Origin of the sequence: Marinobacter sp. SS13-12 (assembly GCF_030227115.1) — a bacterium.
GTDB lineage: Bacteria > Pseudomonadota > Gammaproteobacteria > Pseudomonadales > Oleiphilaceae > Marinobacter.
The window spans coordinates 115,344-170,561 of sequence record NZ_JASSUA010000006.1 but is presented as its reverse complement, the minus strand read 5'-3'; the positions used below and the strand labels follow the sequence as shown (position 1 = coordinate 170,561).

The 55,218-nt window shown below is 56.8% G+C and carries 63 protein-coding genes (2 of these 63 running past the window's edge); 56 read left to right on the top strand and 7 right to left on the bottom strand.

The features are described from left to right. The 26 genes from rplD to rplQ all read left to right on the top strand — a co-directional run. Positions 1–93, top strand: the 3' portion of a protein-coding gene (gene rplD / locus QPL94_RS21160) for a 50S ribosomal protein L4 (RefSeq protein ID WP_285359854.1). The gene continues 513 nt to the left of window position 1, outside the view; 93 of the gene's 606 nt are visible here — the last part of the coding sequence; its start codon lies off the left edge, out of view; it ends in the stop codon at positions 91–93. Then, positions 90–383, top strand: a complete 294-nt coding sequence (rplW, locus tag QPL94_RS21155; protein ID WP_137438068.1) for a 50S ribosomal protein L23 — start codon at positions 90–92, stop codon at positions 381–383. Before rplD ends, rplW begins: the two co-directional genes overlap by 4 nt. A 17-nt stretch (positions 384–400) precedes the next feature. Next, positions 401–1,228, top strand: coding sequence for a 50S ribosomal protein L2 (gene rplB / locus QPL94_RS21150; RefSeq protein ID WP_027830881.1), 828 nt, complete (start codon positions 401–403; stop codon positions 1,226–1,228). Positions 1,229–1,251: 23 nt separating this feature from the next. Next, a complete protein-coding gene (gene rpsS, locus QPL94_RS21145; RefSeq protein ID WP_114614099.1) occupies positions 1,252–1,527 on the top strand; it encodes a 30S ribosomal protein S19 in 276 nt (91 codons plus the stop codon). A gap of 16 nt (positions 1,528–1,543) precedes the next feature. Continuing rightward, a complete protein-coding gene (gene rplV, locus QPL94_RS21140; RefSeq protein WP_007154010.1) occupies positions 1,544–1,876 on the top strand; it encodes a 50S ribosomal protein L22 in 333 nt (110 codons plus the stop codon). A gap of 11 nt (positions 1,877–1,887) precedes the next feature. Beyond that, complete coding sequence (gene rpsC, locus QPL94_RS21135; RefSeq protein WP_137438067.1) at positions 1,888–2,571, top strand: 30S ribosomal protein S3; 684 nt, start codon at positions 1,888–1,890, stop codon at positions 2,569–2,571. A gap of 12 nt (positions 2,572–2,583) precedes the next feature. Then, positions 2,584–2,997, top strand: a complete 414-nt coding sequence (rplP, locus tag QPL94_RS21130; protein WP_027830882.1) for a 50S ribosomal protein L16 — start codon at positions 2,584–2,586, stop codon at positions 2,995–2,997. Continuing rightward, positions 2,997–3,188 (top strand): 50S ribosomal protein L29, encoded by a 192-nt coding sequence (rpmC, locus tag QPL94_RS21125; RefSeq protein WP_007154007.1) that lies wholly within the window; start codon positions 2,997–2,999, stop codon positions 3,186–3,188. Before rplP ends, rpmC begins: the two co-directional genes overlap by 1 nt. A 1-nt stretch (position 3,189) precedes the next feature. Beyond that, entirely contained in the window at positions 3,190–3,456 is a 267-nt protein-coding gene (rpsQ, locus tag QPL94_RS21120) for a 30S ribosomal protein S17 (RefSeq protein ID WP_007154006.1), read from the top strand. A gap of 58 nt (positions 3,457–3,514) precedes the next feature. After that, a complete protein-coding gene (rplN, locus tag QPL94_RS21115) occupies positions 3,515–3,883 on the top strand; it encodes a 50S ribosomal protein L14 (protein WP_007154005.1) in 369 nt (122 codons plus the stop codon). 16 nt (positions 3,884–3,899) lie between these two features. Further along, a complete protein-coding gene (gene rplX / locus QPL94_RS21110) occupies positions 3,900–4,220 on the top strand; it encodes a 50S ribosomal protein L24 (RefSeq protein ID WP_135956417.1) in 321 nt (106 codons plus the stop codon). Between the two features lie 15 nt (positions 4,221–4,235). After that, a complete protein-coding gene (gene rplE / locus QPL94_RS21105; RefSeq protein ID WP_036203346.1) occupies positions 4,236–4,775 on the top strand; it encodes a 50S ribosomal protein L5 in 540 nt (179 codons plus the stop codon). A 12-nt stretch (positions 4,776–4,787) separates the two neighbouring features. Continuing rightward, the gene (rpsN, locus tag QPL94_RS21100; RefSeq protein ID WP_137438066.1) at positions 4,788–5,093 is read left to right on the top strand and encodes a 30S ribosomal protein S14; all 306 of its coding nucleotides are present in this window, start codon (positions 4,788–4,790) and stop codon (positions 5,091–5,093) included. Positions 5,094–5,182: 89 nt separating this feature from the next. Then, positions 5,183–5,575 carry a 30S ribosomal protein S8 gene (gene rpsH / locus QPL94_RS21095; RefSeq protein WP_285359851.1) on the top strand — a complete coding sequence of 131 codons (393 nt, stop codon included), beginning with the start codon at positions 5,183–5,185 and terminating at the stop codon, positions 5,573–5,575. Between the two features lie 9 nt (positions 5,576–5,584). Further along, positions 5,585–6,118, top strand: a complete 534-nt coding sequence (gene rplF / locus QPL94_RS21090; RefSeq protein WP_137438064.1) for a 50S ribosomal protein L6 — start codon at positions 5,585–5,587, stop codon at positions 6,116–6,118. A gap of 9 nt (positions 6,119–6,127) precedes the next feature. After that, positions 6,128–6,475 (top strand): 50S ribosomal protein L18, encoded by a 348-nt coding sequence (gene rplR / locus QPL94_RS21085; RefSeq protein WP_007153999.1) that lies wholly within the window; start codon positions 6,128–6,130, stop codon positions 6,473–6,475. Between the two features lie 12 nt (positions 6,476–6,487). Then, on the top strand, positions 6,488–6,988 hold the full coding sequence (gene rpsE, locus QPL94_RS21080) for a 30S ribosomal protein S5 (protein WP_007153998.1): 501 nt from the start codon (positions 6,488–6,490) through the stop codon (positions 6,986–6,988). Between the two features lie 4 nt (positions 6,989–6,992). Continuing rightward, positions 6,993–7,181, top strand: coding sequence for a 50S ribosomal protein L30 (gene rpmD, locus QPL94_RS21075; RefSeq protein WP_007153997.1), 189 nt, complete (start codon positions 6,993–6,995; stop codon positions 7,179–7,181). Between the two features lies 1 nt (position 7,182). Next, positions 7,183–7,617, top strand: a complete 435-nt coding sequence (rplO, locus tag QPL94_RS21070) for a 50S ribosomal protein L15 (RefSeq protein ID WP_137438061.1) — start codon at positions 7,183–7,185, stop codon at positions 7,615–7,617. A 17-nt stretch (positions 7,618–7,634) separates the two neighbouring features. Further along, positions 7,635–8,957: a preprotein translocase subunit SecY gene (gene secY / locus QPL94_RS21065; protein WP_137438060.1), complete on the top strand. Its 1,323-nt coding sequence runs from the start codon at positions 7,635–7,637 to the stop codon at positions 8,955–8,957. A gap of 30 nt (positions 8,958–8,987) precedes the next feature. Continuing rightward, on the top strand, positions 8,988–9,101 hold the full coding sequence (rpmJ, locus tag QPL94_RS21060; RefSeq protein ID WP_008174902.1) for a 50S ribosomal protein L36: 114 nt from the start codon (positions 8,988–8,990) through the stop codon (positions 9,099–9,101). Positions 9,102–9,242: 141 nt separating this feature from the next. Then, the gene (gene rpsM, locus QPL94_RS21055; protein WP_027830890.1) at positions 9,243–9,599 is read left to right on the top strand and encodes a 30S ribosomal protein S13; all 357 of its coding nucleotides are present in this window, start codon (positions 9,243–9,245) and stop codon (positions 9,597–9,599) included. Positions 9,600–9,612: 13 nt separating this feature from the next. Beyond that, the gene (gene rpsK / locus QPL94_RS21050) at positions 9,613–10,002 is read left to right on the top strand and encodes a 30S ribosomal protein S11 (RefSeq protein ID WP_004580767.1); all 390 of its coding nucleotides are present in this window, start codon (positions 9,613–9,615) and stop codon (positions 10,000–10,002) included. Between the two features lie 18 nt (positions 10,003–10,020). Further along, positions 10,021–10,641, top strand: a complete 621-nt coding sequence (gene rpsD, locus QPL94_RS21045) for a 30S ribosomal protein S4 (RefSeq protein WP_285359850.1) — start codon at positions 10,021–10,023, stop codon at positions 10,639–10,641. 35 nt (positions 10,642–10,676) lie between these two features. After that, complete coding sequence (locus QPL94_RS21040; RefSeq protein ID WP_137438058.1) at positions 10,677–11,681, top strand: DNA-directed RNA polymerase subunit alpha; 1,005 nt, start codon at positions 10,677–10,679, stop codon at positions 11,679–11,681. Between the two features lie 33 nt (positions 11,682–11,714). Then, the gene (gene rplQ / locus QPL94_RS21035; protein WP_285359849.1) at positions 11,715–12,113 is read left to right on the top strand and encodes a 50S ribosomal protein L17; all 399 of its coding nucleotides are present in this window, start codon (positions 11,715–11,717) and stop codon (positions 12,111–12,113) included. A gap of 124 nt (positions 12,114–12,237) precedes the next feature. Here rplQ and uvrA read toward each other — a convergent pair whose 3' ends face one another. Continuing rightward, positions 12,238–15,069: an excinuclease ABC subunit UvrA gene (uvrA, locus tag QPL94_RS21030; protein ID WP_285359848.1), complete on the bottom strand. Its 2,832-nt coding sequence runs from the start codon at positions 15,067–15,069 to the stop codon at positions 12,238–12,240. 194 nt (positions 15,070–15,263) lie between these two features. Here uvrA and QPL94_RS21025 point away from each other — a divergent pair, with 194 nt between their 5' ends. From QPL94_RS21025 to QPL94_RS20940, 18 genes are all read left to right on the top strand, one after another. After that, the gene (locus QPL94_RS21025; protein WP_285359847.1) at positions 15,264–16,634 is read left to right on the top strand and encodes an MFS transporter; all 1,371 of its coding nucleotides are present in this window, start codon (positions 15,264–15,266) and stop codon (positions 16,632–16,634) included. Positions 16,635–16,692: 58 nt separating this feature from the next. Then, positions 16,693–17,220 (top strand): single-stranded DNA-binding protein, encoded by a 528-nt coding sequence (ssb, locus tag QPL94_RS21020; RefSeq protein WP_285359846.1) that lies wholly within the window; start codon positions 16,693–16,695, stop codon positions 17,218–17,220. A 193-nt stretch (positions 17,221–17,413) separates the two neighbouring features. Next, positions 17,414–18,928, top strand: coding sequence for a PilN domain-containing protein (locus QPL94_RS21015; protein ID WP_285359845.1), 1,515 nt, complete (start codon positions 17,414–17,416; stop codon positions 18,926–18,928). Continuing rightward, positions 18,925–19,620: a type II secretion system protein M gene (locus tag QPL94_RS21010; protein WP_285359844.1), complete on the top strand. Its 696-nt coding sequence runs from the start codon at positions 18,925–18,927 to the stop codon at positions 19,618–19,620. Before QPL94_RS21015 ends, QPL94_RS21010 begins: the two co-directional genes overlap by 4 nt. A gap of 1 nt (position 19,621) precedes the next feature. Next, complete coding sequence (locus tag QPL94_RS21005) at positions 19,622–19,936, top strand: hypothetical protein (RefSeq protein WP_285359843.1); 315 nt, start codon at positions 19,622–19,624, stop codon at positions 19,934–19,936. Next, entirely contained in the window at positions 19,933–21,663 is a 1,731-nt protein-coding gene (gene mshL, locus QPL94_RS21000) for a pilus (MSHA type) biogenesis protein MshL (RefSeq protein ID WP_285359842.1), read from the top strand. The genes QPL94_RS21005 and mshL overlap by 4 nt, the downstream gene beginning before the upstream one ends. A 1-nt stretch (position 21,664) precedes the next feature. Beyond that, positions 21,665–22,504 carry an ExeA family protein gene (locus tag QPL94_RS20995; protein WP_285359841.1) on the top strand — a complete coding sequence of 280 codons (840 nt, stop codon included), beginning with the start codon at positions 21,665–21,667 and terminating at the stop codon, positions 22,502–22,504. After that, positions 22,501–23,559 (top strand): tetratricopeptide repeat protein, encoded by a 1,059-nt coding sequence (locus QPL94_RS20990; RefSeq protein ID WP_285359840.1) that lies wholly within the window; start codon positions 22,501–22,503, stop codon positions 23,557–23,559. The genes QPL94_RS20995 and QPL94_RS20990 overlap by 4 nt, the downstream gene beginning before the upstream one ends. A 3-nt stretch (positions 23,560–23,562) precedes the next feature. After that, positions 23,563–25,356 (top strand): GspE/PulE family protein, encoded by a 1,794-nt coding sequence (locus tag QPL94_RS20985; RefSeq protein WP_285359839.1) that lies wholly within the window; start codon positions 23,563–23,565, stop codon positions 25,354–25,356. After that, positions 25,356–26,585, top strand: a complete 1,230-nt coding sequence (locus QPL94_RS20980; protein WP_285359838.1) for a type II secretion system F family protein — start codon at positions 25,356–25,358, stop codon at positions 26,583–26,585. The genes QPL94_RS20985 and QPL94_RS20980 overlap by 1 nt, the downstream gene beginning before the upstream one ends. Continuing rightward, the gene (locus tag QPL94_RS20975) at positions 26,585–27,175 is read left to right on the top strand and encodes a hypothetical protein (protein WP_285359837.1); all 591 of its coding nucleotides are present in this window, start codon (positions 26,585–26,587) and stop codon (positions 27,173–27,175) included. The genes QPL94_RS20980 and QPL94_RS20975 overlap by 1 nt, the downstream gene beginning before the upstream one ends. Positions 27,176–27,197: 22 nt before the next feature. Continuing rightward, positions 27,198–27,716 carry a type II secretion system protein gene (locus QPL94_RS20970; protein ID WP_285359836.1) on the top strand — a complete coding sequence of 173 codons (519 nt, stop codon included), beginning with the start codon at positions 27,198–27,200 and terminating at the stop codon, positions 27,714–27,716. 33 nt (positions 27,717–27,749) lie between these two features. Beyond that, positions 27,750–28,253, top strand: coding sequence for a type II secretion system protein (locus QPL94_RS20965; RefSeq protein ID WP_285359835.1), 504 nt, complete (start codon positions 27,750–27,752; stop codon positions 28,251–28,253). A 146-nt stretch (positions 28,254–28,399) separates the two neighbouring features. Next, entirely contained in the window at positions 28,400–28,861 is a 462-nt protein-coding gene (locus QPL94_RS20960; protein WP_285359834.1) for a type II secretion system protein, read from the top strand. Then, on the top strand, positions 28,858–29,349 hold the full coding sequence (locus QPL94_RS20955; RefSeq protein ID WP_350310660.1) for a type IV pilus modification PilV family protein: 492 nt from the start codon (positions 28,858–28,860) through the stop codon (positions 29,347–29,349). The genes QPL94_RS20960 and QPL94_RS20955 overlap by 4 nt, the downstream gene beginning before the upstream one ends. After that, positions 29,349–30,134, top strand: coding sequence for a PulJ/GspJ family protein (locus QPL94_RS20950; protein WP_285359833.1), 786 nt, complete (start codon positions 29,349–29,351; stop codon positions 30,132–30,134). The genes QPL94_RS20955 and QPL94_RS20950 overlap by 1 nt, the downstream gene beginning before the upstream one ends. Continuing rightward, positions 30,124–30,537 (top strand): hypothetical protein, encoded by a 414-nt coding sequence (locus QPL94_RS20945; RefSeq protein ID WP_285359832.1) that lies wholly within the window; start codon positions 30,124–30,126, stop codon positions 30,535–30,537. Before QPL94_RS20950 ends, QPL94_RS20945 begins: the two co-directional genes overlap by 11 nt. Beyond that, on the top strand, positions 30,534–33,719 hold the full coding sequence (locus QPL94_RS20940; protein ID WP_285359831.1) for a DUF6701 domain-containing protein: 3,186 nt from the start codon (positions 30,534–30,536) through the stop codon (positions 33,717–33,719). The genes QPL94_RS20945 and QPL94_RS20940 overlap by 4 nt, the downstream gene beginning before the upstream one ends. A gap of 13 nt (positions 33,720–33,732) precedes the next feature. Here the strand turns inward: QPL94_RS20940 and ntrC are convergent, their stop codons facing one another. The 4 genes from ntrC to glnA form a co-directional block, all read right to left on the bottom strand. Beyond that, positions 33,733–35,160, bottom strand: coding sequence for a nitrogen regulation protein NR(I) (ntrC, locus tag QPL94_RS20935; protein WP_285359830.1), 1,428 nt, complete (start codon positions 35,158–35,160; stop codon positions 33,733–33,735). Further along, positions 35,157–36,239 (bottom strand): nitrogen regulation protein NR(II), encoded by a 1,083-nt coding sequence (gene glnL / locus QPL94_RS20930; protein WP_285359829.1) that lies wholly within the window; start codon positions 36,237–36,239, stop codon positions 35,157–35,159. The genes ntrC and glnL overlap by 4 nt, the downstream gene beginning before the upstream one ends. A 327-nt stretch (positions 36,240–36,566) precedes the next feature. Continuing rightward, positions 36,567–37,097, bottom strand: coding sequence for a DUF4124 domain-containing protein (locus tag QPL94_RS20925; protein ID WP_285359828.1), 531 nt, complete (start codon positions 37,095–37,097; stop codon positions 36,567–36,569). 174 nt (positions 37,098–37,271) lie between these two features. Further along, complete coding sequence (glnA, locus tag QPL94_RS20920) at positions 37,272–38,675, bottom strand: glutamate--ammonia ligase (RefSeq protein WP_285359827.1); 1,404 nt, start codon at positions 38,673–38,675, stop codon at positions 37,272–37,274. Between the two features lie 449 nt (positions 38,676–39,124). Between glnA and typA the strand changes: the two genes are divergently transcribed. From typA to QPL94_RS20895, 5 genes are all read left to right on the top strand, one after another. Continuing rightward, entirely contained in the window at positions 39,125–40,936 is a 1,812-nt protein-coding gene (gene typA, locus QPL94_RS20915) for a translational GTPase TypA (RefSeq protein ID WP_285359825.1), read from the top strand. Between the two features lie 96 nt (positions 40,937–41,032). After that, positions 41,033–41,995 carry a prolyl aminopeptidase gene (gene pip / locus QPL94_RS20910; RefSeq protein WP_285359824.1) on the top strand — a complete coding sequence of 321 codons (963 nt, stop codon included), beginning with the start codon at positions 41,033–41,035 and terminating at the stop codon, positions 41,993–41,995. 105 nt (positions 41,996–42,100) lie between these two features. Then, entirely contained in the window at positions 42,101–42,559 is a 459-nt protein-coding gene (gene dtd, locus QPL94_RS20905; protein ID WP_285359823.1) for a D-aminoacyl-tRNA deacylase, read from the top strand. 509 nt (positions 42,560–43,068) lie between these two features. Beyond that, positions 43,069–44,097, top strand: coding sequence for a porin (locus QPL94_RS20900; protein WP_285359822.1), 1,029 nt, complete (start codon positions 43,069–43,071; stop codon positions 44,095–44,097). Positions 44,098–44,200: 103 nt separating this feature from the next. Next, on the top strand, positions 44,201–45,058 hold the full coding sequence (locus tag QPL94_RS20895; RefSeq protein WP_285359821.1) for a CYTH domain-containing protein: 858 nt from the start codon (positions 44,201–44,203) through the stop codon (positions 45,056–45,058). 16 nt (positions 45,059–45,074) lie between these two features. Here QPL94_RS20895 and QPL94_RS20890 read toward each other — a convergent pair whose 3' ends face one another. Beyond that, positions 45,075–46,250 carry a potassium channel family protein gene (locus QPL94_RS20890; RefSeq protein ID WP_285359820.1) on the bottom strand — a complete coding sequence of 392 codons (1,176 nt, stop codon included), beginning with the start codon at positions 46,248–46,250 and terminating at the stop codon, positions 45,075–45,077. A gap of 81 nt (positions 46,251–46,331) precedes the next feature. On the opposite strand from QPL94_RS20890, the gene glnE reads away from it, so the two are divergent. The 3 genes from glnE (at position 46,332) to QPL94_RS20875 (ending at position 50,694) form a co-directional block, all read left to right on the top strand. After that, a complete protein-coding gene (glnE, locus tag QPL94_RS20885) occupies positions 46,332–49,238 on the top strand; it encodes a bifunctional [glutamate--ammonia ligase]-adenylyl-L-tyrosine phosphorylase/[glutamate--ammonia-ligase] adenylyltransferase (RefSeq protein ID WP_285359819.1) in 2,907 nt (968 codons plus the stop codon). Between the two features lie 88 nt (positions 49,239–49,326). Continuing rightward, positions 49,327–50,253: a branched-chain amino acid transaminase gene (locus QPL94_RS20880; protein ID WP_285359818.1), complete on the top strand. Its 927-nt coding sequence runs from the start codon at positions 49,327–49,329 to the stop codon at positions 50,251–50,253. A 36-nt stretch (positions 50,254–50,289) separates the two neighbouring features. Beyond that, positions 50,290–50,694, top strand: coding sequence for a DUF6165 family protein (locus QPL94_RS20875; RefSeq protein WP_285359817.1), 405 nt, complete (start codon positions 50,290–50,292; stop codon positions 50,692–50,694). Between the two features lie 98 nt (positions 50,695–50,792). On the opposite strand, the gene QPL94_RS20870 is transcribed toward QPL94_RS20875, so the two are convergent. Next, a complete protein-coding gene (locus QPL94_RS20870) occupies positions 50,793–51,857 on the bottom strand; it encodes a glycosyltransferase family 9 protein (protein ID WP_285359860.1) in 1,065 nt (354 codons plus the stop codon). Between the two features lie 155 nt (positions 51,858–52,012). On the opposite strand from QPL94_RS20870, the gene QPL94_RS20865 reads away from it, so the two are divergent. From QPL94_RS20865 to QPL94_RS20850, 4 genes are all read left to right on the top strand, one after another. After that, positions 52,013–52,729 carry a 3-deoxy-D-manno-octulosonic acid kinase gene (locus tag QPL94_RS20865; protein ID WP_285359816.1) on the top strand — a complete coding sequence of 239 codons (717 nt, stop codon included), beginning with the start codon at positions 52,013–52,015 and terminating at the stop codon, positions 52,727–52,729. Between the two features lie 29 nt (positions 52,730–52,758). After that, the gene (locus QPL94_RS20860) at positions 52,759–53,871 is read left to right on the top strand and encodes a glycosyltransferase family 4 protein (protein WP_350310659.1); all 1,113 of its coding nucleotides are present in this window, start codon (positions 52,759–52,761) and stop codon (positions 53,869–53,871) included. Beyond that, a complete protein-coding gene (locus QPL94_RS20855; protein WP_285359813.1) occupies positions 53,868–54,944 on the top strand; it encodes a CDP-glycerol glycerophosphotransferase family protein in 1,077 nt (358 codons plus the stop codon). The genes QPL94_RS20860 and QPL94_RS20855 overlap by 4 nt, the downstream gene beginning before the upstream one ends. A 94-nt stretch (positions 54,945–55,038) precedes the next feature. Beyond that, positions 55,039–55,218, top strand: partial view of a glycosyltransferase family 25 protein gene (locus tag QPL94_RS20850; RefSeq protein ID WP_285359812.1) — the start only. It continues 612 nt past the right edge of the window; 180 of the gene's 792 nt are visible here — the first part of the coding sequence; its start codon is at positions 55,039–55,041; its stop codon lies off the right edge, out of view.

Below are 55,218 nucleotides of genomic sequence, written 5' to 3'. Positions count from 1 at the left end.
ATTGCTGGTCTGGATCCGGTCAGCCTGGTTGCCTTCGAGAAGGTCGTTGTGACTGTTCCCGCTCTGAAGAAAATCGAGGAGATGCTGGGATGAATCAGGAACGTATTTACAAGATTCTTCTTGGGCCCCACGTATCAGAGAAAGCTTCTCTGGTAGCGGAAAGCGGTCAGGTGGTATTTCGTGTCGCCCCTGACGCAACCAAGCCCGAGATCAAGAAAGCCGTTGAGCAGCTGTTCAACGTCACCGTCGAAGGTGTTCAGGTTCTGAACCGTAAGGGTAAGCTCAAGCGTACCGTTCGCGGCTTCGGCAAGCGTACTGACATTCGTAAGGCTTATGTAAAGCTTGCGGACGGTCAGGACATTGATTTTCTGGATGTGGAATAAGGTAAAGGGGTCGTAAAATGCCGATCGTCAAAACCAAGCCAACATCTGCCGGCCGCCGTCACGTTGTTAAGCTCTTTAACCCTGATCTTCACAAGGGGCGCCCTTACGAGCCGTTGGTAGAAACATTGAGCAAATCGGGTGGTCGCAACCATTTTGGTCGCATCACTACCCGTCATATTGGTGGTGGCCACAAGAAGCACTACCGTGTCATCGACTTTAAGCGGACCAAAGATGGTATTCCGGCGGTCATTGAACGCCTGGAATATGATCCTAACCGCTCTGCGCACATTGCGCTGGTCAAGTACGCCGATGGCGAGCGTCGTTACATCATCGCTCCCAAAGGCATGCAGATCGGTGATCCTGTGCGCTCCGGCATCGACGCGCCGATTAAAGTAGGAAGCACACTTCCGCTCCGGAATATTCCGGTCGGCTCTGTGATTCACTGCGTCGAAATCAAGCCTGGCAAAGGTGCCCAGCTGGCTCGCTCCGCGGGCGCATCCGTACAGCTGGTTGCTCGGGAAGGGGCTTATGCCACCATCCGCCTGCGTTCAGGTGAAATGCGTAAGGTGCTTGTTGACTGTCGTGCAACGTTGGGCGAAGTGTCCAACAGCGAACACAGCCTCAAGCAGCTTGGTAAAGCGGGTGCATCACGTTGGCGCGGTAAACGTCCAACAGTACGTGGTGTTGCTATGAACCCAGTTGACCACCCACATGGTGGTGGTGAAGGGCGTACCTCTGGCGGGCGTCACCCGGTTACTCCGTGGGGTGTTCCGACCAAAGGGCATAAGACTCGTAAGAACAAACGTACTGACAAGATGATAGTACGTCGTCGTTCAGCCAAGTAAACGACTACATAGAGGTAAATGCTGTGCCACGTTCTTTAAAGAAAGGTCCTTTTATAGACCTGCATCTGTTGAAGAAGGTCGAGGCAGCTCTGGAAGCAAATGACAAGCGACCGATCAAAACCTGGTCTCGCCGGTCAACAGTGTTTCCGGAGATGGTAGGCCTGACCATTGCAGTTCACAACGGCAAGCAACACGTGCCGGTTTATGTTACCGAAGATATGGTCGGACATAAGCTGGGTGAGTTCGCGGCAACGCGTACTTATCGTGGTCATGCGGCCGACAGGAAAGCTAAACGCTGATTGTGAGGTATTAGAAATGGAAGTAGCAGCCAAGTATAAGGGCGCTCGCCTCTCAGCTCAGAAAGCGCGTCTTGTCGCTGACCAAGTACGCGGCAAGGCTGTTGAGGACGCCCTGAACATTCTGACTTTCAGCCCTAAGAAGGCAGCGGTCATTCTCAAGAAAGCTCTTGAGTCTGCCATTGCCAACGCTGAGCACAACGAAGGTCTGGACGTAGATGATCTGCGGGTTTCCACCGTTATGGTGGATGAAGGTCCGACGCTCAAGCGAATCAAAGCTCGAGCCAAGGGGCGCGCTGACCGGATTTTCAAGCGCACCTGTCATATCACCGTCAAGGTCGCCGACAAGTAGGAGATGCTCAGATGGGTCATAAAGTAAATCCAACCGGCATGCGCCTGGGTGTGATCAAAGAGCACAACTCAGTGTGGTACGCCGAAAAAGCGGAATACGCTAACAACCTGTTGAACGATCTTCAGGTTCGCGAATTCCTCGACAAGCGTCTGGTAAAGGCGTCTGTCAGCAAGATTGTGATCGAGCGCCCTGCTCAGAACGCCCGTATCACGATCCATACAGCCCGTCCCGGTATTGTTATCGGTAAGAAGGGTGAAGATGTTGACCGTCTGCGTCGCGAAGTCAGCGACATGATGGGTGTGCCTGTGCACATCAACATCGAAGAAGTCCGCAAGCCGGACCTGGATGCCCGCCTGGTCGCGCAGAACGTTGCCGGTCAGCTGGAGCGTCGTGTGATGTTCCGTCGCGCTATGAAGCGTGCGGTTCAGAACGCCATGCGCCAGGGTGCGAAAGGCATCAAGATCCAGGTTGGCGGTCGTCTCGGGGGTGCTGAAATTGCCCGTTCCGAGTGGTATCGCGAAGGTCGTGTACCGCTGCACACACTGCGTGCAGATATCGATTACTCGACCTACGAAGCGAAGACCACTTACGGCATTATCGGCGTCAAGGTATGGATCTTCAAAGGTGAGATTCTTGGTGGTATGGAGCAGGTCCGTGCTGACAAGAAAGCCTCTGGGAAGAAAGGTTCTAAGTAAAGGGGCACTCAAATGCTGCAACCAAAACGCACCAAATTTCGCAAGGTAATGAAAGGCCGTAACACCGGTCTTGCTCACCGTGCTAACAAGGTGAGCTTCGGTGAATACGGATTGAAGGCGACAACCCGTGGGCGTATAACTGCGCGCCAGATCGAGGCAGCGCGTCGTACCATGACTCGTCGCATCAAGCGGGGCGGTAAGATCTGGATCCGGATTTTCCCGGACAAGCCGATCTCCAGCAAGCCGCTGGAAGTACGAATGGGTAAAGGTAAGGGTTCTGTCGAGTATTGGGTGGCTGAGATTCAGCCAGGCCGGATGCTTTATGAGATGGAAGGCGTCTCCGAGGAAATCGCTCGCGATGCATTCACTCTTGCTGCTGCCAAGCTGCCCGTACAGACCACCTTTGTTACGAGGACGGTGATGTGATGAAAGCAACAGAGCTGCGTGACAAGTCAGTCGAGGAGCTGAACAAAGAGCTGATCGACCTCCTGAAGGAGCAGTTCAACCTGCGCATGCGTAAGGCGACAGGTCAGCTGAATCAGTCTCATCTTCTTCCGAAGGTGAAGCGTGACATTGCTCGCGTGAAAACGGTTATGAATGAAAAGGCAGGACAGTAACATGACTGAAGCTACCCAAACTGCCAGAACCCTGAGCGGCAAGGTCGTGAGCAACAAAATGGAGAAATCCATTGTGGTTCTGGTTGAGCGCCAGGTTAAGCATCCTCTGTACGGTAAGTACATGAAGCGCTCATCCAAAATTCACGCTCACGACGAGAGCAATCAGTGCAACATCGGTGACACCGTTACAATCCAGGAAACCCGCCCGGTCTCTAAGACCAAAAGCTGGGCTCTGGTGGAAGTCACCGAACGCGCATCGAAGGTGTAACTCGCCCGGACGGTGAGTCTTGTCGTAACGGCAAAGTGGTTTCTGCTGGAGAACAACCATGATTCAGACTCAAACAATGCTTGAAGTCGCGGACAACAGCGGTGCACGTCAGGTTATGTGCATCAAGGTCCTGGGCGGTTCACATAGGCGTTACGCCAGCGTTGGGGATATCATCAAGGTAACCGTCAAGGAAGCCATCCCCCGCGGTAAAGTGAAAAAAGGCCAGGTCCTGAAAGCTGTCGTTGTACGTACCCGTAAGGGTGTGCGTCGTCCCGACGGGTCGCTTATTCGTTTCGACGGAAACGCGGCAGTACTTCTGAACAATCAGGACGCACCAATTGGTACCCGTATCTTCGGACCGGTTACCCGTGAACTGCGCAATGAGAAGTTCATGAAAATTATTTCACTGGCACCCGAAGTACTTTAAGGACCAGAGGCCGGTTATGAAAAAGATCAAACGAGATGACGAAGTAATCGTCACTACGGGGAAAGACCAAGGCAAACGTGGTAAAGTCCTGAAGGTTCAGGACGATGGCCGGGTTGTTGTTTCAGGGATCAATATGATCAAGAAGCACACCAAGCCAAACCCGATGTCGGGCACCCCAGGTGGCATCGTCGAAAAAGAAGCACCTATCCAGGCTTCCAACGTGGCTATTTTTAATCCGCAGACCGGCAAAGCCGATCGCGTAGGCTTCCAGATCAAGGAAGACGGCGCCAAGGTGCGGATTTTCAAGTCCACGAAAGAAGTCGTCGATAACCAGTAAGCGGTGGTGGTTACGATGCTTAACATGAAAGAGCAGTACAGTAAGGAAGTGGTACCCGCCCTGCAGAAAGAGTTCAGCTACAAGAACATTATGCAGGTGCCGCGTATCGAAAAGATCACCCTGAATATGGGTGTCGGCGAAGCGGTCGGTGACAAGAAGCTGATTGAAAATGCTGTGGCGGATCTTGAGCGCCTGGCGGGTCAGAAAGCGGTTGTCACCTTGGCACGTAAATCCGTCGCGGGTTTCAAAATCCGTGAAGGTTGGCCGATCGGTTGTAAGGTTACCCTGCGCGGTGAGCGTATGTGGGATTTCTTTGATCGTCTGGTTCACATTGCGGTACCCCGCATTCGTGACTTCCGCGGTCTGAATCCCAAGTCCTTTGATGGACGTGGTAACTACAGCATGGGCGTGCGTGAGCAGATCATTTTCCCCGAGATCGAGTACGACAGAGTCGACAAGATCCGTGGTCTTGACATCACCATTACCACCACAGCCGGTACCGACGATGAAGGTCGCGAACTGCTGAAAGCCTTTGGCTTTCCGTTCAAGAAATAAGGAACGAGTGTAATGGCTAAGGTTTCCATGAAGAACCGTGAGTTCAAGCGGGAAGCAACCGTCGCGAAATACGCGGCCAAGCGCGCTGAACTCAAGGGAATTATCAAAAACCCGAATTCCAGCGACGATGACCGTTGGAACGCACAGATGAAGCTGCAACAGCTTCCTCGCGATGCGTCTCCCTCGCGTCTTCGTAATCGTTGCCAGATTACAGGTCGTCCCCATGGCGTTCTGCGCAAGTTCAAGCTGTCACGTATCAAGTTGCGTGAAGCTGGCATGCGCGGAGATGTTCCGGGTCTGACCAAAGCAAGCTGGTAAGGCAGGTACTCTGACCGCAGGTCAGGTGCCCGTTGGTAAGCGGTGCGGCGCGCCGCTGCACAACTAAAAAGATCAGGAGTCTCATACCAATGAGTATGCAAGATACGCTTGCGGATATGTTTACCCGTATCCGTAATGCACAGATGGCACAGAAGGCCGATGTGGCCATGCCGTCTTCAAAGATGAAGATCTCCGTAGCCCAGGTCCTCAAGGACGAAGGTTACGTAGCCGATTTTTCCGTCTCAGCTGACGCGAAGCCCGAGTTGACCATTAGCCTCAAGTACTTCGGCGGCAAGCCGGTTATTGAGGAAATCAAAAGGGTCAGCCGTCCGAGTCTGCGCCAGTACAAGGGCGCTGGGGAACTGCCGAAGGTATCCGGCGGTCTGGGAGTCGCGATTGTCTCTACGTCCAGGGGCGTAATGACAGACCGCGCTGCACGTGCTGCCGGCGTGGGTGGCGAAGTCATCTGCACCGTATTTTAGGAGATACACATGTCCAGGGTTGCCAATAATCCTGTCGTGCTGCCTTCCGGTGTTGAGGTTAAGCTGAACGGACAGGAAATTAATGTGAAGGGGTCCAAGGGATCGCTTCAATTCACCATCCATAACGTGGTTGACGTAACGCAGGAAGAAAATGTTCTGCGCTTCGCCGCCCGTGATGGAGCCAAACAGTCCCGCGCTCTTGCTGGTACTACCCGCGCATTGGTCAACAACATGGTGACCGGTGTGACGACAGGCTTCGAGCGCAAGCTCGCGCTGACGGGCGTAGGCTACCGTGCCCAGGCGCAAGGTAAGAAGCTCAATCTGACACTGGGGTTCTCACACCCGGTCGAGTACGAGCTGCCCGAGGGGATTACCGCTGAAACTCCGTCCAATACGGAAGTTGTGATTCGCGGAATCGACAAGCAACAGGTTGGCCAGGTCGCTGCTGAGATCCGTTCATTCCGTCCGCCAGAGCCTTACAAAGGCAAGGGTGTGCGTTATGCGGATGAGCAGGTCAGACGCAAAGAAGCCAAGAAGAAATAAGGCGGGACTATGAGCGCGAATAACGAAAGATTGCGTCGCGCACGCAAAGTGCGCATGAAGATCCGTAAGTTGGGTACCAACCGCCTGTGTGTACATCGTACACCGCGGCACATGTATGCCCAGGTTACGACTGCAGACGGCAGCAAGGTGCTGGCGGCTGCCTCCACGTTGGATAAGGACCTGCGCCAGGGTGCAACCGGTAACGTGGACGCTGCCAAAAAGGTCGGTCAGCTGATTGCTGAGCGTGCCAAGGCAGCAGGTGTAGAGCAGGTCGCTTTTGACCGCTCCGGTTACCGTTATCATGGTCGCGTCCAGGCTCTGGCCGACGCAGCCCGTGAAGCTGGCTTGCAATTCTAAGAGGTGGAGAAGATGAGCGTTAACGAACAGAAGGCGCCTGAGCTCCAGGAGAAGCTGGTTCAGGTCAATCGCGTCGCCAAGGTTGTTAAAGGCGGTCGTATTTTTGCCTTCACTGCACTGACTGTAGTGGGTGATGGTAAAGGACGCGTTGGTTTCGGTCGTGGCAAGGCACGTGAAGTGCCGGTTGCGATCCAGAAAGCGATGGAAGCTGCACGCAAGAACATGGTCGACATCCCGCTTGACGGAAACACCCTGCAGTACGCGGTTAAAGCGCAGCATGGTGGCTCCAAGGTCTACATGCAGCCGGCATCAGAAGGTACCGGTATCATCGCCGGTGGTGCGATGCGTGCGGTACTGGAAGTTGCGGGTGTGCAGAACGTACTGTCCAAGTGTTACGGGTCTACCAACCCGGTGAACGTGGTACGTTCCACCATCAAGGGTCTCCAGGCAACTCAAGCGCCTGAAGATATTGCAGCCAAGCGCGGTAAATCCGTGGAAGAGATTCTGGGTTGAAGTCATGGCGAACGCAAAAACGATCAAAGTAACACTGACCCGCAGCCCGATCGGCTGTCAGCCCAAGCACAAACTGTGTGTGAAGGGCCTGGGTCTCCGTAAAATCGGTCACACCGTGGAAGTGGAAGATACACCGTCCATCCGCGGCATGATCAACCGGGTTAACTACCTGGTGCAGGTAGAGGAGAACTAAGATGCGTCTGAACGAACTTAGTCCGGAGCCTGGTTCACGTCCCGCCGCCAAGCGTGTGGGTCGCGGTATCGGCAGCGGCCTCGGCAAGACCGGCGGTCGTGGTCACAAGGGTCTTAAAGCCCGTTCCGGTGGCAGCGTAGCTCCCGGTTTCGAGGGTGGTCAGCAGCCGTTGGCCCGTCGTCTGCCGAAATTTGGTTTCACCTCGCGCCAGCAGCGCTATGTGGCCGAAATTCGTCTGAACGAACTGGCGAAAGTAGACGGCGATATTGCCGATCTTGAGGCCCTGAAGAAAGCTGACATCGTTCGCGAGGAAATTCGTGAGGCGAAGGTCATTCTGTCCGGCGAACTGAGCCGAGCGGTGACCGTCAAGGGTCTGAAAGTGACCAAAGGCGCACGCGAGGCGATCACTGCCGCGGGCGGTAAAGTCGAAGACTAAGGCGAGTCGAGGACTAAATGGCCAAGAACGCATCATTGCCTGCGGGCGCGGGTAAAGGACTGGCAGAGCTGCGATCGCGGCTCTGGTTTGTCTTCCTGGCATTGCTGGTGTACCGGATCGGTGCCCACATTCCGGTGCCGGGTATCAACCCCGATCGTCTGGCAGCATTGTTTGAGCAGAATCAGGGCACAATCCTGAGCATGTTCAACATGTTTTCCGGTGGTGCGCTTGAGCGGATGAGTATCTTCGCACTTGGTATCATGCCGTACATATCGGCCTCTATCATCATGCAGCTCATGACAGCGGTCAATCCGACGCTGGAGCAGCTAAAGAAAGAGGGCGAGGCTGGTCGTCGCAAGATCAGTCAGTACACGCGGTATGGTACGGTTATCCTGGCCCTGGTTCAGGGCTTTGGTATTTCTGTCGGGCTGGCATCCCAAGGTGTGACCTTTAACGACAGCTTCAGCTTCCACTTTGTGGCGGTGGTTTCTTTCGTCAGTGGTGCCGTGTTCATGATGTGGCTGGGTGAGCAGATCACCGAGCGCGGCGTTGGCAACGGCATCTCGTTGCTGATCTTCGCCGGCATCGTTGCGGGTCTGCCAGGGGCCATTGGCCAGACACTGGAGCAGGCACGTAATGGTGAGATGAGCCTGCTGGTGGTTCTGGGTATCGCTATCCTGGCCATTGCCGTGGTTGGCTTTGTGGTGTTCATGGAGCGCGGACAGCGTCGCCTGACCATCAACTACGCCAAGCGGCAACAGGGTCGACGGGTGTTTGCCCAGCAATCCAGCCATCTGCCGTTGAAGGTAAATATGGCCGGCGTTATTCCGCCGATCTTTGCCTCCTCCATTCTGCTGTTCCCGGCGTCATTGGGGCAGTGGTTCGGCCAGGGCGAAGGTATGGAGTGGCTGAGTGATGTTTCCCAGGCACTGGCACCGAGTCAGCCCCTGTACATCATCCTGTTTGCGGCAGCAGTGGTATTCTTCTGCTTCTTCTATACAGCATTGATGTACAACCCGAAAGAAGTTGCGGATAACCTCAAGCGCTCAGGCGCCTTTATTCCGGGCATCCGTCCGGGCGACCAGACCGCCAAGTATATTGATGGTGTGCTGACTCGTCTGACGCTGTTCGGTGCAATGTACATTGCAGCAGTTTCCCTGTTCCCTCAGTTTCTGATGGTGGCCGGGAATGTTCCGTTCTATCTGGGCGGCACGTCACTGCTGATTGTTGTAGTCGTGGTGATGGATTTCATGGCTCAGGTTCAGTCGCACCTGATGTCTCATCAATATGATTCGTTGATGAAGAAGTCCAATCTCAAGGGCTATGGTCGGAACGGTTAATCCCGTTCCCCTTGAAAACTGGAGTCGACAATGAAAGTACGCGCTTCGGTAAAGAAAATTTGCCGTAACTGCAAAGTAATTCGTCGCAATGGCTCGGTAAGAGTCATTTGCTCGGAGCCTCGTCACAAGCAGCGCCAGGGTTAATCCTTACGGATTCAGCACTGACATTGCAGAGGGTACGATTAATAGCGCTTGACCTCAGGTGGGGTCAGGCGCTATTATTTCGCGCCCTTTTATAGTGGCGGAAAATTCACACAGCAAAGCTTTGAACGCGGAGTAATTTGGATGGCACGTATAGCCGGTGTCAATATACCCGATCACAAACATGCTGTTATCTCGCTGACTTACATTTTTGGAGTCGGCCGGACAGCAGCCCAGAAGCTTTGCGATGCAACCGGTGTAAAGCCGGACGTCAAGGTCAAAGACCTGTCCGACGAGCAGCTTGAATCACTTCGTACCGAAGTAGGCAAGCTGGCCGTTGAAGGCGATCTGCGTCGTGAAGTTCAGATGAACATTAAGCGTTTGAAGGATCTCGGTTGCCACCGTGGTCTGCGTCATCGTCATGGCCTTCCGGTCCGTGGCCAGCGCACAAAGACCAACGCACGCACCCGTAAAGGTCCTCGCAAACCTATTCGTAAGTAACAGGTAGGCAAACATGGCAAAGCCAGGTACACGTACCCGTAAAAAGGTGAAAAAGACGGTTGTTGATGGCGTCGCGCACATTCACGCGTCCTTCAACAACACTATCGTGACCATTTCTGACCGTCAGGGCAACGTATTGTCCTGGGCCACCTCTGGTGGGTCCGGTTTCCGTGGGTCACGCAAGAGTACACCTTTTGCTGCGCAGGTAGCAGCTGAAAGAGCCGGTAATGCGGCTGCTGAATACGGCCTTAAAAACCTGGACGTAGAGGTTAAAGGTCCGGGGCCCGGACGTGAATCCGCTGTACGCGCGCTGAATGGCTGCGGGTACAAGATCACCAACATCACTGATGTGACGCCGATTCCCCATAACGGTTGTCGTCCGCCCAAAAAGCGCCGCGTCTAACACAGGAGACAGTGAATTATGGCTCGTTACATAGGCCCGAAGTGCAAGCTGTCTCGTCGTGAAGGGACAGATCTTTTTCTGAAGAGCGGTGTTCGCGCGCTTGATTCAAAGTGCAACATCGAGACTCCGCCGGGTATGCACGGCGCGCGTCGCGGTCGTCTGTCCGAATATGGCGTACAGCTTCGTGAAAAGCAGAAGGTCCGTCGTATCTACGGCGTACTGGAAAAGCAATTCCGCAACTATTACAAAGAGGCCGCCCGCATCAAGGGTGCAACCGGTGAGAACCTGTTGCAACTGCTGGAAGGCCGTCTTGATAACGTTGTATATCGCATGGGTTTTGGTTCTACCCGTGCTGAGTCCCGTCAGCTCGTTTCTCACAAAGCGATCCTGGTCAACGATAAGCTGGTGAACATTCCGTCTTATCAGGTCAAGGCCGGTGATGTTGTGAGTGTGCGTGAGAAGGCAAAAAACCAGCTTCGCGTTAAAGGCGCACTGGATCTGTCTTCCAGCCGCGCACCGGTGAGCTGGGTAGAGGTCGACGCCAGCAAGATGTCCGGCGTTTACAGGTCAGTGCCTGAGCGCACTGAATTGCCGGCCGACATCAACGAGAACCTCATCGTCGAGCTTTACTCCAAGTAAAGCCCAGTTAGCAACGAGAGCAATTAGGGGCGTCTATGCAGCGTTCAGTACATGAGTTATTGACACCTCGTACCATTGACGTGAAAGAATCAAGCGCCATGCGCGCCAAGGTGACACTGGAGCCTCTGGAAAGAGGTTTCGGCCACACCCTGGGCAGCGCACTGCGTCGTATACTCTTGTCCTCAATGCCGGGCTGTGCCATTACCGAGGCACAGATCGACGGCGTTCTGCATGAGTACAGCGCGATCGAAGGTGTTCAGGAAGACGTCATTGAGATTCTGCTGAATCTCAAGGGTGTCGCCGTGAAAATGGGCACCCGGGACGAGGTTGAGGTAACACTCAGCAAGAAAGGCCCGGGTGTTGTCACTGCCGGTGATATCAAGCTGGATCACGATGTCGAGATCACCAACCCGGATCATGTGATCTGTCACCTGAGTGATAAAGGTGAAGTCAACATGCGCCTGAAGGTTGCCCGTGGTCGCGGCTATGAGCCGGCTGATCAGCGGGGTCTGGACGAGGACGAGACTCGCGCGATTGGACGTCTGCAACTGGACGCAACCTTCAGCCCGGTCCGTCGTGTTGCCTATGCCGTGGAAAGTGCACGGGTAGAGCAGCGTACTGACCTGGACAAGCTGGTTATTGATCTGGAAACCAATGGTACCATCGACCCGGAAGAAGCGATTCGCCGGGCGGCAACCATTCTCCAGCAGCAACTGGCTGTGTTTGTTGATTTCGATCACGAGAAAGAGCCTGAGCGTGTTGAGGAAGAGGAAGAAATCGATCCGATCCTCCTGCGTCCGGTTGATGATCTGGAATTGACAGTGCGTTCAGCTAATTGCTTGAAGGCTGAGAATATTTACTACATCGGCGATCTGATTCAGCGCACAGAAGTTGAGCTGCTGAAGACGCCTAACCTTGGTAAAAAGTCGCTTACTGAGATCAAGGACGTGCTCGCGTCCCGCGGTCTGTCACTGGGTATGCGTCTTGATAACTGGCCGCCGGCTAGCCTTCGTGGCGACGACCGGGTACTGGGCGGTTAATCGCCGATTAGTTTAAGGTAAGGAATCAGAGCAATGCGTCATCGTAAGAGTGGTCGTAAGTTCAGCAGGACCAGTGCGCATCGCAAGGCCATGTTTCGTAACATGACTGCGTCACTGGTTGGTCACGAGCTGATCAAGACAACGCTCCCCAAGGCGAAAGAGCTTCGCCGGGTAGCCGAGCCTTTGATCACGCTCGCAAAAAATGATTCGGTTGCGAATCGTCGCCTGGCGTTCTCACGCCTGCGTGACGACGCAGCGGTTGCCAAGCTGTTCAATGAGCTTGGCCCCCGTTACAACGAGCGTCCGGGTGGTTACCTTCGTATCCTGAAGTGTGGCTTCCGTGCTGGCGACAATGCCCCCATGGCATTCGTTGAGCTGGTCGGCCGTCCGTTGGACATCGAAGCAGAAGAAGTGGACGAAAGCGAAGAGTAAGCTTTTCGCCAGGTCCAAAAAAACCGGAGGCTAATCCCTCCGGTTTTTTTATGCCTTTCTCTTGTCCACCACGTAGGTCGGTTTAGGCCCAAAGGGCCGTAAACCGACACCCAGGCTAAACCCGTTACTTCACATTGCGATCCAGTACTCCTTTCAAATACCGCCCGGTATGCGAACCCGCAACCCCGGCCACGGCCTCAGGTGTTCCTTCGGCCACAATCTGGCCACCACCAGACCCACCTTCAGGCCCAAGATCAATTATCCAGTCTGCAGTCTTGATGACGTCCAGGTTGTGTTCGATGACCACGATGGTGTTGCCATGGTCCCTTAACCTCTGCAAAACCGTCAGTAATTGCTGGATATCGTAGAAATGCAGGCCCGTTGTCGGCTCATCAAGAATATAAAGTGTTTTGCCGGTGTCCCGCTTGGACAATTCCTTGGCCAGCTTCACGCGCTGGGCCTCACCGCCGGAAAGGGTAACGGCACTCTGGCCCAGACGAATATAAGACAGCCCGACATCGATCAGGGTCTGTAGCTTGCGGGCAAGGAAGGGGACCGGGTCAAAAAACTCCCGCGCTTCCTCGACCGTCATCGCAAGCACCTCATGGATACTTTTGCCCTTGTAGCGGACTTCCAGGGTTTCCCGGTTGTAGCGCTTGCCTTTGCAGACATCACAAGGCACATAGACGTCCGGCAGGAAGTGCATCTCAACTTTGATAACCCCGTCACCCTGGCACGCCTCGCAACGGCCACCCTTGACGTTAAAGCTGAAACGGCCTGGCTTGTAGCCGCGGGACCGGGCTTCCTGGGTGCCGGCGAAGAGCTCGCGGATCGGCGTGAACAGGCCGGTATAGGTGGCGGGGTTCGAGCGCGGTGTGCGGCCAATGGGGCTCTGGTCAATGTCGATAACCTTGTCGAGCTGGTCCAGGCCTTTCAGGGAATCATAGGGCGCGTGGGTCAGGCTGGTGGCCTTATTGAGCTTCGCTGCGCAAACGGGATACAGGGTGCTGTTGATCAGTGTGGACTTGCCTGAGCCGGATACGCCGGTGACGCAGGTCATCACACCCAGCGGCAGTGTGAGCGTTACGTCACGCAAGTTGTTCCCGGTGGCGCCTTTGAGCACCAGGCTTTTGCCGTTATTGGTGTGGCGCTTCTCCGGGATGGCAATTTCTTTCTTGCCGCACAGGTATTGCCCGGTCAGCGAATCCTCGGCGGCGATAATGTCGGCCGGGGTGCCCTGGGCAATGATATGGCCGCCATGAACGCCGGCACCCGGCCCGATATCAATGACGTGATCGGCTGCACGGATGGCGTCCTCGTCGTGCTCCACAACGATCACGGTGTTGCCCAGGTCCCGGAGGTGGAACAGGGTGGCCAGGAGGCGATCATTGTCCCGCTGGTGCAGGCCAATGGAAGGCTCGTCGAGAATGTACATGACCCCCACAAGGCCGGCGCCAATCTGGCTGGCGAGCCGGATACGCTGGGCTTCGCCGCCGGAGAGGGTGTCGGCGCTACGCTCAAGAGTCAGGTATTCCAGTCCTACATTGACCAGAAACTGCAGCCGCTGGCGAACCTCCTTGAGGATCTTCTCGGCAATCTCGCCTTTGCGTCCGGGCAGGGCAAGCTTGCCAAAATAGTCGTGGGCGTCACCGACCGGCATATGAGTGACATCGGAGATGTTGTTCTTCTCGATGAATACATGCCGGGCACTGCGTCTCAGCCGCGATCCGCCACATTCCTTGCAGGGTTGGGTGCTGAGGTTGCGGGCCAGTTCTTCCCTCATGCTCTGTGATTCTGTTTCCCGGTAGCGGCGCTCCAGGTTGGGCAGAATGCCTTCGAACGGGTGGGCCTTCTCCATGATGTGGCCGCGGGAATTCACGTAGCGGAACGGAATGTCCTCGGAACCGGAACCGTAGAGCAATGCCTGACGGAAGTCGTCCGGCAGATCTTCCCATGGAGTGTCCATATCGACATCGTAGTGCTCGGCCACGCTGGTCAGCATCTGGAAATAGTACACCGCCCGACGGTCCCAGCCCTTGATCGCGCCCTCGGCCAGGGTGGCTTCGGGATGCTGAACGATTTTCTCGGCATCAAAGAACTGCTTTACGCCCAGGCCATCACAGGTGGGGCAGGCGCCGGCGGGATTGTTGAAGGAGAACAGCCGTGGTTCCAGTTCGCTGATGGCGTAGCCGCACTGGTTACACGCATAACGGGCGGAAAAGGTGTGTTCGTCTCCTTCATTATCCATGGGGGCGACCAGCGCGATGCCATCGGCCAGCCCCAGTGCCGTTTCAAAGCTTTCCGCAAGCCGCTGTTCCAGGCCCGGCTTGACCTTGAAGCGGTCTACGACCACGTCAATCTGGTGTTTGCGCTTTTTGTCCAGCGATGGCAGGTCGTCGATATCGTAAACCCGGCCATCCACCCGCAAGCGGATGAAGCCCTGGCTGCGCATGGTATCGAAGACATTCAGGTGCTCACCCTTTCGGTCCCGGATCACCGGGGCAAGGATCATCAGCTTGCTGTCCTCTGGCATGGCCAGCACTTGGTCTACCATCTGGCTGACGGTCTGGGCTTCCAGTGGCAGGTCGTGATCCGGGCAGCGCGGCTCACCAGCGCGGGCAAAAAGCAGGCGCAGGTAATCGTAGATTTCGGTAATGGTGCCGACGGTAGAGCGAGGGTTGTGGGAGGTGCTTTTCTGTTCAATGGAAATGGCCGGTGACAGACCCTCAATGTGGTCCACGTCCGGCTTTTCCATCATCGACAGGAACTGGCGCGCATAGGTGGACAGGGATTCCACGTAGCGCCGCTGACCTTCCGCGTAGAGTGTGTCGAACGCAAGGGACGACTTCCCGGAGCCAGACAGACCAGTGATTACGATCAGCTTGTCCCTCGGCATATCCAGGTCAATGTTCTTCAGATTGTGGGTACGTGCCCCTTTGATCTGGATATGGTCCATAACACCTCGCTGTCGAAAAAACGGAAATTATACCGCGTTTGGGCCCCGGCCGGCCAAGGCCGCAGTGCTTTTAAGCCTATAAATGCAATATGCCTTGCCTGTGTGCCTTCTGTTACAATGCGCAGCGATTTTGCGAAGGGCAGGCTCCCCTTCTGAACCCATGTTTCCGGAACCCTTATCAGGTCAGGCACCGCATGAATTCACTGGAAAGACGCTCCGTCGCAGCACTGGCATCCGTGTATGCCATGAGGATGCTCGGGCTCTTCATGGTTATGCCGGTATTTGTTCTTCTTGGTAGTGATTTAAAGGGTGCAACCCCCGCCCTGATAGGCCTGGCAATCGGCGCCTATGGCCTGAGCCAGGCGCTGCTGCAGATCCCGTTCGGCATGTTGTCGGACCGTGTTGGCCGCAAGCGGATGATCTATATTGGCCTGGTTCTGTTTGCCGCCGGAAGTTTGCTGGCGGCTTCCACAGACTCCATATACGTTGTGATTGCAGGGCGGATTCTTCAGGGCGCGGGCGCCATTGCCAGTGTCCTGATGGCGCTGCTCAGTGACCTGACCCGCGAGGAAGAGCGAACCAAGGCCATGGCCACCGTGGGCATCTCCATTGGGCTGTCTTTTTCCGTATCCCTGGTGCTGGGGCCATTGCTGGGTTCGGCCTTTGGCCTCTCCGGTATTTTTTACACCACGGCTGCTCTGGCCGTGGTTGCAATGGTGATTGTCAATCGCCTGGTGCCGACACCCCATGAACACAAGTCCAGTGCCGATACCCATCCAGCCCGGGCGATGCTGGGAAAGGTGCTTGCGGATGGCCGGCTGGTACGGCTCGATTTCGGAATTTTTGCACTGCATCTGGTGCTGACCGCTATCTTCCTGGTATTTCCGACGTTGCTTCAGGATGAACTGGGCCTGCCGTCGTCATCCCACTGGTGGTTCTATCTGACCGTCATGGTGACGTCTTTCTTTGCCATGGTGCCGTTTATCATCATTGGTGAGAAAAAACGCAGCATGAAACCGGTTCTGTGTGGTGCAATTGCATTGCTGGCGATTTCAACGGCGTCCATCGGCGGAATTTCAGGCAGTCTGACGGCGGCTTGGGCGGTGCTGTTCTTTTTCTTTATGGCGTTTAACCTGCTGGAAGCCAGTCTGCCATCACTGGTGAGCAAAGAGTCACCGGCAGCGGCGAAAGGCACGGCCATGGGTGTTTATTCCACATCCCAGTTCTTCGGTGCGTTTCTGGGTGGCGCCCTGGGCGGACTGCTTCTTGAACAGCTGGGGCTGCAGGGGGTTCTGTGGCTCATGGTGGTCGTGTTGCTGCTCTGGCTGGTAGTGGCATTGACGATGCCGAGCCCGGGTTACACCGCCAGTTTCGTGGTACAGTTACAACACGTGGCGCACAGCCAGTTTGATGATATTGACGATGCATTGAGAGGGCTTCCCGGGGTGCAGGACGTGGTCATCCTGGAAGAGGCGGAAACGGCTTACCTGAAGGTGGATCGTCGGAAATTTGATGAACTCTCGCTTGCGGACTTTGCATTTGTCCGGCAGGGTAGCAGTTCTTGAAAACCGGAGGCCTGCAGGGAAGGCAGGCTATCCCTGAAAACAGAGTCAGGAGCAGATCATGGCACGAGGCGTAAACAAGGTTATTCTGATCGGGAACCTGGGGCAGGATCCGGACACCCGCTATACACCGAACGGCAACGCGGTGGTGAACCTGAACCTTGCAACAGACGAAAGCTACAAGGACAGGCAGACAGGCCAGCTGGTGCCGAAAACCGAATGGCACCGGATCGTGATGTTCGGCAAGATTGCCGAGGTTGCGGGTCAGTACCTGCGCAAGGGCTCAAAGGTCTATATTGAGGGCAAGCTGCAGACCCGCAAATGGCAGAACAAGGAAGGCCAGGACGTTTACACCACCGAGGTGGTGGTGGATATCAACGGCCAGATGCAGATGCTGGACAGCCGCGGTGGTGAAGGCGGTGGCGCAAGCCAGAGCGCGCCTGCGGGTCGCCCACAACAGGCGGGCAATGCTGCGCCTGCTGCTGCAAGTCAGTCGGGACAGCAGTCTGGCGGCGGTGGATACAGCCAGCCTTCCCAGGGCAGCATGCCTGAGCCGGTCGATGATTTTGATGACGATATACCCTTCTAGCTTACATTCGAGCCGGTTTGTAACGTTTTAGTAGATATCTGATTCCAAGCCCCCGCCGAGCGGGGGCTTTCGTGTTAAAGAGTTGCAAAAAGAGGTCAAATTTAACAAGAAAACATGGAATTACGTTCACTTTCTCAACTATCATGCAGGCCAATGTAGAATCCGTGCACTTTTTAAGCACTGAGGCTGGCGAGTGGCCCGACGTTTTATAACAAGAGTTCTGCGACGTTCTGGTAAGCGGCAACGCGTCTACCTGGAAGTTCGCCCTGACGGCATTGCCTGGGCGGAGTCTGACGGCTCGGCCGGTTTTTCGGATTGCTCCCCGGCAAAGCGGGAGGGTGTTCTCGGCGCCCTATCGGGTGAGCGCAATTGGGCTGGCGCAGACACCACACTCATTCTGCCGCTTGATCAGTATCAGGTATTCCAGCTGGAGCGCCCGGAAGGCATTGATGAGTCCGAGCTTGGCGATGCCCTGAAGTGGAAGCTCAAGGATTTTCTCGATTTTAACCCCTCAGATGCCGTCTCCGACGTGTTTCATTTCCCGGAGGACGCCTCCCGTGGGCGAGGCAGCCTGGTTAACGTGGTTGCCGCACGAAAGTCCCTGGTCAGCGAAGTGGTGGCTCTGGTAGAGAGGTGCGGCCTGGCACTGGTGTCCATTGATATTGCCGAGCTGGCCCTGCGTAACCTGGTTCCCCGCATTGATCCTGATCGGCGCGGTGCGGCCCTGGTCCACATGCGCGAGCGCTTTGGACAGATGATTGTCTGCAAGGGGGAAACGCTTTACCTGTCCCGTCGGCTGGATGTCACTTCTGATGACCTGCGGGATGCAGCAAGCCAGGAGAATGCGGTGCAGTCGCTGGCGCTGGAGATGCAGCGCTCCCTGGATTACTACGAAAGCCAGTTAGGGCAGGTGCCACCTGGCGTTATCCGATTGGTAGCCCGTGACAACGTCCTGCCATTGTCATCCATGCTGGCCTCCTACGTGGCTGCCAGTGTTGAAACCCTGGACTGGGCGCCTTTTGGTCTTGATGAGCCCCTTGATAGCCGCTGTCTGGTCGCCTGGAGCGCCAGCCTGGCAGTGGCCGGGGGAAGCGATGGGCTGGTCCAGCAGGTTAATCTTTATACCGATGAATTGCGGCCCCATAGGGAAAAGTTGCAGGCAGGGATGGCCGTGTCCCTACTCGCGCTCGCGCTGGCGGTGATTGTTGTGGCTGCCGGTGTCGCCCGTTATCAGGAGTCCCGGCTGCAGGCGGAGACCAGGGGCCTGCAGCATCAGAATGAGCGGCTCCAGCGCTCCGTGGAGCAACTGACGAAGGAGGTGGAAGCCAGACAGCCAGACCCCGACGTAGAAGCTGCTCTGGAGCGTGTGACGGCAACACTGGCACGCCGACAGCGATTGCTGGACCGGGTGGAAAACCTGATCGCTACCGAGACGACGGGCTTTTCGTCGCCGCTCTCTGCTCTCGCACGTCAGGTGCCGCAGGGGCTGTGGCTGACGAATATCCGGCTTGACGCCAGCAATGGTGCCGTTGGTCTGGCCGGCAAGGTGCAGTCAGGCCAGCTTGTGCCGGTGTACCTTGAAAAACTGGGTGATGAGCCCGCCTTTGCTGGCAAGACCTTCGGCAGCTTCCGGCTGGACCGGGAGGAAGACGGGCGCTGGCTTGAGTTCCGCGTGGCGACCGATGCCGATGGGGAGGCCGCGAAATGACGTCTGCACTCCGTCAGCAGCTTGATCAGGGCGCAGCCTGGTTCAACGAACGGCCCATTCGCGAACGGGCGTTGCTCACCATCACCGCTCTTGTGGTGGTCCTGTTTGCGGGCTGGGAGCTTGCGGCTGCTCCGGTGGTAGCGAGCAATGAACAGCTTCGGTCCCGCCTGGTGACCCTGTCTGATACCCGGGCCTCATTGATGGAGCAGCAGGGCCTGCTGACAGAACAGTTGGCGTCCGACCCGTCACAGGTGTTGAGAGACCAGCTCGCGGCCCGACAGCAGCGCCTGGAAAGATTGAACAATGAACTCGCTGAAACCACGGGGCGGTTGATTGCGCCCCGGGCCATGGTCGTTCTGTTACGGGATATGCTCGCTGCCCAGGATAAGCTGGAGCTTCTCGGGGTAGACCTCCTGGCTCCGGTGCCGGTATTTGACAGGCAATCCGGTAGTACCCTGGGAGATGCCAGCGGCAACGACGAGTCCGCAGAGCCGCTGCTGTTCGCCCATGACGCGGAAATAGTCCTGCGTGGGGGCTACATGGATGTACTGGCCTATCTGGAAACGCTCGAAGCCATGGACGCGCGCCTGGGGTGGGTGCTGCTGGAGTATGATTCCAGCGAGTATCCTGACAATGAAGTCCGCATCAGGGTTCGCACCCTGAGCCTGGATCGCGCATGGCTGGGAGTGTGATATGAGGCTGTTGTTGCTCACAGTGCTGGCGCTGGCATTTTCAAATGCCCTCGCTTTACAGGACCCGACCCGCCCGGACGGTTTTGGTGCTTCGCCGCAGGCCCAGGTGCCGCAAAAAGAGTTTTCGCTGGCGTCGATATTTATAGGCAATGATCGCAGGGTGGCGGTTATTGATGGCGTGGCCCGCAGGGAGGGGCAGACATTCGAGGGTGTTCGTGTCAGGCGAATCCACCCGGACCGGGTAGAGCTGGTTGATCAGGGACGAGTGCGCGTTTTACGCCTTGAACCCCTTCCGCAAGTGCGGAGTTCGCAATGACAGAGAAACGAGCTGATATGACACTGAACCGAACGTTTCTGATCCTGTTGCTGGCCCTGTTTATGACGGCCTGCAGCAATAATCCGTTGATGCGTACCAGCCAGGCCACCTCGACTGACGCCGCGACTGCAATTGATGATGCGATGGCGGAGGCTGAAGCGGAACAGCGGCGAAACGCGCGAGCGGGCGCAATGTCCGGCGGCGTGCCCGAGGACGTCAGTGCCGCACTGATGCCTTCGCTGTCCTCCCCGGCTGATGACGAAGACCGCTTTGATGTGAATGCGAGGGGCTTGGCTGCCGGTCCTTTCTTTGAGGCACTGGTGGAGGGAAGCCGTTACAACGTGGTGGTTCATCCTGATGTCGGGGCCATCATCGACCTGCGCCTGGGAGACGTCACGGTGCCAGAGGTCATGGATATTGCCGGCGATCTTTATGGTCTGGATATCCAGCGCAGTGGGCGCCTGTTCCAGGTGAGGGCCGACAGTGTCCAGACACGGCTTTTCCCGATTGACTACCTGCACTTCAAGCGCAGCGGCGGCTCGGAAACCCGGGTCAGTTCAGGGCAGGTCAGCAGCGCGCGGGACAATTCAACCGGCGCCGGTTCAAACCGCAGCAGCTCGAACGACGGCGGCACCGCCAACCTGATAGGTACGCGGATTTCCACCGAAACCGAATCGGACTTCTGGCTCGACATCGAGCGTGCCCTGAAGATGATCATCGGAACTGCCAATGGCAGCCAGGTCATCGTCAACGCCGGTGCGGGCCTGGTGATGGTCCGTTCTGACGGTGAGTCTCTCAGGCAGGTGGAAGAGTACCTGCGCCGCACCCAACTGATTATGCAGCGGCAGGTGGTACTGGAAGCGAAGATCCTGGAGATTGGCCTGAACGAGGGTTACCAGCAGGGCATTAACTGGGCAGACATCCAGAGTGCCTCCAGTATTACCGCATCGGATGGGCTGCCGGAAGATTTTACCGCCCAGGCCCTGGCCGGGCAGGCGATCAGTACTTCGGACATCGGCGGGCTGTTCTCGGCGAGTGTCCGGGCTGGTGATTTTAGCGGGCTGATCGAATTACTGGGGGAGCAGGGCAATGTGCAGATTCTGTCGAGCCCGCGAATCTCTACGGTGAATAATCAGAAGGCCGTGATCAAAGTGGGTACGGACGAGTTCTTTGTCACCGACATCGACTTTGATGACAACAGCTCGGCGGTTACCGCCACCGACCGGACCTCCACGTCGGTTGAACTGACGCCGTTTTTCTCCGGTATTTCCCTGGACGTAACGCCCCAGATTGCTGAAGACGGTGCCATCACCCTGCACGTTCACCCCTCTGTCAGCGAGGTGAATGATCAGGAGAAGGTGATTACCGTGGGAGACCGGGATGTGGTCCTGCCCCTGGCCCGCAGCACCGTCCGCGAGACGGACAGCGTGATCCGTGCCGAAAGCGGCCAGATTGTCGTGATCGGCGGGTTGATCCAGAACACCAGTGAAGACAACAATTCTGCGGTGCCTTTCTTCAGTGACATTCCATTGCTGGGGGAGCTGTTCAAGCAACGTCGCTTTCAGTCCCGCAAGAGTGAGTTGGTTATCCTGTTGCGCCCGGTCGTTGCCGGTAGCGAGCAGATGAGTGCTGACGTATCGTCCAGCCGCGAGCGCATGCAGGTTCTGCGGGAACTGCTGGAGTCGTCCGAGTCCGTAAAGCCCCAACCGGAGAAAGCCAGACGCTAGCATGTACGAATCCCATTTCGGACTGCAGGAAGCACCGTTTGCATTGACGCCCAACACCCGATATTTCCTTCGGGCCCGTAGCCATAGCGATGCGCTGGAGTTGCTGCTGGTGGCGTTGCGTGAACGGGAAGGCTTTATAAAGATTACCGGGGAGGTGGGCACTGGCAAGACGCTGTTATGCCGCCTGTTGCTCAACGAGCTGGAACAGGATGCCCATACCGCCTATATCCCCAACCCGCACCTGACTCCGGATACCCTCTACGAAGCGGTGGCCGAGGAGCTGGGCGTGGACGTGGCACGTTGTGCCAACACTCACCAGATACTCAAAGCGCTGAACGAACGCCTGATTGCCCTGGCTATGGAACAGCGACCGGCGGTGTTGGTGATCGACGAAGCCCAGGCCATGCCCGAAGAAACCATCGAGGCCCTGCGGCTGCTCACCAACCTGGAGACCGAAAGTACCCGCCTGTTGCAGGTGGTGCTGTTTGGCCAGCCGGAACTTGACGAGCTTCTGAAGCGGGACAGCATGCGCCAGCTGCGTCAGCGCATCACATTCCAGTACCGCCTGGCACCCCTGGATAAGGTGTCGGTGGCGCAGTACCTGCGGCACCGCCTGGCCCAGGCCGGTTACAACGGTGGCGAGCTGTTCGCGCCTGCCGCACTGAGGCTGATCTCCCGTTCCTCAGGAGGCATTCCGCGGCTGGTCAACATCATCGCCCACAAGGCTCTTTTGTGTGCCTGGGGCCATGGCGACCGGCAGGTGGGGCGATCCCACGTCATGCAGGCCATCCGCGATACCGACAGTGCCCGTTTGCCCAACCTGCTGGTGAGGTGGCTATGAGCTTGCTCAATGACGCCCTGAGAGCGGCGGAGCAGCGCCAGGACCGGCCAGCGGCACCGGGCGCCTATGCGGGTGGACAACATCAGCCCCGTAACCGCCGGCCTTTGCTCCTGATGGTGCTTGTGGTCTTGGTGCTGCTCGTCGCCGTTATGGGGGGCTACTGGGTACTTGCCAACAGTTTCTCGCCAGAGCCAATGGTGAAGGAGAGCCAGCCGTCGCCGGATCAGGCCGTTCAGAGGGATGTTTCCGTGGAAGTTCTGCCTCCCGCGCCGCAGCCTGAGGTGGCCCGGCCTGAACCCCTGCCCAGACAGGCGCCGACACCCGAGCCGGAAGTGGCTCAGCCTGAGGTAAACCAGCCCGAGCCGGCGGTTGCGTCCTCGTCCCCGGTGGAAGAGGCTCCGGTCGAGCAGGAAACAAAGTCCGCTGAAACGGAAGAGGAGCAACCGGAAGAAATTTCCACTGCAGGCGTCAAGCAGGTCCCGGAGACTCCGGCCGCAAAGGACCGAAGCACTGCCAGGCAGCTTGAACGGCTGGTGGCCCAGGGCAATATCACCGATGCAGAGCGGGGCCTTGCAGCCCTGACGCAGGAGCAAACCGCGCCCCGCAGCCGCTACGTGGTGGCCAGGGCGCTTCTGGTGGACGGCAAACAGGATCAGGCCCTTGGCTGGCTGCCCGAGGGCATTGCTGCCGATCATCCGGGGTTGCGGCTTTTGCGGGCCAGGGCTCAGCACGCTAATAGCGACCTGGCAGCTGCTGTCAATACGCTCAGCGCAAGTGTGCCGCCGGTGCAAGACCACGCGGAATACCGGGTTACCCTGGCGACCCTGTTGCAGCAGCAGGGAAAGAATGGGGAGGCCGCCCGCCACTGGGCCGAATTGATCGCCTGGGATGATAGCCAGGGCCCCTGGTGGGTAGGGCTGGCGATTTCGCTGGAAGCCCAGGGGGAGCAGGCCGGAGCTGCCAGGGCGTACCGGCAGGCAGCCGAACTGCCAGGCCTGCCCCGGTCACTGGCGGACTACGTGCAGCGAAGGCTGCAGGCATTGCGAGCAGGATGATTCATGGCTGAAGCAAAGAAAAAAATCCGTATAGGTGACCTGCTGGTCCAGAACGATGTCATCACTGAGCAACAGTTGATGACCGCTCTGCGTGAGCAGAAGAACACCGGGCGGAAGCTGGGCCGCACCCTGATCGACCTGGGCTATGTGGAAGAGGATAACCTCCTTAATATCCTTTCGCGTCAGCTTGAGGTGCCCTTCGTTCAGCTGCGTCACTTCCAGTTCAATAACGAACTGGTCAAGAAGCTGCCGGAAGCCATGGCCCGCCGTTTCCGCAGTATCGTGCTGGCGGAGCAAAGTGGCGAACTGCTGGTAGGCATGGCCGACCCGCTGGATATCTTTGCGTACGACGAACTGGTACGGGTGCTCAAGCAGCCGATCAAGCAGGCCGTAGTGCGGGAAAGCGAACTGCTGAATACCCTCGACCTGGTTTACCGCCGTACCGACGAAATAGCCTCACTGGCGGAAGAACTGGAAGACGAACTCGGCGACGATGCCTTCGACCTGGCCGACCTCAGCGCCGAATCGGAAAGTGCCGAAGCTCCTGTGGTCAAGCTTCTGCAGACCCTGTTCGAAGACGCGGTACAGGCCCGGAGCTCGGATATCCATATCGAACCGGACGAGACCGTGGTGCGGATTCGTCAGCGTGTGGATGGCGTGCTGCAGGAACAGGTGATGAAGGAGAAGCGGGTGAACTCCGCCCTGGTACTCCGCCTCAAGCTGATGGCCGGCCTCAACATCTCCGAAAAACGCATCCCCCAGGACGGCCGGTTCAACGTTCGGGTCAAGGGCCGCAGTATCGACGTGCGGGTATCTACCATGCCGGTGCAGTACGGCGAGTCGGTGGTCATGCGTTTGCTGGACCAGAGCCAGGGCATACTCAACCTGGACGTTACCGGCATGCCTCCGGTGCTGCTGGAAAACTTCCGCCGCATGATCAGGAAGCCCCACGGCATGATTCTGGTTACCGGCCCCACCGGTAGTGGTAAAACCACCACTCTGTATGGGGCCCTGACGGAACTGAATCGCCCGGAAGTGAAAATCATTACCGCGGAGGATCCGGTGGAATACCGCCTGCCGCGTATAACCCAGGTACAGGTAAACCCGAAAATCGGCCTTGAGTTCGCCAGCGTGCTGCGATCCGCCCTGCGCCAGGACCCGGACATCATCCTGGTCGGTGAGATGCGTGACCATGAAACCGCCGAAATTGGTTTGCGGGCAGCCATGACCGGCCATCTGGTGCTTTCGACGCTGCACACCAACGATTCCATCAGCAGTGCCATGCGCCTGATCGATATGGGCGTGGAGCCCTTCCTGGTGGCCAGTTCTCTGCTTGGTGTTGTCGCCCAGCGCCTGGTTCGTAAGGTGTGTGACAACTGTAGGGAGGGCTATGAGCCCACCAGCCAGGAGAAAGTCTGGCTGGACCAGTTTGATCTTGATCCTTTGGATCTGGAAGCGGGCTTTGTTCATGGCCGGGGTTGCTATCAGTGTGGCAACAGCGGTTACCGTGGCCGGCTGGGTGTCTATGAAATGCTGGAATTGAACGAAGGCATGCTGGACGCCCTGCGTCGCAAGGATCTTTCGGGATTCACCCGCGAGGCCCGCAAGAGCCATCTTTACCGCCCGCTTGGCATGTGCGCCATGGATTTTGCCCTGCAAGGGATTACCACGCTGGAAGAAGTCGCCCGGGTGGCAGCCACCTCGGAAGGCGACATTTCCCTGGAAGAGGTGCCGGTGCTGTCTCAGGCTCACGGCAAGGCCTCGCAGCCTCATGCACAGAGTGAGGGAGGCGCCTGATGCAGTTCAGTTATCGGGGAAAGGACGTCAGGGGAGCCGTGCAACAGGGTGCGCTGGCCGCGCCGAGCCCGGAGGCAGCGGCGTCTGAACTCATGCGGCGGGGTATTACACCCCTGTCCATTCGTGAGCAGGATCAGAGTGAATCCCTGGGCGAGCGGCTGAACAGGATGCCGATTTTCCGCAAGAAAATCAGCCTGGATGAACTGATCGTTTTCTGCCGCCAGATGCACGCACTGACCAAGGCGGGCATCCCGTTGATCCGGACCATGCGGGGGCTGGCGGACACCACCCGTTCACAGGTGCTCAGCGAAGTGCTGGACGACGTGACTGACCGCCTGGAAGGTGGCTCTACCATGGCCACCGCCATGCAGGCCCATCCGAAGGTGTTTTCGGAACTGTTTATCGCCATGATCCACGTGGGCGAGAATACCGGGCAGCTGGATGACGCCTTCAAGCGCCTGTCTGACATCCTGGAACTGGAGCGGGACACCAAGCGCCGCCTCAAGCAGGCCATGCGTTACCCGATGTTTGTGGTGATTGCGCTCTTTGCTGCCCTGATGGTGGTGAACTTCCTGGTGATCCCGAAGTTTGCTGCGGTCTTCAACAAACTGGGTGCCGACCTGCCGTTCCTGACCCAGGTACTGGTGGGCACGTCCAACTTCCTGCTGGGGTACTGGTACATCGTTCTGTTTGGCGTTGCCGCGTCCATGCTGCTGGTACGCCAGTGGAAGCAGACCGAACAGGGGCGGCTGACCTGGGATCGCTACAAGCTGAAAATGCCCATTATCGGCCCGCTGCTGGAACTGATTACCCTGAGCCGGTTTGCCCGCAACTTCGCCAGTATGCTGTCGGCGGGCATGCCAGTGACTGTCGCGCTCACCGTGGTTTCAGACGCTACGGACAACGCCTGGATATCCAAACACATCAAGGACATGCGGGCAGGCATTGAGCGTGGCGAAAGCCTGTTGCGCACAGCGCGGCAGAGCGATATGTTCACGCCCCTCATATTGCAGATGATTGCCGTAGGCGAAGAAACCGGCTCCGTGGACGACATGCTGATCAATGTGGCCGATTTCTACGATGAAGATGTCGACTATGGCCTGAAGCGGCTGGCGGAGTCCATCGAGCCAATACTGATTGTCGCCATGGGCATACTGGTTCTGATATTGGCGTTGGGCGTGTTCCTGCCCATATGGGACCTGGGGGCCGCCGCCATGGGGCGGGGATAATGGCCACCCAGAAATACTCGGGGATGTCGGTGTTGGTCAATTCGCATCGGCTGAGATTTCTGGTGTCGCTCTCCATCCTTTTTACCCTTGGGTGGGTACTGCTTGGGGTGCTGGAGCGCGAAGCAGCAAGGGCTGAACAAGCAGGAACCCGTCTGATGCTTAACCAGATCAGGAGTGTGCTGGTCGTGAAAGGCGCGGAAATTCGCCTGAAAGAAGGACCGGAGTTCATTAACTGGGCAGGAAAGAACCCCTTCGAGTGGTTTGAGTCAGAACTGGCCTCCTATGAGGGAATCTGTCCTGAGGGACATCCCGGACCTGGCAAGTGGTGTTTCAGGCCGTTACAGACCAGTGACGAAGGATACAAATATGACGCGGCGGACGTGAAGGGGCGGGTTATATTTCAACCACGCCAGCCGATAACCATAGGAGAACGGCAAGGAAGCCGCACCACACCCCTGGCCTGGGTTGTGGCGGTAGAGTTTACGGACAGCAACAGCAATGGACGCCTTGATGAAGCGGACCTCCAGTCCGGACTGATGTTGCAGCCGGTGGAGATGAAAAACGAGAACGAACGTGCCGAGAATCAATAACAAGCCTCAGGGAGGTCGAGCTATGAGGGCGATGACAGTAACAAAGCAACGGACCAAGGGTTTTACCCTGATTGAACTGGTGGTGGTGATATCCATCCTTGCCATCCTCGCAGCCTTTGCGCTGCCGCGGTTCGCCGAACTGTCGGACGAAGCGCACCGGGCAAGTATCCAGGGCACCTCTGGCGCCTATGCCGCTGCTGTCGCTCTGGTTCGCGCCCAATGGACGGCCCGTGGCGCTGCTGGTGCACAGACTGACCTCCCCGGATTTGGCGAGGAAAACGTCGACGTGAGCGCGGATGGCTGGCCCACGGGCGTGGGTGGCAACACCGACCCGGCTACCATGAGTGCGCAAGAATGCCAGAACCTTTGGCTGGGTCTGATGCAGTCTAACGCGCCGACGGTGGCAACTACCGGAACCGCAACCGATTACACAGCATCAGCAAGCGGCTCCGTGTGCACCTATGAGTACAACCTCAACGGTGGCACGGACAACATCCAATACGACGCCAGCAATGGCGAAGTGATCAGGGTTATCAATTAAACACTTGAAAAGCAGCAAAAGCAGGAGAAAACCATGAATATGATGAACGAGATGGCAGCAAGAAAAGAGAAGGGTTTCACCCTTATTGAACTGGTAATGGTGATTGTGATTTTGGGGATTCTGGCGGCGTTTGCGTTGCCGAGGTTTGCGGATTTTGGGGGGGATGCTCGCGAGGCGTCGATTCAGGGACTAACTGGAGCTTTGAAATCTGCATCTTCTATTTCCCATGCTCGTCAGGTTGCAGATGGAGCCGGTCTGGGCGCGGATGTAAGCCTTGATGGCCAAACCGTTACTATGGTGAATGGATATCCGACCGCTGACGCCGACGGCATTGTTGCTGCTGCAGATGTGGATACCACCAACGACTACGCAATTGCAGGAGCAGCTGCAGCAGGTGGCACTGCGGCTACTTTCACAATTGTGGGTTATACCGGTGGCACCTGCGAAGTCGTTTATACGGCGGCTACCGCAGCTACCGACAACACGGCCCCAATAACTGCACCTCCGTCCGTTGTTGCCGATGTCAGCGGTTGCTAACAAGGCTGGTGTCGTAGCATCGTAGGTCGGATTAGCAAAGCGTAATCCGACAAATCTGATCGCCGGCCCCACCCAATGTCGGATTACGCTCACGCTAATCCGACCTACGTTTTGCGTTTGGGTGGCCGGGAATCTGGGAGAGGGGCATGACAATAAAGAACGCCCCGAGGTCATCGGGGTTCACCCTTGTTGAGCTGGTTATGGTCATCATCCTGATCGGAGTGCTCTCCGCTCTGGGTGTTGGGCTGTTTGCCGGTCGTTCCGCCTTCTCTCCGTTGCTGGCAACCCAGCAACTTGCCTCCGCCACGTTGCTTGCACAACAGGCAGCGCTGGCGGGCAATGTTGCCAATACCCTCACTGTTGAAGAGGGTGGCAGCAATTTCCGCTTTATTGTCGGGGCCGGAACATCGGCTTCGCGCACTTTCGAGCTGCCCCGGGCGGGCACCTCGCTCTCTGCTCCGGGCGGTTTGCCGCTGACGATCACGTTCAATCCAGACGGCGCTCCGGATAGTGGCGCCAACCTCAAATTTACGTTTGCCGGAGAAAGCACCTTCGAAACGTGCCTGAGTTCACTGGGCGCTGTTTACCGTGGGGACTGCCAGCCATGATGCGGCTCCATCGAGGCGCAACCCTGGTGGAACTGGTAATGACCATCGTCATTATCAGCGTGGCGATTGCCGGTGTAGTGGGTGCTTTTGCGTTGATTACCGGGCGCAGCGCCGACCCGCTGAACCAGACACGGGCGGTGGAGCTGGCGCAGCTCTACATGGATGAGATTATCTCCAGGAAATATGACGACGCGACTCCGCAGGGTGGTACCCCAAAATATACCGGTACCTGCAACATCGGGCCGGAGGGGGGAGAGACAAGGGATACCTACGATGATGTGGACGATTACCACAACACCACCGACTCGCCTCCCGCAAATGCAGAAGCTGTCCTGACTGGTTACAGCGGCTTTGCCGTCGAAGTCGAGGTTGCCTGCGCTGGTGATGAAGTGAATCTGCCGGATGCAGAAGCCAAGCGCATCGACCTGACCGTCACGGCACCCGGCGGCCAGGCCTTCTCGTTTTCAGCTTACAGGGCTAATTTCTGATGCGTCGTGCGGCGGGCTTTACCCTGGTTGAACTGATTATCGTCATTGTGCTGCTGGCCATCGTGGCAACGATTTCCGTGCAGTTTATTGCCCTGTCTACCCGTGGCGCCATCGACGTCAGTTCCCGCCAGCAAAGGGCACTTTCGGGCGTGGTCATCAGCGAGCATATAACAAGGAGTCTGAGGGCGGCGTTGCCAACGTCCATCCGGGCGAGTTCAGACGGATCCTGCATTGAATGGATGCCCATCCGGGCGGCGTCCAACTACCTTGATTTGCCAAAGGGCAGTTCGCCGTCGTCGTTTGACGCCGTGCCACTGGCTGGCGGGCAGGCAGCTGCGGGGAGAGTCGTCGTCTATGGCTACGGCAGTGACGTTTATGACACCAGTAGCCCGGGGCCCGTATCGCCTCCGGCCAGCCTACCTGCGGGTTCCCCTCCGGTGACCGTCACCTTTGATGGTGGGGCCACTCACCGGTTCTCGGCAAAGTCGCCGGAAAAGCGTTTCTACGTGGTTGGTGAACCGGTTGCCCTTTGCCAGTCTGGCCGTTGGCTCTACCGTTACAGCAATTACGGCATTAATGCATCGGTTGCATCCGGCCTGCCGTCAACCTTCCCCGGGCGGGAAGTGCTGGCGGCATCCCTGGAAGGTGGTTCCCTGGTCTTCGAGGTAACGCCCCCGACCCTGCAGCGCGGGGCGGTGGTGTCATTCAGTTTTGTTCTTGAAGAAGACGAAACCGGTGAATCCACCGCCATCAGCCAGGAGGTACAGGTTCGCAATGTGCCCTGACAAACGCCTGAAAAACCAGTCCGGTGCCGGCCTGCCGGTTGCGCTGTTCATTGTGACGGTACTGGCATTCCTGGTACTTGGCATCTCCCAGCTCCAGCAGAGCAGCGGCGAATCCATCAGCCTGCAGATCCAGTCCCAGCGTGCGTTTTTTGCGGCTGAAAGTGGTGCACAGGTGGCGGTGAGGGATGTGCTGGAAGCAGATAGCTGCAGTGCAGTTAACACCCCGCTGACATTTAACGATGCCGATGGGCTTCAAGGCTGTAGTGCAACGATGGCCTGTGAGTCGGTAACGGCAAACATTGGCGGCTCCGGGGGCAATACGGTTTTCACGATCACCAGTAGTGGGCAGTGTGGCGCCGGGACTGACCAGGCGACTCGAGATATAGAGGTACGAGTACGATGAGATTCCTGATCGTCTTGTTAATCAGTGTCGGACTTCCGTTCGCCGCCAATGCCACCATCACCCTCTCCGCCAATGGTGATCCTGAGGGGCCGATTACGGTTTTTGTCGACGAGGATGTGTTATTTGTCGTCGAGACGAATAATTGTGCCAATGTAGGGGGCAATAATTCAGCCTGGCGTGATACTTGGGTCAATGCCGGAGCACCCGGGCAGCAGACGTTTGGGAACAGCCCCTGCGATGACTCGCCCTTCGGGAGGACGTTCAGTTTTCCGAATCCGGGAACCTACACGGTTTCTTATACATCCGAGTATTGCCGAAACTTGAGATTCAATGGCTGTAGGAGCGGGTGGGAGTTTGATCAAAGCGACGAGATTACCGTCGTGGTGGTTGAGCCGAACGAATTCACTTGCTTCAACGATGAATTCACGGACGGCTCTCTTAGCCCCGAAAACTGGGTTACGTCTGTAGCCAGTGGCAGCTTTACACCCGGCGATGTCAACGGTCGGTTACGGATGACAGAAGCAGTCAGCAACCAGTCAACGGCTGCTACTCTTCAAAGGGAAATACCAGGTGCAGACAACCTGGTGGTTCTGGAGTTTGATTATTACGCCTATGGCGGCAGTGGGGCAGACGGCCTGGCTGTGGTCCTGTCGGATGCCACCATCACACCCCGACCTGGTAGCTTCGGTGGCTCGCTGGGGTATGCCCAGCGTAACAACGGCGATCCGGGGTTCGCTGGGGGTTGGCTAGGCATAGGCCTGGATGAATTCGGCAACTTTTCCAATCCCACTGAAGGGCGCCAGGATGGGCCGGGATTCAGGCCAGATGCTGTTGCCATCCGGGGGGCTTATCAGGGTAACTATCGTTTCCTCAGAGGTACCGGTACGCTTCCTACGGGTATTGACCAATCTGGCAACGATCCATCAGCGCATCGCTACCGCATCACGGTGGATTCCCGAAACGCCGGTGAGGCACTGGTTTCGGTTGAGCGTGATATAACCGGTTCGGGGAACAGCTTCCAGGAATTGATAAGCCCCTTTAATGCCTTGAATGAGAGTGGCCAACCGGATGTGCCGGAAAACTTCCTTCTGTCCCTCACTGGTTCCACCGGCGGCGCCACCAATATTCACGAGCTTGATGACATTGAGCTATGCGCCCTTCAGCTCAATCCCGTCGGCGAGCAGGTTGATCACTTCGAAATCCTCCACGATGGCGTGGCGCTGACTTGTCAGCCTGAAACCGTCACCATCCGTGCCTGTGCCGATGAGAACTGCGACCAGCTGTTCACCGACCCCATCCAGGCCACCCTGTCGCCTTTGGACGGCTGGCAGGCTGGGAACGTGGTCAACATTGCTGGTGGCTTCGGTGAGGCAACACTGCAGAACACCGTTGCCGGTGAAGTCACCCTGGATGTTATCGGTTCCCAGCCGTCCACCCGGCCGCAGGCGGTCACGCTCTGTCAGGCCGCTGGCGGCGGGCTGTCCGCTGCGAACTGCATTCTGGAGTTTTTTGATTCCGGGCTGGCTTTCGATGTGCCGGACCTGACCTCCCACAGGCCTTCGGGTCCTGTCGAGGTACGGGCAGTGCGACGGGACGACGCGACCCAGGCCTGTGTGCCTGCGTTTGAAAACGTGGAGCGGCCGGTGCAGTTCTGGTCTACCTATGTTGATCCGGACCAGACCAACCGCCCCGTCAGCCGTGCGCTTTCCGTAGATGGCCAGACTGTGGGTGGCGATTCGGGTGCACCAACTACTGTAAACCTGAACTTTGGCGCCGGTGGTATTGCTCAGATTGATGTTCGCTACCCGGATGCTGGGCAGATGCAGTTGGATGGACGTTACCTGGGTTCCGCAGCCACAGAGGACGAGGGCTTGGTGATGCCTGGATCGGATCAGTTTGTCAGCGTGCCGGCAGGGCTTTGTGTGCGTTCCGGCGGGGAATGTGCGGCCGGCGATGCTTCTTGTCCCCCGTTTGCGAGAGCCGGCGCGGAGTTCGATCTTTCCATAACGGCGGTTGGCTGGCAGAGCGATGGCGATAGCAATCTCTGCGAGGGTAATCCTGTTACCCCCAATTTCCGTTTGCTGAATGTTCCTCTGTCTTCAGGTGTGGTAGCCCCTGCTGGTGGTGTGGACGGAACCCTCACACCGACGAGTTATACCCATACCCGGTCGGTGGATGCCACAGAAACGTTGACTGCCCGCATTTCGGAAGTAGGGGTATTCGAGTTCCTTGCAACCCCGATTGCCGGTGGATATCTGGGCAAGTCGATTTCCCAGGGCATCAGCGCCCCGGCCGGACGTTTCTATCCCGATCGTTTCAGCGTAGCGGTCGACCCGGGAGAATTGGGTGCCGAATGCTCAGTAGCCACGCCCTTTACCTACACCGGGCAGGATATCGAGTGGTCCTTGGTGCCCAGCCTCGACATTGAGCCTTTGTCGGTGCAGGGAACCCGAACGGTGAATTACACGGAGCCGGGCTTTCAGCGGCTTTTGGCAACAGACGTGGCGCGGACCACTCCGCTGGCAGACAGCACAGCCCTGAATCGTGATGGCGTTCCGCTGGCGGTCACCGCCAACGTGATCGACGGCACCCTGGCAGAAGTATTAGGTGAGCCGGGGTTGCTGCAGTTTGACTATGCCGGCGACGATACGGTCCGTTACGACAAATTGCCGGAAGCCCAAGTAGCGCCTATCAGGCCAGAGCTGGAGTACACCGTTACCGATATTACAGACGCGGATGGTGTGAGCGGCGCTGGCGCGCCCTACAACTTTACCCCTGCTGCCGATTTTGAGGTGCGCTACGGCCGGCTGACCATGGACAATGTGTATGGCCCCGAGAATATCTCCGAGCTGCTGATGCCGTTCCGACTGGAGTACTGGAATGGATCGCGGTTTGTTTTGAACACGGCAGGCAGTTGCACAACCTGGAATACCGCTGATATCACCAGCCCCGCAGAGCACCATACATTGGTGGCCGACTCTGGCACATTTACTGGCGGTGAGGCGGGCCCGTTGAGTCTGCAGCCGGATGGTTCTCAGGGTACCGACACGCTTACATGGGCTGTGGAGGACTGGCTGAAGGATGATGTCGACGAAGATGGTGCGCTGGATAACCCTTCAGCCCTGGCAACTTTCGGCGTTTACCGGGGCCACGACCGGGTTATTTACTGGCAGGAAAGGTAGCGGGAGAGAGGATTCAGTCCTCTTCCCCCTCCGGGTGATCCATCCCCAGCTCGTTAATCTTCCGCGTCAACGTATTCCGACCCCAGCCCAGCAGGATAGAAGCATCCCGACGACGACCGCCGGTATGTTTCAGCGCTGTTTCGATCATGATGCGCTCAAACTCCGGTACAGCCGTATCGAGAATCCCTTTGCGCCCACGCTTTAATTCCTGCTCGGCCCAGTTTCGCAGGCCTTCCTGCCAGGTCTGGCCCGTCGCCGGAGCTTCTGCCTGCTGCATCAGCTCCGGCGGCAGGTCGTCGATGTGAACCTCACGACCACTGGCCATTACGGTTAGCCAGCGACAGGTGTTCTCCAGCTGGCGGACGTTGCCGGGCCAGGGCAGGGTGGTGAGGTATTCTTCCGCTTCCGGGCGTAGCAGTTTGGTTTCCACCGCCAGTTCCCTGGCTGCGCGCTTGAGGAAGTGCTCCATCAGTCGGGGGATGTCTTCCCGGCGTTCCGCCAGTTTGGGCAGGTGTACCCGGATCACGTTCAGGCGGTGGAACAGGTCTTCCCGAAAGGTGCCAGCCTGGACGAGTTTTTCCAGGTCCTGGTGTGTAGCGGCGATGATGCGTACATCTACCTTGATCGGTGTGGTTCCACCAACCCGATAGAACTCTCCGTCCGCCAGTACCCGTAACAGTCGAGTCTGGGTGTCGGCAGGCATATCGCCGATTTCATCCAGAAACAGGGTGCCGCCGTTGGATTGCTCGAATCGCCCCTGTCTGGCGGCAGCGGCGCCGGTGAAAGCGCCTTTCTCATGGCCGAACAGTTCGGACTCGATCAGGTCCTTGGGGATGGCTGCCATGTTCAGCGCGATAAACGGGCGGCTGGCCCGTGGGCTGTGGTTGTGCAGGGCCTGGGCCACAAGCTCTTTACCGGTGCCACTCTCACCGTTGATCAGTACGGTGATGTTGGAGTGGGACAGGCGCCCGATGGCCCTGAAGACTTCCTGCATGGCCGGGGCTTCACCGATGATCTCGGTGTTGCGTTGGGTGCTCTCGGCCTGGGGCTCTGACGTGGCCCTGCGTTCATGGCTATGGGCCACAGCTCGCTTTACAAGGGCGACGGCGTCATCCACATCAAAGGGCTTGGGCAGGTATTCGAAGGCGCCGGTCTGGTAGCTGGTTACCGCGCTTTCCAGGTCGGAGTGGGCGGTCATGATGATCACCGGCAGATCCGGGTGCACCTCGACAATCTGGGACAGCAGGGTGATGCCGTCCACGCCGGGCATACGGATATCGCTAATGATGGCGTCCGGCTGTTCGTGCTCCAGCCGCATCATGATGCTTTCACCGCTTTCAAAAACCCGGGGCTGCATACCGGCCTGATTCAGGGCGCGCTCCAGCACCCAGCGTATACTGCGGTCGTCGTCAATAATCCAGACGTTTGCCGGTTGGCTCATAGGTTGTCCTCCAGGGGCAGGAAGATGATGAAGTCGGTTTTTCCGGGCTCGCTTTCGCACTCAACCAGCCCGTGGTGTTGCCCGATGATGCTTTGGGTGATGGACAGGCCAAGCCCGGTTCCGCTCGCCCGTCCACTGATCATCGGGTAGAAAACGTTCTGTAGCAGGTCCGGTGGTATGCCCGGGCCGTTATCGATCACATCCACGCGGCAAACCAGGCGATGCCGTTTATGGCCGATGGTGAACTGTCGCAGCGCGCGGGTGCGGAAGGTGATGGTGGGCTGCTCATCGCCAGACCTCTCTGCCTGGTTTTCGAAGGCCGCTTCCATGGCGTTGCGGGCAATGTTGAGAAAGGCCTGGATCAGCTGCTCCTTGTCGCCCTGGAACTCCGGAAGACTGGGGTCGTAGTCTCGCAGGAAGGTCAGCCGGCCGCGACTTTCCGCCTCCAGCAAGGTTTTCACCCGTTCAAGCACTTCATGAATGTTGGTGGGGGCAAGTTTCGGCGCTTTGTTGGGGCCCAGCATTCTGTCCACCAGGGATCTGAGGCGATCGGCTTCTGCAATGATGACCTGAGTGTATTCCTTCTGGCCTTCATCATTCAGTTCCCGGTCCAGCAGCTGCGCGGCGCCCCGAATGCCACCCAACGGGTTCTTGATCTCGTGGGCCATGCCCCGCACCAGAATCCGGGTGGTTTCCTGCTGGGATATGATGTCCTCTTCCCGGCTGATGCGCAGTAGCCTATCCCGTGGCTGTATTTCGATCAGCAATTCGGCAGGGTCGAGGCTGATGGGCGAGACCGAGTAGTCAACGGTTAGTCGCAGACCGCTGGTGAGCACGAATTCTGCTTCGCGGCGGGTGTAGGACTGACCGTTCTCCGCGGCGGCGTACAGGGTTTTCAGGGCGTCTTCCGAGTCGATCAGAATGTCGTTGATAGGGGCGCCCTGGCTCCGGGTAATGCTGGTTTCAAACAGGCTCTCGGCGGCCGGATTCAGGTACTGGATCTGCAAGCCTTCCCTCAGCACAATCACCGCGGTGGTAAGGCTGTCCAGTATGCTTTTGTATCCGGCCGGTATTGCCATGATTCCATCCCTTTTGGTGGGCAACGCTGAGTACTCACGCAGTTTTGCAAAAAGCGAACCACATTGGAGGATTGCAGCGTTGAAAATGCGCATTTTGCGGGCATTGCGGTTTGACGGCCCGTAAACGCGCCGTTGTGTAGTGCATAAGTCTTATTGTGCCGGTCAGAATGCCGGCCGGGCGCCCTGTGAATGGTCAGAGTATGGCTGCTTTGTGGTGCGAGCGCACTAAAAGAGTGCGTTGTGTGGGGTGGAATGGCCGCATCGGCCCGACATGGTGATGATATTCATGTGCCCTCGCCAGGGAGGAGAGGGCTCCGGAAAGGTGCGTCAGTTGTTAACGCTGGGCCGGTGAATGGTGAAAGTAATGGTTTCGCCGCTTTTGATGGTGACACCGTCGCTGTCAACGATGTTGACGCCGGCGTCGTGGGTGCCCCGGTAGACGTTGCGCACCATAACGGTTCCGGATTGACTCTGGCCGACAGGCTGGCCATCCAGGGTGACTTCGTACTTGTGATTGTTCCGCAGTGATGGGGAGCTGGTCACCTGGAATTCCACGTTGCCACTGCCGCTGTGGAAGGCCTCATCATCGCCAGGGGCGACGAATGTTACGCTGTCGTACGCTGCGCCTTCCTGTTCCACCTTTTGCCTGAGCCTTTCGGGTTCCCGGACTGCCTCGGGTTTGGGCAGGGTAACGGTGGTTACCGGCTTGACCTTGATCTCTTCAGCTTCCGTGCCTTCTACAGGTTCATCGGTATAAGTGACGTTACCCTGGGCATCAACCTGACGATACACCTCTGCGGAAAGAGGGAAGGCGACGAAAGCGAGAATGCCTGCGACATGTACGAGCCGTGGTTTCATAGATACAACCTGTCTGTTGTTTTATCCGATTATCTGCGCCAGGCCCATGTATTTCAACGCCATTCCTGCCGTGCTTGGTTACATTACGTTAAGGGGGGCGGGCTGTTGTGATTGCGGGCACAAAAAAAGCCCCGCACGGGGCGGGGCTTTCTGACTGCTTGCGCCTGTGGCGTCTTAGCAGGAGTAGTACAGTTCGAACTCGACCGGGTGTGTGGTCATGTTGAGCTTCTCAACTTCGCCACGCTTCAGGTCAATGTAGCCACCGATCATGTCTTCGGTGAACACGCCGCCACGGGTCAGGAACTCGTGGTCCGCTTCGAGGCAGTCCAGGGCTTCCTGGAAGGTCTCGGCTACGGTGGGGATGTTCAGGGCTTCTTCCTTCGGCAGGTCGTACAGGTCCTTGTCCATGGCATCGCCAGGGTGGATCTTGTTCTGGATGCCGTCGAGGCCAGCCATCATCAGCGCTGCAAACGCCAGGTACGGGTTGGCAGAAGCGTCCGGGAAGCGAACCTCGATTCGACGGCCCTTCGGGCTGTTGACGTACGGGATACGAATGGAGGCTGAACGGTTGCGGGCAGAGTAGGCCAGCATTACCGGTGCTTCAAAGCCCGGAACCAGACGCTTGTAGCTGTTGGTAGACGCGTTGGTGAAGGCGTTGATGGCCTTGGAGTGCTTGATAATACCGCCAATGTAGTAAATGGCCATCTCGCTCAGGCCGGCATAGCCGTCACCTGCGAACAGGTTTTTACCATCCTTGTTCAGGGACATGTGCACGTGCATACCGGAACCGTTGTCACCGACAACCGGCTTGGGCATAAAGGTAGCTGTTTTGCCGTAGGCATGGGCTACGTTGTGCACGCAGTACTTCAGGATCTGAACTTCGTCAGCTTTCTTGGTCAGGGTGTTCGCGCCAACACCGATTTCACACTGGCCAGCGGTACCGACTTCGTGGTGATGCACTTCAATGACCAGGCCCATGGACTCCATGGCCGCACACATGGCGCCACGCAGGTCGTGCAGGCTGTCTACCGGTGGTACCGGGAAGTAGCCGCCTTTGACGCCCGGACGGTGGCCGATGTTATTGCGATCGAATTCCTCGCCGGATACCCAGGCCGCTTCTTCAGAATGCAGTTCGTACATGGCACCCTGCATATCGACTTTCCAGCGGGCAGAGTCGAAAACGAAGAATTCGGGCTCGGGGCCGAACAGTGCGCCGTCGGCGATGCCGGTGGACTTCAGGTATTCTTCAGCGCGCTTGGCAACCGAGCGCGGGTCCCGCTCATAGCCCTGCATGGTGGAGGGCTCGACGATGTCGCAGGTGATGTTAATGGTGGTTTCTTCGGTGAACGGATCCAGCACAGAGGTTTCGTCGACTGGCATCAGGATCATGTCGGATTCGTTAATGCCTTTCCAGCCAGAGATGGAGGAGCCGTCGAACATTTTGCCGTCGGCGAAGAAATCCTCATCAACCTCGGTTGCGGGCAGGGTTACGTGCTGCTCTTTACCGCGGCTGTCAGTGAATCGCATGTCGACCCATTTGACTTCGTGTTCTTTGATCAGATCAATCGTCTTGGACATTGTGCAAGCTCCGTCAGTTATCCCGCAGGGCGGGCGATTTCTGTGTGCGTTGTTGCCGGATCGTTCAGCGGTGCTGACTCCCGATCTTTCTTTCAGGTTGGGCAGCTTATCAAAAGCTGTTCCGACTTACCTGCAAATTCGGCTGACTGGGATGAAGCAATAGCCTTGCCAGTTTTATGTGCATGCTCCACAAGGGCGCAATCACGCGGTTTTCGGACTGTTTTGGAGCGAGACGTGTGTATAAGCCGCCCGTGCCGCCCTGGTTTGGTGCGTTAAAACGGTGCGCGTTCCGGAAAAGCGCACAAAAATAGTGCGTTTTGCCGGGTATCCCAATAGGCGTTTTTCTTCATATAAACGGCATGGACTTTACTATATACTGCGCGCCACTTCATTTTCGTCCCGCTGAACACCTCTCAGGTCATTTCAGTGCATGCTGCAGGAATTTAGTTGTGATTGATAAACTCCGTAATATCGCCATTATCGCCCACGTCGATCATGGCAAAACCACACTGGTGGACCAGTTGTTGCGCCAATCCGGTACGCTGGACCGCAAAGAGCTCGAAAGTGAGCGCGTGATGGATTCCAACGACCAGGAAAAGGAACGCGGCATTACCATCCTGGCCAAGAACACCGCGCTTAAATGGCACGACTACGACATCAATATCGTCGACACACCGGGCCACGCCGACTTCGGTGGTGAAGTAGAGCGTGTAATGAGCATGGTGGATTGCGTGCTGCTGGTGGTTGATTCCATTGACGGACCGATGCCACAGACCCGTTTTGTCACCCAGAAAGCCTTTGATGCCGGCCTGCATCCAATTGTGGTCGTGAACAAGATTGACCGTCCGGGTGCCCGCCCGGACTGGGTGGTGGACCAGGTGTTTGACCTGTTCGACAATCTGGGTGCCAGTGACGAGCAACTGGATTTTCCGATTGTCTTTGCCAGTGCCCTGAACGGCATCGCCGGGATGGATCACGAGAAGCTGGACGACAACATGGATGCGGTTTTCCAGGCCATTGTCGACCATGTACCCGCGCCACAAGTCGATCGCGATGGTCCATTCCAGATGCAGATTTCCCAGCTCGACTACAACAGCTTCCTGGGTGTTATCGGGATTGGCCGCATCAGGCGTGGCAAGGTCAAAACCAACTCTCCGGTGACGGCTATCGGTGCCGATGGCAAGAAGCGTCAGGGCCGAATCCTCAAGATCATGGGCCACTCCGGTCTGCAGCGTGTCGAAGTCGACGAGGCGCAGGCAGGAGATATTATCTGCGTCAGCGGCATGGATGAGCTGTACATCTCCGACACGCTGTGCGACCAGGCTGCCGTCGAAGCCCTGCCACCGCTGACGGTGGACGAGCCAACGGTTTCCATGACCTTCCAGGTCAACGATTCGCCGTTCTGTGGCAGGGAAGGCAAGTTCGTCACCAGCCGCAACATCAAGGAGCGCCTGGAGAAGGAGCTGCTTCACAACGTCGCCTTGCGCGTTGAAGAGGGCGAGTCCGCAGACAAGTTCAAGGTGTCCGGTCGTGGTGAGCTGCACCTGTCGGTGTTGATCGAGAACATGCGACGGGAAAACTTCGAGCTCGCCGTGGGTCGTCCGGAAGTGGTTATCCGTGAGATTGACGGGGTAAAGCAGGAGCCCTATGAGAACGTGATCATCGACATTGAAGAGCAACACCAGGGTGCTCTCATGGACCAGATGGGTTTCCGCAAGGGTGACCTGACCAATATGGTTCCGGACGGCAAGGGACGTATGCGCCTTGAATATACGATTCCGGCGCGTGGCCTTATCGGCTTCCGAAACTCCTTCCTGACCATGACATCCGGCTCGGGTATTCTGACGTCGACCTTCAGCCATTATGGCCCGATCAAGAGCGGTGATATGACCAGCCGCCAGAACGGTGTGCTCGTCTCGATGGCAACCGGTGCGGCGCTGACCTATTCGCTGGAAACCCTGCAAAGCCGTGGCAAGCTGTTCCTGGACCCGGGGCAGGAAATTTATGAAGGCCAGTTATGCGGCATTCACAGCCGTGATAATGACCTGGTGGTCAACCCCACCAAGGGCAAGAAGCTGGACAACATGCGTGCTTCCGGCAAGGACGAAGTTATCGCCCTGGTACCGCCCATCAAGTTTACCCTTGAGCAGGCGCTGGAGTTCATTGATGAAGACGAATTGGTGGAGGTAACTCCCAAATCAATTCGTCTGCGCAAGAAGCTGCTTACTGAAAACGAGCGCAAGCGCGCCCACAAGAAGTAATTTCAGTGCGGTAACAAGAGAAGGGGCAGATCACATCTGCCCCTTTTTCGTTCACTTCAGCTAAACTCCGGTTACATCCTTTTCCCGGAGCGTTTTATGCTCACCCTGTTTCCCGACATCAAGCCCAATGCCCGGCATCGTCTTGCGGTGGACCCTCCCCACGAACTATATGTGGAAGAAAGTGGTAACCCGGATGGCATTCCGGTGCTCGTTGTTCACGGCGGCCCGGGAGGCGGTTGCGAGGATTATTACCGTCGGTTTTTTGATGCTGAACGGTATCGGATCATCCTGATGGACCAGCGTGGCGCAGGGCGCTCCAGTCCGCTGGCGGAATTCGACGGCAACACCACGCAAAAGCTGGTGGAGGACATGGAAACGGTTCGTTCATTTCTCGGTATTACCCAGTGGATTCTGTTCGGAGGCAGTTGGGGTTCCACGCTGAGCCTGGTTTACGCCCAGTCCCACCCGGACAGGGTGCTTGGCCTGGTGCTGAGGGGCATCTTTCTGTGCCGCCCCAGGGATATTTACTGGTTTTACCAGGAGGGTGCCAGCCGTGTATTCCCCGACTACTGGCAGGATTTCCTTGCGCCCATTCCTGAGAATGAGCGGGATGATCTGGTATCCGCCTATTATCGACGCCTCACCAGCACCAACGAGCTTGAGCAGATTCAGGCTGCAAAGGCCTGGTCCATCTGGGAGGGGCGGTGCGCCACTCTGCATCCGAATCCCAGGGTGGTGGAGCATTTTGGCCACCCCCATGTGGCGATCGCCCTGGCCCGGATTGAATGCCACTATTTTATGAATAACGCCTTTCTGGAGGACAATCAGATCGTCCGTGATGCCGGCGCCCTGAAAGACATCCCCGGCATCATCATCCACGGCCGTTACGATATGGTTTGCCCCCTGGATAATGCTCTTGCCTTGAGCGAGGCGTGGCCCGAGGCGGACCTGAGAATCATTCGGGATGCCGGCCATTCCGCCTCTGAGCCGGCGATTGTCGATGCGTTGATGAGAGGCGTCGATGAGGTGGCTGCAAGGCTTGATGGCAACGCCGAATAGGCACCGCTTCGCACAACCAACAAATACCCCTTAAGAGGGGTTGCGGCGAGCCAGTGGCGTGGATAAACTCCCGCAGAACTTTTAAGTCCTTCCGCAGGGAGTTCAATGAAAGGACTGATACAGCGAGTTACTCACGCCAGCGTTACCGTTGATAAGCAGACTGTCTCCGCCATAAAAGCAGGCCTTTTGCTGTTGCTCGGGGTTGAGAGGTCGGATAGTCCGGAAACCGCAGAAAAACTCTGTCGCAAAGTGGTCAATTACCGGGTATTTCCCGATGACCAGGGACGGATGAATCGCAGCCTGCTTGATACAGGTGGCTCCCTCCTCGTTGTACCCCAGTTTACCCTTGCCGCTGATACCCGATCGGGCACTCGCCCTGGGTTTTCTGTTGCTGCCTCTCCGGATCACGCGGAAGCTATGTTTCAGGCGTTCCTGGCGGTGTCAGAGCAGCATCTGGGAAATTCGGCTGTTGGCCGTGGGCAGTTTGGCGCCGATATGAAAGTGGCTCTGGAGAATGACGGACCTGTCACTTTTCTGCTTGAGGTAGGAGGTGAGTCTGGGTGAGGGTAGGTACATGCACTGAGTTGGCGCAAGTGGCTGGTTGCTGTCCTTCTCTGGTGCGGCGTGATTCCGATGTAACTACGCTGTTTGTTGCTCCGGTCCACCTTTGCAGGTCTAACCTGTTGAAAATAAAGGGGTGGGTTCATAGTGGCACCGGATTTGAACAGTAGCTGGCCAGGGGGCAGACCGTGTTTGTGAGCATACATATGTTCCCTGCTAAACCCGGTAGAGCTAAAAGGCGCCAATGAAAAAGATTTGCAAAAAAGAGTTGGTTGTATTAAAACAGCTTCATCACTCTGAGCTTTAAGAAAAAGCTGTAAGTGATTGACGTGAAAAGGCCCCGCCTGGTCTTTACAAAAAAACAAAGAAAAAAGAATTATTATTGCTTTGTCATAAAAATGACATGGTAAATACACAGAATAGGGCCAAACCAGCCCGACTGGTGAAGTCTGAAGAGCGGGAATTGAACCCGACGCTAAAACCTGAGTTAACTCAATAAAGGAAGACGCAACATGAAAAAAACGCTCATCGCATCTGCTATTGCAGCCGCAACTTTCTCCGGCAGCGCGCTGGCACAGACTACTGCTTCAGCTTCCGAGCTGGCAGCACGCATGGATTCCATGCCGACTGTTTACGGTAACATTCAGTATGCTATTGCCCATGACAACTTCGACGGTGGTCCTTCTTCACTCGAGCATTTCGACAATGGTTCTACTCTGGGCGTAAAGCACGACCACGAGATTGCTCCTGGCATCACTGGTTTCTTCAAGCTTGAGCTGGAAGGCCTGGCAGCTGACGACAAAGATCGGGAATCCGGTCTTGAAGATCTCGACGAAGCTTACATCGGTGTGAAAGGCGATAGCTTTGGCCAGGTTTGGGTTGGTTCTGACGACTCCACTTATGAGCGTGCGGTTGACGAGATTTCCCAGTACTACGAAGTCGCCACTCTGAACATCGGTGCTGACTACACTACTGGCGAAGGTGACCTGATCCAGTACATGTCTCCGTCTTTTGGGGGCCTGAGCCTGTGGGGTGCCGTCCAGATCAATGGCGACGGTGACGATGCGTCACTGAGCGATAAGGGGGGCGACAAGTCTTACCCTTACCAGCTGGCCGCTCTTTATGAAATGGACGCATTGGAACTGGCTGTTGCCATGGACTCCAACGACGGTGGTTCTCCCAGCAATGAGAACACCTACGGTTTGCGTGCAAGCTACGATGCTGGTGCTCTGCGTGTAACCGGTGAGTACCACACCACCAAGGATGCGTCTGACACCTACGGTGTCATTGGTTACTACACCATTGGTGCGAATCAGTTTGCCCTGTCCTACGAAATGAACGTAGCTGACGACCCAGCCGACACTGAAACCTCTACTGTGACCCTGCAGGCTCTGCACAACCTGTCTGATCACATGTATGTTTACTTCGAAGGCTACCTGGGTGGCGGTGATGAAGTGTATGAGTACGAAGATTCGCTGGGTAATGCTGCTTTTACCGACGAGCGCTCCATCGCCTCTGTTGGTGCAGTTTACTACTTCTGATCAGCTAACCAGCTAGTCACCAAGTAGTCGAAAAACCGGCAGCCTTCGGGCTGCCGGTTTTTTTATGTATGCTGATATCACATTCCTCATGTCAGGAGGGGCGATGGCCCAGGAACTGGAAATCAAACTCAGCGTAGCGAAGTCGGATCTCGACCGGGCGGTGGCCTGGTTATTGAGCCAGCCCAATACCTGTCAGTCAGACACCTTGCAATTGGGTAACACCTATTACGACACGCCCAACGGTGATCTCAACCGGCAGAAAATCGCCCTGAGAATCCGCAAAATGGGCGACAAATACATCCAGACCCTGAAAACCCGTGGCGATTTCGTGGATGGTGCCCACCGTCGGCAGGAGTGGGAGTGGCCTTTGATAGGTACCAGGCTAAAAATGGGACTGATTGCCGATACACCCGTGGGGCAAAGCGTGAACCTTGCTGAGTTGCAGCCCGTGTTTGAAACCAACTTCGAGCGCCGGGTGGTCATGATTGAGCAGGGGGAAAGCCTGATTGAAGTAGCCATTGATTCCGGGGAAATTGTGGCCGGTGGCCAGTCACGCCCGCTGAACGAAATTGAATTCGAACTCAAGGCAGGGGATGCATCTGCCTTGCTTGCCTGGGCACGCAGGCTGGCAGATGAGGTGCCGGTCTTCCTGAATCTCGTTAGCAAAGCAGAGCAGGGATATTACCTGGCGGGGCTTTATCAACCAACTCCAGACGCGGGGACAGGTTCAGAACTGGCAGTGAACGATTTTCTGTTCCGTCTAAGTGTTTCATGGCTGACCGGCCAGCCGTTTCCTGTCGAAGAAGATGAACTTGGCGCGATAAGCGGCCTGGCGAGAGAGCGCGGCGTAGAAAGGCTGTATCAGCAAGTAGTGCGCGCCCTGGCCGATGGTGTACCTGTCAGCGATCTGGTTTCTGGCAAGGAACTCGGGCAGCTGCAACTGGCCATTGCCGCAGGCTAGCAACCTTGCGGGCTGGTTATTGGTCGGTTGCCTTTGCTGCAATGGCTTCCTCTTCTGCCGCCTGATCCTGCAGATCGTGCCATTTCTTGATAAATTCACGATAGCGGTCCAGGGCTTCCTCCACCACGCTTACGTCAGGTGTTTCACTGGATTTTACGAGCACGATCAGCCCCTTGCCTTCGACTTCCTGGTCCGTCGGCGGGTGACAGACCACATCGTTATTTTCATCAATGAACGCCAGTGCCGTGCCAATGCCGTGGCGGATAAGCGCGCTGACGATGTCTGCCCAGGTCAGGTCGTCCAGGTCGATCTCGTAACGGTGGGGATGGTCGTTCTGATAATTAAACAGATCCTCCAGGACTTTTTCCGATCCCGGCGCCACTACGGAACGCACCATGATTTCCGGATAGGTCCGGACCGGTCTGATGACGGTGCGTACGCCCATCGCCGTAAAGCGGTCACGGTTTTCATCACGTACGCATTCTGCCGTGATCTTCTGCCCCAGGTTGGACTCACTCAATCGGTGGGCAATATCAAAGGTCAGGCTGTCTGAAGAAGGGTCGGCCTCGTCCGCCGCCAGTATGATGATGTGCCGGGCACTGCCGGCATGGACCGCCTTGAGTGCGACCGGGTCACTGCCGGTGCCGTGGAAGTGAACCAGGCCGCTGTCTGCCAGTTCGGGGGGGAGCCCTCCGGGAAAGTGGCGGGTCAGTATCATGATGGGTACAGTCTCATAGCCCGGTACAGCACGCATCTGGGAGGCAAAGCGTGAGAAGTACTGCTCGCCGCCGGTCTGTGGTGTGTTGATGATAACGATGTGATCTTTCATGGCGTATACCCAGCGTCCGGTTAAGATGCGTTCCCGGCGGTAGAACCGGTATTCAATATAGTCACTGACAATCAGTGTTAACAGGGTGATTGCCCCCACGAACATCATGAGGATAGTGCTGATTCTGCCTACGTAGGTTGCCGGGGCATAGTCGCCATACCCGACAGTCACCAGCGTGGTCATGGTCATCCACACGGATTCAAACAACGTGAGATCTTCTGCTGCCCAGATAATAAGTACCTGGGCACTCAGCAGTCCTGCAAGAATAATGAAAAGCCGCTGGATGCGTGACTGGATAAGCCCGGACATGGGCAGGTGGGACAACTGGTGTTCCGGGTTCAGCGGCCGGCGGTTCCTCTGCATCGGTGTCCTTACAACGGTTCAGTCGGGGGAGAGTTCGTTATACAGTACGGGAAATATAACAGACACACAGGGGTTTGCATTATGTCCGAGCCTTGGCGCTCACTACCGAAGGTGTTGGCGGATGATGTGGCTGCCACCTGGCACTCGGTGTTCCCGGAAGGCGTGCCGGAGTTCCTGCGTACCTCTGGTGGCGCTTCCGATGAAGATGTGGCCCAGGCTATGGCCCGCAGCCCGTTCTTGAAGCAAACCCTGGAACGTCATTCGGAACAGGTGGAATTGCTGTGCCTCTCACGGCCGCTGACAGAACCCACCACTAACGATTATTTGTGCCAGCGCTGGCGGGAGTTCCTGGCTGAAGTAACGGATGAGACCAGCCTCCACGTTGCACTGAGACGTTTCAGGATGGAAGTCCAGTTCCGCATAATCTGGCGGGACCTGATGCGCTGGGCAGACATGGCCGAAACCATCGCCGCTACCAGCGACTTTGCCGACATCAGCATCCAGGCTGCCCTGGACTGGTTGTATGACAACACCTGCGAGCAGTCAGGAACCCCCTGGGGAATGAACCCTGCCACTGGCAAGGAGGGCCCGCAGCCCTTGATCGTCCTGGGGATGGGCAAGCTGGGCGGGCATGAGCTCAATGTGTCCTCTGATATTGATCTTATCTTCGCGTTCCCGGGCAAAGGCGAGACCCGCGGCGGGCGACGCTCTATCGATAATCAGCAGTTTTTTATCCGGCTGGGGCAGCGGCTGATCCAGGCGCTGGATCAGATTACCGCTGACGGTTTTGTGTTTCGCGTGGACATGCGCCTGCGGCCCTATGGGCAGAGCGGAGCGCTGGCCCTTAGCTTTGCCGCCCTGGAAACCTATTACCAGGATCAGGGTCGGGACTGGGAGCGCTATGCCATGGTCAAGGCCCGGGTAGTGGCCGGTGATCAGGAAGCCGGCCAGGTGTTGATGGACAGCCTGAAGCCCTTTGTTTACCGCAAGTATATTGATTTCAGCGCGTTTGAGTCCCTGCGCAGCATGAAGTCCATGATCAGCCGGGAAGTGCGCCGCAAAGGCCTGGAAAACAATATCAAACTCGGCAATGGCGGGATCCGCGAGATTGAGTTCGTGGTTCAGGCCTTCCAGCTTATCAGGGGCGGCCGCGACCGGGAACTGCAGCAGCGTGAACTGCTGGTGATCCTCAAAGAGCTGGAAGAGCTGGAACTGTTGCCGTCACAGGTGGTGAAAGAGCTCAGGGCTGCCTACATCTTCCTTCGCAATCTGGAACACGCCCTCCAGGGAATGGAAGACAAGCAGACCCAGTTGCTGCCGGATAATGATCTGGCCCGAGCTCGTGTTGCTCTGATCATGGGATTTGACGATTGGGCATCCTGCACTGAGGCGTTGGAAAAACATCGCGAAAGGGTGGCGACGCACTTCGCGGACATCATTGCCATTGAAGACGAGGAACACGAAACCGCTGCCCTTGATGAAGGCTGGCAGGAGCTTTGGCTGGGCGAAATGGATGAAGAAGCCGCGACTGCCTGGCTCCGCGAGCACGATTTCGAGGACCCGGAAGGCAGCTATTCCGCCCTGAGTGAGCTGCGTGGAACCCGCACCCTGCAAACGTTACAGACCCAGGGGCGGCACAGGCTCAACAAGTTCATGCCGGTGTTGCTGGAAGCGCTCACTCACGTAGACTGCCCGTCCCAGACCCTGTCCCGGGTTCTGCAACTGGTGGAAGCCATCCTGCGCAGGACCGCCTACATGGTGCTGTTGATAGAGAACCCGGGTGCGAGAACACAGCTGGTGCGCTTGTGCAGTGAGAGTCCCTGGATTGCCAGCCAGCTGGCGGAAACGCCCCTGCTGCTGGATGAACTGTTGAATGCGGAGAGCCTGTACAGTCCGCCCGCGAAAACCGAACTCCAGGACGACCTGCGCCAGCAAATGCTACGGATTCCCTTCGAGGATCTCGAGGAGCAGATGGAAACCCTGCGGCATTTCAAGAAGGCTCACATCCTGCGAGTGGCCGCCTCAGAGATCCGGGAAACCCTGCCGCTGATGAAAGTCAGCGATTATCTGACCTGGATTGCCGAAGTGGTGCTGGACCATGTGGTGGACGTTGCCTTTGCCAACCTGGTCAGCCGCCATGGTTATCCGCGGCGCAAGGATGGCTCTGCCTGTGATACCGATTTCGCCATCATTGGTTATGGCAAGCTGGGCGGTATCGAGCTGGGTTACACCTCGGACCTGGACCTGGTATTTATTCATGACGCTGATCCCGAGCAATCGACGAACGGCGACAAGCCCATCGACAACGCGGTGTTCTACACCCGGCTGGGGCAACGTATTGTGCACATTCTTAATACCCAGACGCCGTCGGGGCAGCTCTACGAAGTGGACATGCGCCTGCGTCCCTCTGGCAATTCCGGGCTGCTGGTCAGCACTTTGACGGCTTTCGAGAAATACCAGCGCAACGATGCCTGGACCTGGGAGCACCAGGCCCTGGCCCGTGCTCGCGGGGTGGCCGGCTGCAAGGAGACTCTGGACGCTTTTGAAAAGCTGCGCAGCGACATACTGTGCCAGCAACGAGACCGGGACAAGCTGCGGGAAGAGGTGGTCAATATGCGCGAAAAGATGCGCACAACGCTTGGCACACCACAGGTCGAGGGCAAGAAGCCGGAGGTTTTTCACACCAAGCACGATTTCGGCGGCATTATCGATATCGAGTTCATGGTGCAGTATCTGATGCTGGCCTGGTGTTCCGAGCATCCGGAGCTGACCCAGTGGTCCGATAATATTCGCCAGATGGAGGAGTTGGGCCGGGCAGGGGTATTACCGGTTGAGGACACGGAAAAGCTGCGAGAGGCCTATATTACCCTGCGCTCCACCATTCACCGCCGGGCGCTGCAGAACCTGAACAGCCAGGTGTCGGGGGATGCGTTTTCCCAGGAACGTGCCTACATCCAGAGTATGTGGAATCGGGTGATGTTGGGGTGATATTAGAGTGATTACGCCTCTTCGTAAGCCCGGGATTTCCTGCTAGAATGCCGGCATCCCGAAAAAGAGCGCTTTAGGAGCAGAAACAATGTCGATGGCTGATCGTGATGGCTTCATCTGGATGGATGGTGAAATGGTTCCCTGGCGGGAAGCCAAATCGCACGTGCTGACTCATACTCTGCACTACGGCCTGGGCTGTTTCGAGGGTGTGCGCGCCTACAGCACCGACAAAGGCGCCGCGATTTTCCGCCTGAAAGAACACACCGACCGCCTGTTCCGCTCCGCCCACATCCTGAACATGAAAATGCCGTTCAGCAAGGACGAGCTGAATGCCGCCCAGTGCGCAGCGGTAAGGGACAATAATCTGGATGAAGCCTATCTGCGCCCAATGGCGTTCCTGGGCTCCGAAGGCATGGGCCTGCGTGCAGACAATCTGAAGGTGCACGTAATGGTAGCCGCCTGGAGCTGGCCGTCCTACATGTCACCGGAGGCGAAGGAACTGGGCATCAAGGTTCGCACCTCGTCCTACACCCGTCATCATGTCAACATCACCATGTGTAAGGCGAAGGCCAACGGCAACTACATCAACTCCATGCTGGCCCTGAACGAGGCTATTTCCGGTGGCGCAGAAGAAGCCCTGTTGCTGGATAACGAAGGCTATGTTGCCGAGGGTTCCGGTGAGAACATCTTCATCCTGCGCGATGGCGTTCTCCACACTCCCGAGCTGACCTCCTGTCTGGAAGGCATCACCCGGGCCACTATCCTTGAATTCGCCAAGGAACTGAACATTCCGGTGAAAGAACGCCGTATCACCCGGGATGAAGTCTACATCGCGGACGAAGCCTTCTTTACCGGTACCGCCGCCGAAGTATTGCCCATCCGTGAACTGGACGGCCGCATCATCGGCGCTGGCAAACGTGGCCCGCTGACAGAGAAGCTGCAGGGTATGTATTTCGATGCCGTGAAGGGCAAGAGTGAAGCGCATTCACACTGGCTGACACCGGTTAACGGTTAACCCGTTCTCCATTAACAACACCTGCAGGAAGAGCAAATGGCAGACGTTATCAAAGTGCCGGTCTCCTTCGGCGAAGTGCTGGACAAGATCACCATCCTGGAAATCAAATCCGAACGGATTGCTGACCCGGAAAAAGTCAAAAACGTTCGTCTGGAACTTGATGAACTAAGTGGTACCTGGAACGAGGCCGTGCAGGATCAGGCGGCCATCGCCGACCTGCGCAAGCAATTGAAGGCCGTCAACGAGGAGCTCTGGGAGATCGAAGACGACATTCGTGACCAGGAAGCCGCCCAGGACTTCGGGCCCAAGTTCATCGAACTGGCCCGCGCCGTTTACGTCACCAATGACAAACGCGCCGCCATCAAGAAAGAAGTCAACCTGGCCCTGGGCTCGCGCTTCGTAGAAGAAAAGTCCTACCAGGACTACACCGCCCGCAAATAACGGTCTCTCTACCGTAGGTTGGATTACTGTAGGTCGGATTTACCCGTGAAGGGCACAATGAGCGCAGCGTAATCCGACAAATCAGAAGCGGCGCCAAGTTACCCCGAATCCGGCGCCGCTTTAATTTCCGCTCCCTGTTTTTCTTCAATCCACCGGTCCAACATCCCGGTAACGTCCTCCACAGTCACCATCTCCATCGCCCCCTCAAACTCCGCCTTGGTCCCCCAGCGAGCCTCATTAACCGTTTTCCCCGTAAACCGCTCCAACGCCTCCGGATAACGATTCACACACCAATCAAGCGAATTGTAGGGCCCGGAACGATAAGGGTTACTGGCCGCATAAATACCAAGCACATCAGTACCCATCGCACTGGCGATATGCGCCGGTCCGGTATCCGGCGCCACGGCAAGATCAGCATGGCTCAGCAGGGCCGCCAGTTGCTTCAGCGTATCCTTGCCACAGATGTTGTGCGCCTGTTCTTCCATGGCATTTTCAATGGAAGCGCAAAATTCGGCCTCAAAAGGCGCCGGGCTCCCCACCAGAATGACCTTCATGCCATGAACACGAACGGCGTGATCCCCCAGCCGGGCATACCGCTCCGCCGGCCAATTGCGAAGGGTGTGGCTGGCGCAGGGGCTGATCACCAGGTTTTTTCGGTCTGTGGCCAGTTGATTACGGGCAAACTCGTGATCTTCCGGGGTCAGGGGGATGATCCATTTTGGTGCAGCCGGTTTCAGCCCCAGCGGCTCCAGAAAACTTGCCAGGCAATCCCTGACATGTTGTTGCGGTGCAGGTGCAATTCGCCGGTTGATGAACAGACTGTGCAGGTCCTTGCTGCGGGCCTTGTCATAGCCAACCTTGACCTTGGCCGGAATCATCGCTGCCGCCAGGTTGGCGCGGAATGCCACCTGCATATGCAGGAGCGCGTCAAACTTTCGGTTTTTCAGGGTGTTGCGAAGGTCAGAATAGCCCTTGCGGCCGGCCTTCTTGTCGAAAATGACAAATTCGACGCCGGGTAAATCGCCAATCAATTTGGCTTCGATCTTGCCAATCACCCAGGTGATCTTCACGCCGGGTAATTGTTCCTGAAGGCTTAAAACCACCGGGATGACATGGGTAACGTCGCCAATGGCGGACAGGCGCAATATGCAGATGGAGTTGATCAATTTACGGTCCGTTTCCAATCTTTAACTGCTGGATGTGGAGCCGGGCAGGGCTCGTTGGTAAACTGTGCGCCATTCTATCGTACTTGCGCTTAGCCGTCCCGGCAGGTTCGGGTGCAACTCTTTCTCTTTTTTTCGGTGACCGGGTGTCCAGCATGGTGGAGTCTGAAATTTGTATCCGGGAGGAGGGAGGGGCAATGCTTGTCCATACGGATTACCAGGGCAGGGTTTCACCCCATTGGTTTGAACCAGCCTATTGGGGGCAGAATGCCCGCCCGGTTAGCAGTGGTGGTCGAGGTGGCGCCTGGTTTTTGCAGGCTGGAGAGGACAAGCTGGTGCTCAGGGAATATCGCCGAGGGGGGCTGATGGCTAAAGTGTCTCGTAGTTCCTACGGGTATACCTGTGAATCGGAAGTGCGTTCCTTCGCCGAATTCCGGCTACTGAACCAGTTGGTATCCCTGGGGCTTCCGGTGCCTCGTCCTGTTGCAGCCTGGTACCGAAAACTCTCACCAATACGATATAAGGCTGCCATTATAATTGAGCAGCTCGTGGGCACGACGCCCTTGGCCGAGTTGCTTCAGACGATGGACCGCCAGGCATGGGCATCTCTTGGCAGAACAGTCCGAAAATTCCACGATGCCGGCGTTTTGCACGCGGACCTGAACTGCTTCAATATCCTGGTTCGCGGCGTTGAATTTTTCCTGATAGATTTCGACAAGGGTGCGATCAAGCCAGCGAGTTCGACCTCAGGCTGGAAAGACCAGAACCTTTCGAGACTGCATCGCTCTCTGGTGAAAGTCAGCGGTGGGGAGTCATTACTCCTGCGACAGGGCTGGCAGTCGTTCCTCGCCGGTTACGGCCAGTCTTCTTGAATCTATCGTCATCTTTCCAGCAGGCTGTTATGAACTCGAAGAGTAGCTCGCCGGTTGTCCTTTGCATCACAGATTCATGCGATTTGCCCGAATCTGAGCTGTTTATCGGCCTTCATCGAGCCGGGCTCCAGATAGAGGTAATGGCAAACCCCAAGGGCCGAAATTACCAGCGAATTGAGCAGGCGGGTGTACTGATATCCCCGATTACGCTGACCGGCAGGTTTGACGGGGTGGGCGCCCGAAAGATCCGCGAAAAGTTGAAGTCCCGGCAGTTTACCGTGGTGCAGTCCTTTAACCCGAGGGCTCTGGCCTGTTCTCTGAGGGCGTCACGGGGTATGGACGTAAAAATTGTTGTGTATCGTGGGGTGATTGGAAATGTCGGCGTCTGGAGTCCGGAATCCTGGATTACCTTTCTCCACCCCAGGGTGGACCGGATTATGTGTGTATCAGATGCCGTAAAACGGTATTTTTTGAACATCCGCTTTCTGGGCAGACGAATTTCTCCTCACAAGATTATCCGCATATACAAGGGACACAATCTTGAGTGGTATACCAGGGCACCGGCTGACATTTCAGAGTTCGGGTTTCCAGCGACCGCCTTTGTATTCTGTTGTACGGGGCGCGATCGTCCCGGCAAGGGCTTTGGAACCCTGGTTGATGCCATGGAGTATCTGGAAGACGACTCTCCTGTTTATCTCCTGCTCGTTGGTGATCTACTGGAAAATCAGGAACTGGCCGCAAGAATCCGAAGCTCCCGGCATGCAGATCGTATTCAGCTGGCAGGTTTCCGGACGGATGCACCCCAGGTTGCTGCCGCATGTGATGGCCTGGTTCTGCCCTCAGAGAGCGAGGGCCTGCCGCGGGTGGTTATAGAAGCCATGGCCTACCGGCGCCCGGTGGTGGTGACCGACGCCGGTGGAATGCCAGAACTTGTCAGGGACGGACTGGATGGGCTGGTTGTCCCGGTCCGGAACTCAGCTGCTCTGGCTGGTGCAATGGACAGCATTGCCCGAAATCCCGAACTGGCAAAAACATTCGGCGATAACGGCTACCAGCGAATCAGTACCGATTTCAATACCAATACCACCGTACAGCAGACACTTGAGCTCTATCAGGAGCTTACTGACGAGCTTCGCGCATGAAAAGATACCTGTTTTTTGTTAATCAGCCTTATTCCTATTCCATACTCCGCCCGCTACAGGAGGAGATCTGGAAGCGCGGAGGTGAGGTTGCATGGTTTGTCGCAGGATGTACCGCCGCCCCACTCCGGCCGGATGAAAAACACCTGAAAACGGTGGCAGAGGTGATGGAATACAATGCCATCGCCACGTTTGTTCCCGGAGATTGGGTGCCCTATTTTTTCCCCGGAATCAAAGTTGAGGTGTTTCACGGCATGGCCCGTAACAAGCGCGGCCACAGCAGTGAAGATGAAAGTGACCATTATCGGATACGGGGCTGGTTCGATCTTTACTGTACTCATGCGGAACGGGATACCGCTAAGTTTCAGGAGCTTGCAGAGAAGCATCGCCACTTTTGGGTGGCTCATACCGGCTGGCCAAAACTGGATCCATTATTGTCCCAGCCAGCGCGTGGTAAAAGGAAACTCAAAGAAGGTGAACTTCCGGTGGTGTTCTATGCTTCAACGTTCAGCCGATCAGTCACGTCGGCGCCGGATCTGGTAGAAAAAATCGGTGAACTATCCAGAAGTGGTCGCTGGAAGTTCATCGTAACCCTTCATCCCAAGATGGATCCAGCGGTGGTCGATCAGTACCGAAGCCTGGCGGGTGAGAATCTGCGCTTTGTGGAGAGTGATGAAGACCTGCTCCCGATTTTTCCGGAAGCGGATGTCATGCTGTGTGATACCTCCTCCATTATGTTCGAGTTCATGTTTCTGGACCGGCCGGTGGTCACCTACAGAACGAAGATGCCGGGGCCGTATCTGATTGATGTCGATGACGTTGGAGACGTTGAGGCGGCTCTCCAGGAAGCCCTTGAGTACCCAGAAAAGCTTATGCAAGCGACAAGGTCCATTTGTGACGATCTTCACAGTTTCCGTGATGGCAACTCCAGCGCTAGGGTGATCGATGCTGTGGGCGAGTTTATTACCAGCAAGCAGAGTAAATTGTGTAGGAAACCGCTAAATGTTATTAGAAAAATAAAGATTCGAAGTCGGCTGCACAGGGAGATAAAAGGGGCAAAAAGATCCGGTAAGTAGCTCTTTGCTTAAAATTTATCTAGAAGTGATCTTTATCTAGCCCAGCAAGGTAACTGGTGCGTATTTCAAAACCTTTTATACAGATGAGTTATCAATGACTAACTTTCAGGTCCCTTCTGACGTAAAGGTAATTGTATTAACTCTGCGTCAATCAACAGATAGGCAGACGAGAATAAAAAGTTTGCTCGATGAGGCGAAAATTCCATTTGAGTTTTTTTGGGGAGTGGATGGGCGAAAAGATGCTGATCCATTATTTAGCCTTTACGATGAGTCG

Coding starts and splice junctions, on each gene's coding strand:
- rplW (WP_137438068.1), top strand. CDS start 90: ATGAATCAGGAACGTATTTACAAGATTCTTCTTGGGCCCCACGTATCA.
- rplB (WP_027830881.1), top strand. CDS start 401: ATGCCGATCGTCAAAACCAAGCCAACATCTGCCGGCCGCCGTCACGTT.
- rplV (WP_007154010.1), top strand. CDS start 1,544: ATGGAAGTAGCAGCCAAGTATAAGGGCGCTCGCCTCTCAGCTCAGAAA.
- rpsC (WP_137438067.1), top strand. CDS start 1,888: ATGGGTCATAAAGTAAATCCAACCGGCATGCGCCTGGGTGTGATCAAA.
- rplP (WP_027830882.1), top strand. CDS start 2,584: ATGCTGCAACCAAAACGCACCAAATTTCGCAAGGTAATGAAAGGCCGT.
- rpmC (WP_007154007.1), top strand. CDS start 2,997: ATGAAAGCAACAGAGCTGCGTGACAAGTCAGTCGAGGAGCTGAACAAA.
- rpsQ (WP_007154006.1), top strand. CDS start 3,190: ATGACTGAAGCTACCCAAACTGCCAGAACCCTGAGCGGCAAGGTCGTG.
- rplN (WP_007154005.1), top strand. CDS start 3,515: ATGATTCAGACTCAAACAATGCTTGAAGTCGCGGACAACAGCGGTGCA.
- rplX (WP_135956417.1), top strand. CDS start 3,900: ATGAAAAAGATCAAACGAGATGACGAAGTAATCGTCACTACGGGGAAA.
- rplE (WP_036203346.1), top strand. CDS start 4,236: ATGCTTAACATGAAAGAGCAGTACAGTAAGGAAGTGGTACCCGCCCTG.
- rpsN (WP_137438066.1), top strand. CDS start 4,788: ATGGCTAAGGTTTCCATGAAGAACCGTGAGTTCAAGCGGGAAGCAACC.
- rpsH (WP_285359851.1), top strand. CDS start 5,183: ATGAGTATGCAAGATACGCTTGCGGATATGTTTACCCGTATCCGTAAT.
- rplF (WP_137438064.1), top strand. CDS start 5,585: ATGTCCAGGGTTGCCAATAATCCTGTCGTGCTGCCTTCCGGTGTTGAG.
- rplR (WP_007153999.1), top strand. CDS start 6,128: ATGAGCGCGAATAACGAAAGATTGCGTCGCGCACGCAAAGTGCGCATG.
- rpsE (WP_007153998.1), top strand. CDS start 6,488: ATGAGCGTTAACGAACAGAAGGCGCCTGAGCTCCAGGAGAAGCTGGTT.
- rpmD (WP_007153997.1), top strand. CDS start 6,993: ATGGCGAACGCAAAAACGATCAAAGTAACACTGACCCGCAGCCCGATC.
- rplO (WP_137438061.1), top strand. CDS start 7,183: ATGCGTCTGAACGAACTTAGTCCGGAGCCTGGTTCACGTCCCGCCGCC.
- secY (WP_137438060.1), top strand. CDS start 7,635: ATGGCCAAGAACGCATCATTGCCTGCGGGCGCGGGTAAAGGACTGGCA.
- rpmJ (WP_008174902.1), top strand. CDS start 8,988: ATGAAAGTACGCGCTTCGGTAAAGAAAATTTGCCGTAACTGCAAAGTA.
- rpsM (WP_027830890.1), top strand. CDS start 9,243: ATGGCACGTATAGCCGGTGTCAATATACCCGATCACAAACATGCTGTT.
- rpsK (WP_004580767.1), top strand. CDS start 9,613: ATGGCAAAGCCAGGTACACGTACCCGTAAAAAGGTGAAAAAGACGGTT.
- rpsD (WP_285359850.1), top strand. CDS start 10,021: ATGGCTCGTTACATAGGCCCGAAGTGCAAGCTGTCTCGTCGTGAAGGG.
- QPL94_RS21040 (WP_137438058.1), top strand. CDS start 10,677: ATGCAGCGTTCAGTACATGAGTTATTGACACCTCGTACCATTGACGTG.
- rplQ (WP_285359849.1), top strand. CDS start 11,715: ATGCGTCATCGTAAGAGTGGTCGTAAGTTCAGCAGGACCAGTGCGCAT.
- uvrA (WP_285359848.1), bottom strand. CDS start 15,069: ATGGACCATATCCAGATCAAAGGGGCACGTACCCACAATCTGAAGAAC.
- QPL94_RS21025 (WP_285359847.1), top strand. CDS start 15,264: ATGAATTCACTGGAAAGACGCTCCGTCGCAGCACTGGCATCCGTGTAT.
- ssb (WP_285359846.1), top strand. CDS start 16,693: ATGGCACGAGGCGTAAACAAGGTTATTCTGATCGGGAACCTGGGGCAG.
- QPL94_RS21010 (WP_285359844.1), top strand. CDS start 18,925: ATGACGTCTGCACTCCGTCAGCAGCTTGATCAGGGCGCAGCCTGGTTC.
- QPL94_RS21005 (WP_285359843.1), top strand. CDS start 19,622: ATGAGGCTGTTGTTGCTCACAGTGCTGGCGCTGGCATTTTCAAATGCC.
- mshL (WP_285359842.1), top strand. CDS start 19,933: ATGACAGAGAAACGAGCTGATATGACACTGAACCGAACGTTTCTGATC.
- QPL94_RS20995 (WP_285359841.1), top strand. CDS start 21,665: ATGTACGAATCCCATTTCGGACTGCAGGAAGCACCGTTTGCATTGACG.
- QPL94_RS20990 (WP_285359840.1), top strand. CDS start 22,501: ATGAGCTTGCTCAATGACGCCCTGAGAGCGGCGGAGCAGCGCCAGGAC.
- QPL94_RS20985 (WP_285359839.1), top strand. CDS start 23,563: ATGGCTGAAGCAAAGAAAAAAATCCGTATAGGTGACCTGCTGGTCCAG.
- QPL94_RS20980 (WP_285359838.1), top strand. CDS start 25,356: ATGCAGTTCAGTTATCGGGGAAAGGACGTCAGGGGAGCCGTGCAACAG.
- QPL94_RS20975 (WP_285359837.1), top strand. CDS start 26,585: ATGGCCACCCAGAAATACTCGGGGATGTCGGTGTTGGTCAATTCGCAT.
- QPL94_RS20970 (WP_285359836.1), top strand. CDS start 27,198: ATGAGGGCGATGACAGTAACAAAGCAACGGACCAAGGGTTTTACCCTG.
- QPL94_RS20965 (WP_285359835.1), top strand. CDS start 27,750: ATGAATATGATGAACGAGATGGCAGCAAGAAAAGAGAAGGGTTTCACC.
- QPL94_RS20960 (WP_285359834.1), top strand. CDS start 28,400: ATGACAATAAAGAACGCCCCGAGGTCATCGGGGTTCACCCTTGTTGAG.
- QPL94_RS20955 (WP_350310660.1), top strand. CDS start 28,858: ATGATGCGGCTCCATCGAGGCGCAACCCTGGTGGAACTGGTAATGACC.
- QPL94_RS20950 (WP_285359833.1), top strand. CDS start 29,349: ATGCGTCGTGCGGCGGGCTTTACCCTGGTTGAACTGATTATCGTCATT.
- QPL94_RS20945 (WP_285359832.1), top strand. CDS start 30,124: ATGTGCCCTGACAAACGCCTGAAAAACCAGTCCGGTGCCGGCCTGCCG.
- QPL94_RS20940 (WP_285359831.1), top strand. CDS start 30,534: ATGAGATTCCTGATCGTCTTGTTAATCAGTGTCGGACTTCCGTTCGCC.
- ntrC (WP_285359830.1), bottom strand. CDS start 35,160: ATGAGCCAACCGGCAAACGTCTGGATTATTGACGACGACCGCAGTATA.
- glnL (WP_285359829.1), bottom strand. CDS start 36,239: ATGGCAATACCGGCCGGATACAAAAGCATACTGGACAGCCTTACCACC.
- QPL94_RS20925 (WP_285359828.1), bottom strand. CDS start 37,097: ATGAAACCACGGCTCGTACATGTCGCAGGCATTCTCGCTTTCGTCGCC.
- glnA (WP_285359827.1), bottom strand. CDS start 38,675: ATGTCCAAGACGATTGATCTGATCAAAGAACACGAAGTCAAATGGGTC.
- pip (WP_285359824.1), top strand. CDS start 41,033: ATGCTCACCCTGTTTCCCGACATCAAGCCCAATGCCCGGCATCGTCTT.
- dtd (WP_285359823.1), top strand. CDS start 42,101: ATGAAAGGACTGATACAGCGAGTTACTCACGCCAGCGTTACCGTTGAT.
- QPL94_RS20900 (WP_285359822.1), top strand. CDS start 43,069: ATGAAAAAAACGCTCATCGCATCTGCTATTGCAGCCGCAACTTTCTCC.
- QPL94_RS20895 (WP_285359821.1), top strand. CDS start 44,201: ATGGCCCAGGAACTGGAAATCAAACTCAGCGTAGCGAAGTCGGATCTC.
- QPL94_RS20890 (WP_285359820.1), bottom strand. CDS start 46,250: ATGCAGAGGAACCGCCGGCCGCTGAACCCGGAACACCAGTTGTCCCAC.
- glnE (WP_285359819.1), top strand. CDS start 46,332: ATGTCCGAGCCTTGGCGCTCACTACCGAAGGTGTTGGCGGATGATGTG.
- QPL94_RS20880 (WP_285359818.1), top strand. CDS start 49,327: ATGTCGATGGCTGATCGTGATGGCTTCATCTGGATGGATGGTGAAATG.
- QPL94_RS20875 (WP_285359817.1), top strand. CDS start 50,290: ATGGCAGACGTTATCAAAGTGCCGGTCTCCTTCGGCGAAGTGCTGGAC.
- QPL94_RS20865 (WP_285359816.1), top strand. CDS start 52,013: ATGGTGGAGTCTGAAATTTGTATCCGGGAGGAGGGAGGGGCAATGCTT.
- QPL94_RS20860 (WP_350310659.1), top strand. CDS start 52,759: ATGAACTCGAAGAGTAGCTCGCCGGTTGTCCTTTGCATCACAGATTCA.
- QPL94_RS20855 (WP_285359813.1), top strand. CDS start 53,868: ATGAAAAGATACCTGTTTTTTGTTAATCAGCCTTATTCCTATTCCATA.